Annotated in this window: 55 protein-coding genes (1 of these 55 running past the window's edge); 33 read left to right on the top strand and 22 right to left on the bottom strand. The window is 56.0% G+C overall.

What is annotated here, in order from left to right:
- The 4 genes from feoB to greB all read right to left on the bottom strand — a co-directional run.
- Nucleotides 1–984 carry the start of a Fe(2+) transporter permease subunit FeoB gene (feoB, locus tag IM295_RS12290; protein WP_192971941.1) on the bottom strand. 1,335 nt of this gene lie to the left of the window's left edge, so 984 of the gene's 2,319 nt are visible here — the first part of the coding sequence; its start codon is at nt 982–984; its stop codon lies beyond the left edge, outside the window.
- A gap of 30 nt (nt 985–1,014) precedes the next feature.
- Nucleotides 1,015–1,242, bottom strand: a complete 228-nt coding sequence (feoA, locus tag IM295_RS12295; protein WP_006177893.1) for a ferrous iron transporter A — start codon at nt 1,240–1,242, stop codon at nt 1,015–1,017.
- A 289-nt stretch (nt 1,243–1,531) separates the two neighbouring features.
- Complete coding sequence (locus IM295_RS12300) at nt 1,532–3,862, bottom strand: Tex family protein (RefSeq protein WP_193066756.1); 2,331 nt, start codon at nt 3,860–3,862, stop codon at nt 1,532–1,534.
- An 86-nt stretch (nt 3,863–3,948) separates the two neighbouring features.
- The gene (gene greB, locus IM295_RS12305) at nt 3,949–4,422 is read right to left on the bottom strand and encodes a transcription elongation factor GreB (RefSeq protein WP_014885539.1); all 474 of its coding nucleotides are present in this window, start codon (nt 4,420–4,422) and stop codon (nt 3,949–3,951) included.
- Nucleotides 4,423–4,650: 228 nt separating this feature from the next.
- Here greB and ompR point away from each other — a divergent pair, with 228 nt between their 5' ends.
- Together ompR and envZ are read left to right on the top strand one after the other, a co-directional pair.
- Nucleotides 4,651–5,370: a two-component system response regulator OmpR gene (ompR, locus tag IM295_RS12310; RefSeq protein WP_001157751.1), complete on the top strand. Its 720-nt coding sequence runs from the start codon at nt 4,651–4,653 to the stop codon at nt 5,368–5,370.
- The gene (gene envZ, locus IM295_RS12315) at nt 5,367–6,713 is read left to right on the top strand and encodes a two-component system sensor histidine kinase EnvZ (RefSeq protein ID WP_028014672.1); all 1,347 of its coding nucleotides are present in this window, start codon (nt 5,367–5,369) and stop codon (nt 6,711–6,713) included. Before ompR ends, envZ begins: the two co-directional genes overlap by 4 nt.
- 90 nt (nt 6,714–6,803) lie before the next feature.
- Here envZ and pckA read toward each other — a convergent pair whose 3' ends face one another.
- The 5 genes from pckA to IM295_RS12340 all read right to left on the bottom strand — a co-directional run bounded on the left by pckA (nt 6,804) and on the right by IM295_RS12340 (nt 12,967).
- The gene (gene pckA, locus IM295_RS12320) at nt 6,804–8,423 is read right to left on the bottom strand and encodes a phosphoenolpyruvate carboxykinase (ATP) (RefSeq protein WP_028014671.1); all 1,620 of its coding nucleotides are present in this window, start codon (nt 8,421–8,423) and stop codon (nt 6,804–6,806) included.
- A 356-nt stretch (nt 8,424–8,779) separates the two neighbouring features.
- Nucleotides 8,780–9,664, bottom strand: a complete 885-nt coding sequence (hslO, locus tag IM295_RS12325; protein WP_192971938.1) for an Hsp33 family molecular chaperone HslO — start codon at nt 9,662–9,664, stop codon at nt 8,780–8,782.
- Between the two features lie 18 nt (nt 9,665–9,682).
- Entirely contained in the window at nt 9,683–10,084 is a 402-nt protein-coding gene (gene hslR, locus IM295_RS12330; protein WP_028014669.1) for a ribosome-associated heat shock protein Hsp15, read from the bottom strand.
- Complete coding sequence (gene yrfG, locus IM295_RS12335) at nt 10,081–10,764, bottom strand: GMP/IMP nucleotidase (RefSeq protein WP_028014668.1); 684 nt, start codon at nt 10,762–10,764, stop codon at nt 10,081–10,083. The genes hslR and yrfG overlap by 4 nt, the downstream gene beginning before the upstream one ends.
- Before the next feature lie 67 nt (nt 10,765–10,831).
- Nucleotides 10,832–12,967, bottom strand: a complete 2,136-nt coding sequence (locus IM295_RS12340; RefSeq protein WP_193066757.1) for an intracellular growth attenuator family protein — start codon at nt 12,965–12,967, stop codon at nt 10,832–10,834.
- Between the two features lie 322 nt (nt 12,968–13,289).
- Here IM295_RS12340 and nudE point away from each other — a divergent pair, with 322 nt between their 5' ends.
- Nucleotides 13,290–13,850 carry an ADP compounds hydrolase NudE gene (nudE, locus tag IM295_RS12345; RefSeq protein ID WP_028014666.1) on the top strand — a complete coding sequence of 187 codons (561 nt, stop codon included), beginning with the start codon at nt 13,290–13,292 and terminating at the stop codon, nt 13,848–13,850.
- A 79-nt stretch (nt 13,851–13,929) separates the two neighbouring features.
- On the opposite strand, the gene mrcA is transcribed toward nudE, so the two are convergent.
- The gene (gene mrcA / locus IM295_RS12350; protein WP_028014665.1) at nt 13,930–16,482 is read right to left on the bottom strand and encodes a peptidoglycan glycosyltransferase/peptidoglycan DD-transpeptidase MrcA; all 2,553 of its coding nucleotides are present in this window, start codon (nt 16,480–16,482) and stop codon (nt 13,930–13,932) included.
- A gap of 120 nt (nt 16,483–16,602) precedes the next feature.
- Between mrcA and IM295_RS12355 the strand changes: the two genes are divergently transcribed.
- From IM295_RS12355 to trpS, 12 genes are all read left to right on the top strand, one after another.
- Nucleotides 16,603–17,379, top strand: a complete 777-nt coding sequence (locus tag IM295_RS12355; protein WP_193066758.1) for a DNA utilization protein HofM — start codon at nt 16,603–16,605, stop codon at nt 17,377–17,379.
- Nucleotides 17,376–17,870 carry a PilN domain-containing protein gene (locus IM295_RS12360; protein WP_126300792.1) on the top strand — a complete coding sequence of 165 codons (495 nt, stop codon included), beginning with the start codon at nt 17,376–17,378 and terminating at the stop codon, nt 17,868–17,870. The genes IM295_RS12355 and IM295_RS12360 overlap by 4 nt, the downstream gene beginning before the upstream one ends.
- Nucleotides 17,871–17,873: 3 nt before the next feature.
- A complete protein-coding gene (locus IM295_RS12365) occupies nt 17,874–18,329 on the top strand; it encodes a HofO (protein ID WP_193066759.1) in 456 nt (151 codons plus the stop codon).
- Entirely contained in the window at nt 18,319–18,723 is a 405-nt protein-coding gene (locus tag IM295_RS12370) for a HofP DNA utilization family protein (protein ID WP_136344094.1), read from the top strand. Before IM295_RS12365 ends, IM295_RS12370 begins: the two co-directional genes overlap by 11 nt.
- Nucleotides 18,635–19,873, top strand: coding sequence for a DNA uptake porin HofQ (gene hofQ, locus IM295_RS12375; RefSeq protein ID WP_193066760.1), 1,239 nt, complete (start codon nt 18,635–18,637; stop codon nt 19,871–19,873). Before IM295_RS12370 ends, hofQ begins: the two co-directional genes overlap by 89 nt.
- Nucleotides 19,874–20,159: 286 nt before the next feature.
- A complete protein-coding gene (aroK, locus tag IM295_RS12380) occupies nt 20,160–20,681 on the top strand; it encodes a shikimate kinase AroK (protein ID WP_003861630.1) in 522 nt (173 codons plus the stop codon).
- A gap of 57 nt (nt 20,682–20,738) precedes the next feature.
- The gene (aroB, locus tag IM295_RS12385; RefSeq protein ID WP_041911921.1) at nt 20,739–21,827 is read left to right on the top strand and encodes a 3-dehydroquinate synthase; all 1,089 of its coding nucleotides are present in this window, start codon (nt 20,739–20,741) and stop codon (nt 21,825–21,827) included.
- Nucleotides 21,828–21,919: 92 nt separating this feature from the next.
- Nucleotides 21,920–23,221, top strand: coding sequence for a cell division protein DamX (gene damX / locus IM295_RS12390; protein WP_041911922.1), 1,302 nt, complete (start codon nt 21,920–21,922; stop codon nt 23,219–23,221).
- Nucleotides 23,222–23,288: 67 nt separating this feature from the next.
- A complete protein-coding gene (gene dam / locus IM295_RS12395) occupies nt 23,289–24,101 on the top strand; it encodes an adenine-specific DNA-methyltransferase (protein ID WP_028014659.1) in 813 nt (270 codons plus the stop codon).
- 41 nt (nt 24,102–24,142) lie between these two features.
- A complete protein-coding gene (gene rpe, locus IM295_RS12400) occupies nt 24,143–24,820 on the top strand; it encodes a ribulose-phosphate 3-epimerase (protein ID WP_023333698.1) in 678 nt (225 codons plus the stop codon).
- Entirely contained in the window at nt 24,813–25,574 is a 762-nt protein-coding gene (gene gph / locus IM295_RS12405) for a phosphoglycolate phosphatase (RefSeq protein WP_028014658.1), read from the top strand. The genes rpe and gph overlap by 8 nt, the downstream gene beginning before the upstream one ends.
- Complete coding sequence (trpS, locus tag IM295_RS12410; RefSeq protein WP_028014657.1) at nt 25,567–26,571, top strand: tryptophan--tRNA ligase; 1,005 nt, start codon at nt 25,567–25,569, stop codon at nt 26,569–26,571. Before gph ends, trpS begins: the two co-directional genes overlap by 8 nt.
- A 72-nt stretch (nt 26,572–26,643) precedes the next feature.
- Here trpS and IM295_RS12415 read toward each other — a convergent pair whose 3' ends face one another.
- The 5 genes from IM295_RS12415 to tsgA all read right to left on the bottom strand — a co-directional run bounded on the left by IM295_RS12415 (nt 26,644) and on the right by tsgA (nt 32,778).
- Nucleotides 26,644–26,814 (bottom strand): YhfL family protein, encoded by a 171-nt coding sequence (locus tag IM295_RS12415; RefSeq protein ID WP_008503029.1) that lies wholly within the window; start codon nt 26,812–26,814, stop codon nt 26,644–26,646.
- Between the two features lie 144 nt (nt 26,815–26,958).
- Nucleotides 26,959–28,332, bottom strand: coding sequence for a siroheme synthase CysG (gene cysG / locus IM295_RS12420; protein ID WP_028014655.1), 1,374 nt, complete (start codon nt 28,330–28,332; stop codon nt 26,959–26,961).
- 135 nt (nt 28,333–28,467) lie between these two features.
- Entirely contained in the window at nt 28,468–28,794 is a 327-nt protein-coding gene (gene nirD, locus IM295_RS12425) for a nitrite reductase small subunit NirD (protein ID WP_045259347.1), read from the bottom strand.
- Nucleotides 28,791–31,334: a nitrite reductase large subunit NirB gene (gene nirB, locus IM295_RS12430; protein WP_028014653.1), complete on the bottom strand. Its 2,544-nt coding sequence runs from the start codon at nt 31,332–31,334 to the stop codon at nt 28,791–28,793. The genes nirD and nirB overlap by 4 nt, the downstream gene beginning before the upstream one ends.
- A gap of 259 nt (nt 31,335–31,593) precedes the next feature.
- The gene (gene tsgA, locus IM295_RS12435) at nt 31,594–32,778 is read right to left on the bottom strand and encodes an MFS transporter TsgA (RefSeq protein WP_028014652.1); all 1,185 of its coding nucleotides are present in this window, start codon (nt 32,776–32,778) and stop codon (nt 31,594–31,596) included.
- Between the two features lie 278 nt (nt 32,779–33,056).
- Between tsgA and ppiA the strand changes: the two genes are divergently transcribed.
- The 4 genes from ppiA (at nt 33,057) to IM295_RS12455 (ending at nt 36,222) form a co-directional block, all read left to right on the top strand.
- On the top strand, nt 33,057–33,629 hold the full coding sequence (ppiA, locus tag IM295_RS12440) for a peptidylprolyl isomerase A (protein ID WP_032644556.1): 573 nt from the start codon (nt 33,057–33,059) through the stop codon (nt 33,627–33,629).
- Between the two features lie 107 nt (nt 33,630–33,736).
- A complete protein-coding gene (locus tag IM295_RS12445) occupies nt 33,737–34,321 on the top strand; it encodes a putative adenosine monophosphate-protein transferase Fic (RefSeq protein WP_028014650.1) in 585 nt (194 codons plus the stop codon).
- Nucleotides 34,322–34,351: 30 nt separating this feature from the next.
- Nucleotides 34,352–34,915: an aminodeoxychorismate synthase component 2 gene (gene pabA / locus IM295_RS12450; RefSeq protein WP_028014649.1), complete on the top strand. Its 564-nt coding sequence runs from the start codon at nt 34,352–34,354 to the stop codon at nt 34,913–34,915.
- An 86-nt stretch (nt 34,916–35,001) separates the two neighbouring features.
- Nucleotides 35,002–36,222: an aspartate aminotransferase family protein gene (locus IM295_RS12455; protein WP_192831205.1), complete on the top strand. Its 1,221-nt coding sequence runs from the start codon at nt 35,002–35,004 to the stop codon at nt 36,220–36,222.
- On the opposite strand, the gene IM295_RS12460 is transcribed toward IM295_RS12455, so the two are convergent.
- Both IM295_RS12460 and crp read right to left on the bottom strand, forming a co-directional pair.
- On the bottom strand, nt 36,219–38,306 hold the full coding sequence (locus IM295_RS12460) for a YccS/YhfK family putative transporter (RefSeq protein ID WP_193066761.1): 2,088 nt from the start codon (nt 38,304–38,306) through the stop codon (nt 36,219–36,221). The genes IM295_RS12455 and IM295_RS12460 overlap by 4 nt on opposite strands.
- A 57-nt stretch (nt 38,307–38,363) precedes the next feature.
- Nucleotides 38,364–38,996, bottom strand: a complete 633-nt coding sequence (gene crp / locus IM295_RS12465; protein WP_000242758.1) for a cAMP-activated global transcriptional regulator CRP — start codon at nt 38,994–38,996, stop codon at nt 38,364–38,366.
- Nucleotides 38,997–39,307: 311 nt separating this feature from the next.
- On the opposite strand from crp, the gene IM295_RS12470 reads away from it, so the two are divergent.
- Entirely contained in the window at nt 39,308–39,712 is a 405-nt protein-coding gene (locus IM295_RS12470; protein WP_008503018.1) for an OsmC family protein, read from the top strand.
- Nucleotides 39,713–39,778: 66 nt separating this feature from the next.
- Here IM295_RS12470 and IM295_RS12475 read toward each other — a convergent pair whose 3' ends face one another.
- From IM295_RS12475 to IM295_RS12490, 4 genes are all read right to left on the bottom strand, one after another.
- The gene (locus IM295_RS12475) at nt 39,779–40,648 is read right to left on the bottom strand and encodes a phosphoribulokinase (RefSeq protein WP_028014646.1); all 870 of its coding nucleotides are present in this window, start codon (nt 40,646–40,648) and stop codon (nt 39,779–39,781) included.
- 30 nt (nt 40,649–40,678) lie between these two features.
- Entirely contained in the window at nt 40,679–40,897 is a 219-nt protein-coding gene (locus IM295_RS12480; protein ID WP_013099053.1) for a YheU family protein, read from the bottom strand.
- Nucleotides 40,894–41,916, bottom strand: coding sequence for a hydrolase (locus tag IM295_RS12485; RefSeq protein WP_126300764.1), 1,023 nt, complete (start codon nt 41,914–41,916; stop codon nt 40,894–40,896). Before IM295_RS12485 ends, IM295_RS12480 begins: the two co-directional genes overlap by 4 nt.
- A gap of 111 nt (nt 41,917–42,027) precedes the next feature.
- Nucleotides 42,028–43,932: an ABC transporter ATP-binding protein gene (locus IM295_RS12490; protein ID WP_126300763.1), complete on the bottom strand. Its 1,905-nt coding sequence runs from the start codon at nt 43,930–43,932 to the stop codon at nt 42,028–42,030.
- 132 nt (nt 43,933–44,064) lie between these two features.
- Between IM295_RS12490 and kefG the strand changes: the two genes are divergently transcribed.
- From kefG to slyD, 4 genes are all read left to right on the top strand, one after another.
- Nucleotides 44,065–44,616 carry a glutathione-regulated potassium-efflux system ancillary protein KefG gene (gene kefG / locus IM295_RS12495; protein ID WP_006812200.1) on the top strand — a complete coding sequence of 184 codons (552 nt, stop codon included), beginning with the start codon at nt 44,065–44,067 and terminating at the stop codon, nt 44,614–44,616.
- Nucleotides 44,616–46,421: a glutathione-regulated potassium-efflux system protein KefB gene (gene kefB / locus IM295_RS12500; protein ID WP_028014643.1), complete on the top strand. Its 1,806-nt coding sequence runs from the start codon at nt 44,616–44,618 to the stop codon at nt 46,419–46,421. Before kefG ends, kefB begins: the two co-directional genes overlap by 1 nt.
- Nucleotides 46,422–46,434: 13 nt before the next feature.
- Nucleotides 46,435–46,635: a YheV family putative zinc ribbon protein gene (locus tag IM295_RS12505; protein WP_003861689.1), complete on the top strand. Its 201-nt coding sequence runs from the start codon at nt 46,435–46,437 to the stop codon at nt 46,633–46,635.
- Between the two features lie 94 nt (nt 46,636–46,729).
- Nucleotides 46,730–47,320, top strand: a complete 591-nt coding sequence (slyD, locus tag IM295_RS12510; RefSeq protein ID WP_003861691.1) for a peptidylprolyl isomerase — start codon at nt 46,730–46,732, stop codon at nt 47,318–47,320.
- Nucleotides 47,321–47,371: 51 nt separating this feature from the next.
- Here slyD and IM295_RS12515 read toward each other — a convergent pair whose 3' ends face one another.
- A complete protein-coding gene (locus tag IM295_RS12515; RefSeq protein WP_028014642.1) occupies nt 47,372–47,590 on the bottom strand; it encodes a protein SlyX in 219 nt (72 codons plus the stop codon).
- Nucleotides 47,591–47,828: 238 nt separating this feature from the next.
- Here IM295_RS12515 and fkpA point away from each other — a divergent pair, with 238 nt between their 5' ends.
- From fkpA to IM295_RS12560, 9 genes are all read left to right on the top strand, one after another.
- Nucleotides 47,829–48,650 carry an FKBP-type peptidyl-prolyl cis-trans isomerase gene (gene fkpA, locus IM295_RS12520; protein ID WP_023331457.1) on the top strand — a complete coding sequence of 274 codons (822 nt, stop codon included), beginning with the start codon at nt 47,829–47,831 and terminating at the stop codon, nt 48,648–48,650.
- Nucleotides 48,651–48,815: 165 nt separating this feature from the next.
- Nucleotides 48,816–49,538: a transcriptional regulator gene (locus IM295_RS12525; protein WP_014885489.1), complete on the top strand. Its 723-nt coding sequence runs from the start codon at nt 48,816–48,818 to the stop codon at nt 49,536–49,538.
- Nucleotides 49,538–49,924: a sulfurtransferase complex subunit TusD gene (gene tusD / locus IM295_RS12530; protein WP_028014640.1), complete on the top strand. Its 387-nt coding sequence runs from the start codon at nt 49,538–49,540 to the stop codon at nt 49,922–49,924. Before IM295_RS12525 ends, tusD begins: the two co-directional genes overlap by 1 nt.
- The gene (tusC, locus tag IM295_RS12535) at nt 49,924–50,283 is read left to right on the top strand and encodes a sulfurtransferase complex subunit TusC (protein ID WP_028014639.1); all 360 of its coding nucleotides are present in this window, start codon (nt 49,924–49,926) and stop codon (nt 50,281–50,283) included. The genes tusD and tusC overlap by 1 nt, the downstream gene beginning before the upstream one ends.
- Nucleotides 50,284–50,290: 7 nt before the next feature.
- The gene (gene tusB, locus IM295_RS12540; RefSeq protein ID WP_041911943.1) at nt 50,291–50,578 is read left to right on the top strand and encodes a sulfurtransferase complex subunit TusB; all 288 of its coding nucleotides are present in this window, start codon (nt 50,291–50,293) and stop codon (nt 50,576–50,578) included.
- A gap of 124 nt (nt 50,579–50,702) precedes the next feature.
- Nucleotides 50,703–51,077 carry a 30S ribosomal protein S12 gene (gene rpsL / locus IM295_RS12545; protein WP_000246815.1) on the top strand — a complete coding sequence of 125 codons (375 nt, stop codon included), beginning with the start codon at nt 50,703–50,705 and terminating at the stop codon, nt 51,075–51,077.
- Nucleotides 51,078–51,173: 96 nt separating this feature from the next.
- A complete protein-coding gene (rpsG, locus tag IM295_RS12550; protein ID WP_003861706.1) occupies nt 51,174–51,644 on the top strand; it encodes a 30S ribosomal protein S7 in 471 nt (156 codons plus the stop codon).
- A 96-nt stretch (nt 51,645–51,740) separates the two neighbouring features.
- Nucleotides 51,741–53,855 carry an elongation factor G gene (fusA, locus tag IM295_RS12555; protein WP_028014637.1) on the top strand — a complete coding sequence of 705 codons (2,115 nt, stop codon included), beginning with the start codon at nt 51,741–51,743 and terminating at the stop codon, nt 53,853–53,855.
- A 69-nt stretch (nt 53,856–53,924) separates the two neighbouring features.
- Nucleotides 53,925–54,025: GTP-binding protein (locus IM295_RS12560; RefSeq protein WP_029364778.1), on the top strand; the 101-nt coding region annotated here is incomplete at its 3' end.

Below are 54,025 nucleotides of genomic sequence, written 5' to 3' on the forward strand. Positions count from 1 at the left end.
GGTGTAACCTACCCACTGAATACCGTGTACGAAGACCGCGACAGAACCGGCGTCAAAAATCGGCTGCAGCGCGCCACCGATGTTAATCGCGAGCAGGAACATCACGTACATCACCAGCAGGAAGATGGGTAAGCCGAGGAAGCGGTTGAGCACAATCTTATCCACCGCCGCCGTGAAGCGGCTGGGCTCTGCGGTAAGGGCGTTGCTGACCACGTCGCAAATTGACGCAATGGCCTGATAACGCGCATCGGCGATGTGCAGCGCCGGGTCGTCCAGCTCGTCGCTGAGACGGGCGAGGGCCACGTCCAGCTTATCCGCCGCGTGTCCGGCATAGGCGCGGCTGTAGATATCCCCTTCCAGCATCTGCAGGCCGAGCCACAGGCGCTGTTTTGCAGGCATGCTGCTGTCCATCTCCTGCGCCAGCAGTTCGGCTTCGCGCAGCAGCGGCTGGGCGTAGTGCACCAGCTCAACGTCGCGGTTTCCCGCGTGGCGGTCAATCGCCAGCTTCAGGGCGTCGATACCGCGAGCGCGGGTCGAGACCAGCGGAACCACCGGACAGCCCAGGCGCGCGGAGAGCGCATCGACGTCGATGCGCAGCTTTTGTTTTTCCGCAATGTCGAGCATGTTGAGCGCCACGATGCAGGGGATCCCCAGCTCCAGCAGCTGTAGCGTCAGGTAAAGGTTTCGCTCGAGGTTCGAAGCGTCGACCACGTTGATCAGCAGATCCGCGTCGCCGCCAAGAATGTAGTGGCAGGCAATTTGCTCATCGAGCGAAGTCTGGGATGAAATCGTGGTTAAGGAGTAGGTGCCGGGAAGGTCAACCAGGGTGACCTGATTGTCCGTTGTCGTGAACTGGCCTTCTTTACGTTCAACCGTTACGCCTGCCCAATTTCCCACGCGCTGGCGCGCGCCGGTTAACTGATTAAATAAGGTTGTCTTGCCGGAATTAGGATTGCCAATTAAGCCAATAGTTAATTTTTTCATTGTATTAGACCCACCGAAACCGCTGGCTTGTTAACGGGATAAAGATTCAACTTCAATTAATGCGAGGTCTTTTTTGCGCAGAACCAGATTTACGCGCCGGGTTTCGATATGAACAGGATCGCCCAACGGCGCCACACGCACGACCTGGAATGATGAGCCGGGCAGCATGCCAAGTGACAGCAGCTTCTGTCGATAGGCCGGGCTAATTTCGCGGGTAAAACCGGTAATTTTCCATGCACTGTCTGGAGTGAATTGCATAATGCCTGATTCCACGAGAGGTTAAATAATCTACACTGCGATGATAATGAGAATAGTTTTTATCAGCAATAATAAAAATGTGACGGGATGTTGTTAATCGTATTAATTTGCGGTCTGATTGACCTTGCTCAATATTTGCAGAATTACCCGGGAAGGAATAAAAAGCGTATTTGTTAATGGAGTGATAAATAGCGGTTTAAATATGGGTGTGCAATCGGTTTCATATATTTCGAGATGATTTTATTCCCCTCACCCTCTCCCCTTTGGGGAGAGGGTGAGGGGGGTTACCTTAGCGTTTCTTACCCATCGCCGCCGCCAGCGCGTCCATCATCGCGCTGTTGCCCGCAGGTTGCGCGTCACGCCCGCGCGGTTTTGTGGCTTTCGTGGCCGGACGCTGCTGCTCGCGGCCTCCGCCGTTGCCGCCACGGCGCGCGCTGGTGTCGCCCGGCTGCTCATCCAGACGCATGGTCAGGGCGATACGCTTGCGCTGCAGATCCACCTCCAGCACTTTCACCTTCACGATGTCGCCCGCTTTGACCACGGTGTGCGGGTCTTCAACGAACTTGTCGGCAAGGGAAGAGATATGCACCAGACCGTCCTGGTGCACGCCGATATCCACAAACGCGCCGAAGTTGGTGACGTTGGTCACCGCGCCTTCCAGCACCATGCCCGGCAGGAGATCGTTCATGGTCTCGATGCCGTCAGCAAAGGTCGCCGTTTTGAACTCAGGACGCGGATCGCGGCCCGGTTTTTCCAGCTCTTTGATAATGTCGGTAACGGTTGGTACACCAAATTTGTCGTCGGTGAAATCAACGGCTTTCAGGTTACGCAGAGCGCTGCTGTCGCCCATGAGATCCTTCAGCGCCTGCTGGGTGGCGGCCAGGATGCGTTCCACCACTGGATACGCTTCCGGGTGAACGGTAGAGGCATCCAACGGGTTATCGCCGTGGTTGATGCGCAGGAAGCCCGCGCACTGCTCAAACGCTTTCGGCCCCAGACGGCTCACTTTAAGCAGCTGCTGACGGTTCTGGAACTGGCCGTGCTCATCGCGCCAGGCGACGATGTTCTGTGCCATCATGCGGGTTAAGCCCGCCACGCGGGTCAGCAGGGGAACGGAGGCGGTGTTCAGGTCCACGCCGACGGCGTTTACGCAGTCTTCCACAACCGCGTCCAGCTTGCGCGCCAGCTGCGTCTGGCTCACGTCGTGCTGATACTGGCCCACGCCAATGGATTTCGGATCGATCTTCACCAGCTCCGCCAGCGGATCCTGCAGACGACGGGCGATGGAGACCGCGCCGCGCAGGGAAACGTCCAGGTCAGGGAATTCCTGCGCCGCCAGCTCAGAGGCGGAATAGACCGATGCGCCCGCTTCGCTGACGATCACTTTCTGTGCCGTCACTTTCGGGAACTGCTTCTGCACGTCGAGGTAGAAACGCTCGGTTTCGCGTGATGCGGTGCCGTTACCGATGGCAACCAGCTCCACGTTGTACTTCTCGCACAGCGCCGCCACCACGACGGCGGCTTTCGCTGCCTGGCCGGTGTGCGGGTAAATGGTATCAGTGGCGACCAGCTTGCCGGTGCCGTCAACGACCGCCACCTTCACGCCGGTACGCAGACCCGGATCGAGACCCATGGTCGCGCGCAGGCCCGCAGGAGCGGCCATCAGCAGGTCGTGCAGGTTACGGGCGAAGACGTTGATCGCTTCGTCTTCCGCTCGCTCGCGCACGGTGCCCATCAGCTCGGTTTCCAGGTGCATCAGCACCTTGATGCGCCACGTCCAGCTCACCACGCCTTTGCGCCAGCTGTCCGCCGGGGCGTTGTTCAGGCGCAGGCCGAGATGGTCGATGATAATCTGCTCGCAGTGGCTCTCTTTCGGCGGCTCGTCAAACTGCGGGTCGGCGTTCAGGGAGAGCTGGAGCACGCCTTCGTTGCGGCCGCGGAACATCGCCAGCGCGCGGTGAGAAGGGGTGGTCGAAATCGGTTCGTGGTGATCGAAGTAGTCGCGGAACTTCGCGCCTTCTTCCTCTTTGCCCGCTACGACGGTAGAGACGATGTGGGCGTTCTTCCACAGATAATCACGCACTTTAGCCAGCAGGGCGGCGTCTTCCGCGAAGCGCTCCATCAGGATGTAGCGCGCGCCGTCCAGAGCGGCCTTGGTGTCAGCGACACCTTTGTCGGCGTCGACGAATTTCGCCGCTTCGGTTTCCGGGTCGTGAGATGGCTCATTCCACAGCAGCTCTGCCAGCGGCTCAAGGCCCGCCTCAATCGCAATCTGCCCGCGGGTACGGCGCTTCGGTTTGTACGGCAGATAGAGATCTTCGAGTTCGGTTTTGCTCAGGGTGCCATTAATGGCGCTTTCCAGCTCGCTGGTCAGCTTGCCCTGTTCGCCGATAGATTTGAGGATCGCCTGACGACGTTCTTCCAGCTCGCGCAGATAGCCCAGGCGGGTCTCCAGGTTACGCAGCTGCGTGTCATCCAGACCGCCTGTGACTTCCTTACGATAACGTGCAATAAACGGCACGGTGTTCCCTTCATCAAGCAGGCGAACGGCAGCTTCTACCTGTTCGGCTCTGGCCTGAAGTTCACCCGCAATAATGCGGCAGAGCGAATCTTTCATCATGGCTTTATCATCTTGTGGGTCAAAAATCAGGGGATAGTTATACGGGCTGACACGGCAAAATGCCAGCCGGGGAGGGCGCTCTCGGACTATTTTACGTAGACGATCTCATTGACGTACCAGCTGGCTTCACCGGCTGGGGTCTGCACGACGGCTAAATCGCCCACTTCCTTTTTCAGCAGCGCGCGGGCCATCGGGGAGTCGATAGAAATGTAATCTTTACGACCAAAAATTTCATCGTAGCCGACAATGCGAAAACGCAGGGTGTCACCATCGTCGTTTTCAATCTCCACCCACGCGCCGAAGAACACTTTGCCCTCCTGCTGCGGGGAGTAATCGACGATTTTTAGATTCTCAAGACACTTCGTCAGATAGCGTACCCGGCGGTCAATTTCGCGCAGCCGCTTCTTGTTGTACTGATAATCAGCATTTTCGCTGCGATCGCCCAGGCTTGCCGCCCAGGTCACCTTTTTGGTTACTTCAGGACGCTCTTCGCGCCACAGGTAATCCATCTCTTTTTTGAGCTTTTCGTACCCTTCGCGGGTGATCAGGGGCGTTTTCATGGTGCTGCCTTTGCTGCCGGTTCTCTGTTTTGCGCACAATACGTACCACACAGTGTAACAGACAGGATTAATAATGATTTATGTGATGAAATGAACAGATAAGCTGCTGTTAAATATGCTTTGTAACAATTTCGACTAGAATTTATACCAGAATTAACTGGTCGAATACGTGCACTTTTTTAGAATACGCTGTTACAAAGACTATCCGAACCTTTGGGAGTACACACAATGCAAGAAAACTACAAAATTCTGGTCGTGGATGACGACATGCGCCTGCGCGCGCTGCTTGAGCGTTATCTGACCGAGCAGGGCTTCCAGGTTCGTAGCGTCGCGAACGCTGAGCAGATGGACCGTCTGCTGACCCGCGAATCTTTCCATCTGATGGTTCTCGACCTGATGCTGCCGGGTGAAGACGGGCTTTCTATCTGCCGCCGTCTGCGCAGCCAGAGCAACCCGATGCCGATCATTATGGTGACGGCGAAGGGCGAAGAAGTTGACCGTATCGTGGGCCTCGAAATCGGCGCTGATGACTACATTCCAAAACCGTTTAACCCGCGCGAGCTGCTGGCGCGTATTCGTGCCGTGCTGCGCCGTCAGGCGAATGAACTGCCGGGCGCGCCGTCCCAGGAAGAGGCGGTGATTGCCTTCGGCAAGTTCAAGCTGAACCTCGGCACGCGCGAGATGTTCCGTGAAGATGAGCCAATGCCGCTCACCAGCGGCGAGTTTGCCGTACTGAAAGCGCTGGTCAGCCACCCGCGCGAGCCGCTTTCCCGCGACAAGCTGATGAACCTGGCGCGCGGTCGCGAATACTCCGCAATGGAACGCTCCATCGACGTGCAGATCTCCCGCCTGCGCCGCATGGTGGAAGAAGATCCGGCGCATCCTCGTTATATTCAGACCGTATGGGGTCTGGGCTACGTGTTCGTTCCGGACGGCTCTAAAGCATGAGGCGAATGCGCTTCTCGCCGCGAAGCTCGTTTGCCCGCACCCTCTTACTGATCGTCACCCTGCTGTTCGTCAGCCTGGTGACGACCTACCTGGTGGTGCTGAACTTTGCGATTCTGCCGAGCCTCCAGCAGTTTAATAAGGTCCTGGCCTACGAAGTGCGTATGCTGATGACCGATAAGCTGCAGCTGGAGGACGGCACGCAGCTGGTTGTTCCCCCGGCATTTCGCCGTGAAATCTACCGTGAACTGGGTATTTCGCTTTACTCCAATGAAGCGGCGGAAGATGCTGGCCTGCGCTGGGCGCAGCACTATGAATTCCTCAGCCAGCAGATGGCGCAGCAGCTGGGTGGCCCGACGGAAGTGCGCGTTGAGGTCAACAAAAGCTCGCCCGTCGTCTGGCTGAAAACCTGGCTGTCACCCAACATCTGGGTACGCGTTCCGCTGACTGAAATCCATCAGGGCGATTTCTCGCCGCTGTTCCGCTATACCCTTGCCATTATGCTGCTGGCGATAGGCGGCGCGTGGCTGTTTATCCGTATCCAGAACCGACCGCTGGTCGACCTGGAGCACGCTGCGCTGCAGGTCGGTAAAGGCATTATTCCTCCTCCACTGCGCGAATATGGTGCCTCTGAAGTGCGCTCAGTAACGCGCGCGTTTAACCACATGGCGGCAGGCGTTAAGCAGCTGGCGGATGACCGTACGCTGCTGATGGCCGGCGTCAGTCATGACCTGCGCACCCCGCTAACGCGTATTCGTCTGGCGACGGAGATGATGGGTGAAGAGGACGGTTATCTCGCCGAGTCTATTAACAAGGACATCGAAGAGTGTAACGCCATCATCGAGCAGTTCATCGATTACCTGCGCACCGGTCAGGAGATGCCGATGGAAATGGCCGATCTGAACGCGGTGCTGGGCGAAGTGGTGGCCGCAGAAAGTGGTTATGAGCGTGAAATTGATACTGACCTTCAGGACGGTGAAATTCAGGTTCGTATGCACCCGCTTTCCATTAAGCGTGCGGTGGCCAATATGGTGGTTAACGCGGCGCGCTACGGTAACGGCTGGATTAAGGTTAGCAGCGGGTCTGAACTCAACCGCGCCTGGTTCCAGGTGGAAGACGACGGTCCGGGCATTAAGCCCGAGCAGCGTAAGCATCTGTTCCAGCCGTTTGTGCGCGGCGATAGCGCGCGCAGCACCAGCGGAACGGGCTTAGGCCTGGCGATTGTGCAGCGTATTGTGGATAACCATAACGGATTGCTGGAGATCGGCACCAGCGAGCGGGGCGGGTTGAGCATTCGCGCCTGGTTGCCGGTTCCGGTGACGCGAGGGCAGGTGAAAGAGGGATAGTGCGGTCTGATGCCCTCACCCCGGCCCTCTCCCACGGGGAGAGGGAGAAAACATTAAAAAAGGCAACTTTCGTTGCCTTTTTGCTTTTACCTACAGCTTCGGTCCCGCACTCACCAGCGCAGCACCCGCCGGGGTATCGGTGTACTTCTCGAAGTTCTCGATAAACAGCTTCGCCAGCGATTCCGCCTTCTCGCGCCACTGTTCCGGCGATCCGTAGGTATTGCGCGGGTCGAGGATACGCGTATCCACACCCGGCAGTTCCGTCGGAATGGCCAGATCGAACATCGGCAGCGTGAAGGTTTCGGCGTTATCCAGAGAACCATCCAGAATGGCGTCGATAATGGCGCGGGTATCTTTGATGGAGATACGCTTGCCGGTACCGTTCCAGCCGGTATTCACCAGGTAGGCCTGCGCGCCGGATGCCTGCATGCGTTTCACCAGCACCTCAGCGTATTGCGTCGGGTGCAGCGACAGGAATGCCGCGCCGAAGCAGGCGGAGAAGGTTGGGGTTGGCTCCGTGACGCCACGCTCGGTACCCGCCAGCTTGGCGGTAAAGCCAGAGAGGAAGTGGTACTGCGTCTGGCTGGCGGTCAGGCGGGAAACCGGTGGCAGCACGCCGAACGCATCCGCCGTCAGGAAAATCACCTTCGTGGCATGGCCCGCTTTTGACACCGGCTTCACGATGTTGTCGATGTGGTAGATCGGGTAAGAGACGCGGGTGTTTTCGGTTTTAGACGCATCGTCAAAGTCGATAGAGCCGTCGGCACGTACGGTGACGTTTTCCAGCAGCGCGTCGCGGCGGATCGCGTGGAAGATATCCGGCTCGGCCTCTTCAGACAGGCGAATGGTCTTCGCGTAGCAACCGCCTTCGAAGTTAAACACCCCGTCATCGTCCCAGCCGTGTTCGTCATCGCCAATCAGACGGCGTTTTGGATCGGTGGAGAGCGTGGTTTTCCCGGTGCCGGAAAGACCGAAGAACACCGCTACGTCGCCTTTCTCGCCGACGTTCGCCGAGCAGTGCATAGAGGCAATACCGCGCAGCGGCAGCAGGTAGTTCATGACCGAGAACATCCCTTTCTTCATTTCGCCGCCATACCAGGTACCGCCGATCAGCTGAATACGTTCGGTCAGGTTGAAGGCAATGAAGTTTTCGGAGTTCAGACCCTGCTCTTTCCACTGTGGGTTAGTGCATTTCGCACCGTTCATCACGATGAAGTCAGGTGTGAAGTCCTGCAGCTCTTCGTCGGTCGGACGAATAAACATATTCTTAACGAAATGCGCCTGCCAGGCCACTTCGGTAATGAAACGCACGGAAAGGCGGGTGTCGGCGTTAGCGCCGCAGAAAGCGTCGACAATGAACAGACGCTTACCGGAAAGTTGATGGGTGACGAGCCCTTTCAGATGCTGCCAGGTTTCCGGGGAGAGCGGTTTGTTGTCGTTCTTCCCTTTGCCCTTGTCAGCCCACCACAGCGTATCGCGGGTAGTTTCGTCTCGGACGATATACTTATCTTTCGGCGAACGACCGGTAAAGATACCGGTATCGACGGCGATAGCACCAAGGTTCGTCAACACACCGCGCTCGTATCCTTCCAGTGCTGGATTGAGCTCTTCCTGATACAGCGTATCGTAATCGGGGTTGTAGACCACTTCCTGGACGTCGTGAATACCATAAGCCTTGAGATCTTGCGGGGTTAAACCAGTAACACGCATATCACTGCTCCTTAGCCAATATGTACTGCCTGAAATTGTAGGGTTTTTCTGGGGATGTTAACCGCGACGGGGCTCATAGATTTGTGCATCTGGATAAAACCCTTACTAACGGAAAACGCTGCGACTCCAGTCACAGTGCAGGCGGATTATCGCAGGAATCGCTTTTTGGTTGGGGAAAATGTTCCGAAAAGGTTAAGAGGTGGTGATTTTATCGGAGAGAATGTGAATGTAATCGCATACATGTAAGAAAATTACGTAAGAGTTACATAGGGAAAACGATTCAGCTTTTGGGGGATTTTTACCCCTCACCCTAACCCTCTCCGCAAAGGGGAAAGGGCAGGGTGAGGGGTAGCGTATTAATGAACTTGCGGATCTGCCGGAGAGGCATTATTGCGGATTTCAGCGATATCCATTGAATTGAACACGTAGTGCGTACCGCAGTAGTCACAGTGCATATCAATTTCGCCGTCTTCAGCCATGATGCTGTCGATCTCTTCATCCGGCAGAGTTTTCAGTGCGCCAGCGCAGCGCTCGCGCGAGCAGGTGCACTTAAACTCCACGGACTGCGGATCGTACACGGTCACTTCTTCTTCGTGGTACAGACGCCACAGCACGTCGGTCGCCGACAGGTTGAACAGCTCTTCCGCCTTGATGGTTTCGGTCAGCGTCGCCAGATGCTCAAAGTCATTGGTCTGTGCGTCCTGCGCTGGCAGAACCTGCAGCAGCATGCCGCCCGCAGCAGGCTGGCCGTCCACTTCACCGGTACGGATGAACAGACGCGTAGGCAGCTGTTCAGAACGCATGAAGTAATCTTCCAGGCAGGCTGCGAGGGTATCGCCTTCCAGACCCACCACGCCCTGATAGCGTTCACCTTCCTCAGGGGAGATGGTGATCACCAGGTAGCCATTGCCCACCAGCGTTTTGAGGTCAGCATTTTCAGGCACGTCGCCCTGAACGCGCGCCACGCCGCGCATCTGCTGCTGGTTATTGCCGTTGATCACCGCCAGCGTCATCGGGCCGTCACCCTGCAGCTGCACGGTGATATCACCGGCAAACTTCAGCGTTGCGGTCAGCAGGCTGGTGGCAACCAGCAGTTCGCCCAACAGGGTCTGCACCGGCAGCGGGTAGTTGTGGTTTTCCAGAATCTGTTTCCAGGTTTCGGATACGGTGACCAGCTCGCCGCGCACGGCGAATTGTTCAAACAGATAGCGGTGTAATTGGTCGTGTTGGGCCATTTTCATCTCTCGTGCGGGTGAGGGTTACTCGCTCTCACCGTGTTTAAATTTCATCAGATCGCGGCGCTCTTTTTTATCCGGTCGCCGGTCCGGGTGGGGCATGGTCAGCGCATTCATTTTGCGCGCCAGCGCGGTCTTCTCGCGCTTTTCAACGCTTTCAGCCGTCTCTTCGTAAAGCAGTACGGCTTCCGATGCGGGCCGCCGCTGTTCGGTAATGGCTTTAATCACTACCGTACGTTCGTCGTTGCCCTGGCGCAGCGTTAAGGTGGCGTTCAGCTCAACCAGCTTGCTCGGCTTGCTGCGCTGGCCGTTGTAATGCACTTTACCGCCGTCAACCATTTCACGGGCAAGGGCGCGCGTTTTATAAAAACGGGCTGCCCACAGCCATTTATCCAGTCTTACCCCATCTGAGGGCTTTTCTTTCATGGCGTCTCCTTCACGGTCAGTGAGGGGATCATCTGGCGGTAGTCGTTCAGTCCCGGATGGCGCAGATAGCTTTTTTCAGCCAGGCCAGAGTCAGGATTAGTGACGCCCAGACAGTAGCGAATGCCAAACGTTGCCGCAGAATCCAGAATAGGCTCGCTGTCGTCAATGAACAGCGTGCGCTCCGGCTGCAGGCCGGTCTCTTCCTTCACCGCATGCCACAACCGCTGATCCTCTTTCGGATAACCAAATGTGTGGGTGGAAAGTAATAAATCAAGGTGCGACGCCAGTCCCGTATGCTCCAGCTTCACGGCCAGGTTATGTGGATGCGCGTTAGTCAGCAAAATACGGCGCTTGCCGCTTGCTTTCAGCGCGTCCAGGAAGGGAACCGTATCTTCGCGCAGCACGGCGCGTGGTCCCTGGGCAGTGGTCATGGCACAAATATCCAAACCGAGGCGCTCGCTCCAGTAGTCCAGACAGTACCAGTTTAGCGTATGTTGCACCGCGCTATATTGCGAACGAATGAACGCCTGCGCTTCTGCCGGGGAGATACCCTGCTGCTCACCATAGGTTTCCGGCACCAGCTTTTGCCAGAAATAGTTATCAAAGGCGAGATCTAGCAGCGTGCCGTCCATATCCAGCAGAACGGTGTCGACCTGCTGCCAGTCGATATCAAGATGCATAGGGGGGAACTCCAGCCAGAAGAAACGTGCGCGACAGGGTAGCACATCTTGTCGCGCAACGACGTTATCAGATCAGGCTCTCAGAGGAGGGGATCAGCTTAGGATTGAGGCAATTCTCATAATATTGCTGGATCTCCGCCAGACGCGTGCGGGAGCGCTGGTAGCGGCGCAGGGCCATAAAACCGTTCCAGAAAATGGCGATCAGCATGGCGATCATCAGCAGAGAGGTGCCAATGTAACGCCACAATCCTGCGCTGTCCGGCATCCGGTGCAGGCCGATATGGCGCGTGCCGTTGGCGTCGGTGTAGATGCTTGTGACAATCCCTTCGGCACTGAACGGCGTTTGCATCAGCATCTGCGCCAGACGCTGGAACTGGCTCCACTGCTCCTGGGCCGGGTAGTCATAAAGCGCTACCTGCGGGTAAGGCTGATCGACCAGGTCGCTGCCTTCATCGCTGGCAATCACAAAGCCGCCCGGTGCCGGACTGTTGAGCGCCTGAGCCGCCCGGGTGGTTTCGCGCATCATAAACGGCGATGTCGAGGTGGCGACCAGGTTATCAAGCGATTCCGCGCTGACCGGACGCAGCAGCACGTTGACGCCATCCAGTCGTCCCGCCTCGGCGCGTTTCACCAGCGAGTCCCAGTCTTTACTGTTCCCGAGGTTAACCAGCGCGTTTTTGAGGCGTATGCACTCATCCTGCGATGAGCACAAGTCCTGGGTTTTCAGGACAATGTCGCCAAAATCATCCAGCAGAATCATGCCTGATTTCTGAATGGCGGAACGCAGCGCGGGGCTGACGCGTGAATCATCGTCCGGTTTCGGGTGCAGCTGGCGGTTGACCGTCTGGGTCAGCGCCGTGGCTTTATTCACCACTTCGGATTCCGGCAGCGGCAGCGGCGGGGCGTCGTTCCAGATAATTTGCGAACAGTCGAACGGCGTGAACGGTGAATTCTGGCGCGTGTTCCACGCCCCCGGAGTATGGATATTACACATTCCGGTGCCTTTCAGGCGCAGCGTATCGCCCACCCGTACACCCGCTTCATCGAGCTGGTTGACGCTGGTCGCCTCGATGGTCTGCGCGCCTTTGATCCACGACAGGGTAAATTTGATGGGCATATCCAGCGGCACGAAAAGCAGCAGCATGATAAACACCAGCCCGGCGCCGGCGGCGATGACCGTGCTGCGGAGCCAGTGCTGAAGCGGGAAATTTTTTACTTCATCATGCAGGGATAAGAAGCGCCCCTGTCGCACAACGTGGCGGTCAAGATAGATATCAATATCGGTTTTCTGCCCTAAATCCTGCGCAATCCACGGTTGCCAGTGGCGCGGGTAGATCAGGTCAATAATCCCGAGTGAGATATTGTTGAGATGCTCCTGATCGTTCTCACCGAACAGGCCCCAGCGCTTTGGCGTGCCGCGCAGGCAGTGGATCTCCCGCAGCGAGGTTTTGGCCGGCGGGGCAAAGAGCCCCCACAGCCCGGCCGCAAGAAGCAACACCGCGCCACCAGCCATCCATGGGACAAAGACGTCCGGCGTCAGCAGGCAGACAAAAAAGAGCAGGAAAGCGGCAACGATCAGGATGGCTTCACGAATACCGTCCGGACGGCTCAGGGCGTACTCTTCATGCGTCTCCTGACGAATATTCAGCAGCTCAATCTGCTCGGTCTCTTCACCACGGATAGAGGCCTGCGTTGAACTCGCGCGTTCCAGCGCAAAGCGCGGGGCTTCATGAAGATAGTCATTCAGGGTATGGCCGTTGAGCGAGATTACCAGCGGCAGCGAATCGGTGTGAATCAGCTCAACGCTGTTTTCGTCGTTAATGTACTGCTCCCAGGACGGAGGCAGATGCACCTCAACCGAATCCAGGTAGTAGCGCCACTTGTTGGGGTCGTCAGTCGTAATGCCGTAGCGCGTGATGGAGCGCGTCACGCAGAGCACGGTGTCACTTTGCGCGTTAAGCTTAAGCGCCACAGGTGCAGTCGTGGCTCCCGTCGGCCCAGGCGTTAACTGAGAACGGTTCAGCGTTTCGAGATAGTTTTCAACTGCATCGCGCTCGTCTTGCGTGAGTTTACGCGTTGTCGCACCCGCGAAGGCATTTAAAAAGGGCAGCCGGTAACGGCGCTGTATGCGTCGCCTGTACAGCCACCCTGCAATCAATGCGCTGACCAGCATAGCAGCGAGAACAATCAAAATGGTGCTCATGCTTTCCCCATCTTACTTATCTTACAGGTGTAGTCAGTAGCACCTTTACATTGAATGAGAGTCTGTGGCTGGCTATCGGCAAGTATGGAGTCGAACTTGAGCATTCTAAAGCGCATCCCAGTGACCGGTGATGATAGCAAAGCCTGTCATGGCGCGATATCAGCAAATTCCTGGAAACATTTCAACCTCTTGACATTTGTTTTGAATTGAGGATTGATCCCTGCTGCGTTGCATAAATGTAAATAAAGAACAATTGACATTGCCGAAACCGTGCGGCATATCGCACAATAACGCCAGTTCACACTGCTAAGACCCCATCAAGATGAGCAAACCACTACAAAAACCCACCATTCTGCACGTTGAAACTGTCGCCAAATCGCGCCTGTTTAACGTCGAGAGTGTGGATCTGGAGTTCAGCAACGGTGTGCGTCGTGTTTATGAGCGTATGCGCCCCTCTTCGCGCGAAGCGGTGATGATTGTCCCTATCGTCGACGATCATCTGATTTTGATCCGCGAATACGCCGTGGGCACGGAATCTTACGAGCTTGGGTTCTCGAAAGGGCTCATCGATCCGGGTGAAACGGTCTTTGAAGCAGCAAACCGCGAGCTGAAAGAAGAGGTGGGTTTTGGCGCGAACGAACTGTCGTTCCTGAAAAAACTGAGCATGGCGCCGTCCTATTTTTCCAGCAAAATGAACATTGTGGTGGCTGAAGATCTCTATCCTGAATCGCTGGAGGGAGATGAACCAGAGCCGCTGCCGCAGGTTCGCTGGCCGCTGGCGCATCTGATGGATCTGCTTGAAGACCCTGACTTTAACGAGGCTCGCAACGTGAGCGCGCTGTTCCTGGTTCGCGAGTGGCTGAAGGGGCAAGGGCGGCTGTAGGCCATAAAAAAGCCGGGTGGCGGCTTCGCCTTACCCGGCCTGCAATTCTTTGCCCGGTTTTTACCGGGCATTTTTATGCTTAAAACAGCTCGTGCGTTTCGCCGTTATCAATAATCTCTGTACCCACCTCATGCACCGCCTGTGTGGTTGGCTGCGTACCTTCGATGAAATACTCGGCACGGCTATTACCACCGTTAGCGAGCTGGCCGGTGCTGCGGTCAATATTGACTGTCACCACGCCCGGTGGCGGCGTCAGCGGCTGCTCCGGCACGCCTTCAAGAACGGATTTCATGTAGGCATCCCAGGCCGGCTGCGCGCTTTTGGCACCGCCTTCGTAGCCGGAAATCTGATCTTTAATCGCGCCGGATGCCGTGGTACGGCCTAAATCACGGCGATGATCGTCGAAACCGATCCAGACTGACGTCACCACACCCGGCCCATAGCCGGAGAACCACGCATCCTTCGAGCTGTTAGTTGTCCCGGTTTTACCGCCGATATCATGGCGCTGCAGATCGCGCCCTGCTCGCCAGCCGGTACCCTGCCAGCCAGGTTCACCGAAGATGTTGGTGTTCAGCGCGCTCTTGATCAGGAACGCCAGCGGCGTGTTGATCACGTGCGGGGCATATTCCTGCGCGCCGGTTTGCGCCACCAGCGACTGGTTAGCCTGCTCCAGCTGCGGCTGCGGCAAGACGATATTTGGCTGCTCCTGAGAAACGGCAGGGTCTTCCATGTCCTTGTTTTCGAGCACCTCGGATTTCGGCGTATTGCCGTAAATGACCGGAATATCACACTCAGGGCAGGCAATTTTCGGCTTCGCTTCAAACAGCACGCCGCCCTGGTCGTTCTCGATTTTGCTGATGAAGTACGGGTCAACCAGGAAGCCGCCGTTGGCCATCACCGAGTATCCGCGGGCGACCTGAAGCGGCGTAAAGGAGGCTGAGCCCAGCGCCAGCGACTCGGTGCGAACGATGTTCTGCGCCGGGAAGCCGAAGCGCTGCAGGTACTCTGCCGCATAGTCGACGCCCATCGCGCGCATGGCACGCACCATCACCACGTTTTTCGACTGCCCCAGACCCTGGCGAAGACGAATAGGACCGGCATACTCCGCAGGAGAGTTCTTCGGCTGCCAGTCGGAACCGGCACCGGCATCCCAGCGGGAGATCGGCACGTCGTTTAGGATGCTGGCAAGGGTCAGTCCCTTATCCATCGCTGCCGTGTAGAGGAACGGCTTGATGTTGGAACCCACCTGACGCAGCGCCTGCGTGGCGCGGTTAAATTTGCTCTGGTTGAAATCGAACCCGCCGACCAGCGCCATTACCGCCCCGTTCTGTGGGTTGATGGAGACCAGAGCCGAGTTCACATCCGGTACCTGCGCCAGCCACCAGGCATCGCCTGACTTGCGCACCCAAATCTGCTGCCCGGCCTGTACCACGTCGGTCACTTTGCGCGGCGTTGGCCCCTGCAGGGTGTCCGAACGGTATGGACGCGCCCAGCGAATACCGTCCATGCGCAGGGAGACGGACGTGCCGTCCGCCAGCGTCGCAACGGCTTCCTGAGGATCGGCCTGCGTCACTACGGCTGGAAGGAGCGGACCATAGGTTGGCAGCGCTTTCAGCGTGCTGGTGATTTTTTTGCTGTCCCATGCGCTTTCGCCCACTTTCCAGAGCACGTTCGACGGTCCGCGATAGCCGTGACGCATATCGTAGTCCATCACGTTATTGCGCACCGCGTCCTGAGCCGCCTGCTGCACTTTACGGGTAACGGTGGTGTACACGCGATAGCCATCTTCATAGGCCTTGTCGCCATAACGACTCACCATCTCCTGGCGCACCATTTCGGTCAAATATGGGGCAGAGAAGGCGATCTCAGGGGCGTGATAATTGGCGTCAATGACGTCGTTACGCGCCTGGTCGTACTCGCTCTGGCTGATATAGCCTTCGCTCAGCATACGTGACAGGACGACATTACGACGTGAGGTAGCGCGATCGAGCGAGTAAAGCGGGTTAAACGTGGACGGCGCTTTTGGCAGACCGGCAATGGTTGCCATTTCGCTTAGGGTGAGCTGTTCAACAGGCTTACCGAAGTACACCTGCGCGGCTGCCCCCACGCCATAGGCACGGTAGCCCAGGTAGATTTTATTGAGGTACAGCTCAAGGATCTCGTCCTTATTCAGCAGCTGCTCAATACGGATCGCCAGGAACACCTCTTTGATCTTACGCGTCAGCGTCTTTTCAGGGCTGAGGAAGAAGTTTCGCGCCAGCTGTTGCGTAATGGTGCTCGCCCCCTGGGAGGCGTGACCGGAGAACAACGCAATGCTTGCGGCACGGAAAATCCCGACCGGATCGACACCGTGGTGCTCGTAGAAACGGCTGTCCTCCGTGGCGATAAAAGCTTTCACCATCACGGGGGGAATTTGGTTTAAGGTCAGCGGGATACGACGCTTCTCGCCATACTGCGCCATCAGCTCGCCATCGGCGCTATAGACCTGCATTGGGATCTGGAGACGCACATCGCGGAGCGTGGCGACATCAGGTAGCTGTGGCTCAATATATTTGTACAAACCGTAAATCGAGCCTGCTCCCAGCAGAATGCAACAGACTGCAAGGATGAATAAATACTTTACGAACTTCACCGGAGATTTCCCATTTGGTTTCACTTGGGCAGTTTCTAAACAATCGCGCGGTAGTATAAAGGCAAGCCTGATTCATTGATATAGCCGTCAAGGCGACGGGCGATAAGGAGATCGTGAAGCATGGCTTTCAAAACATGGCAAACGGGCGTTCATATTCAACAGGATAAGGTCCTGATTACGGCACTGGCTCGGGAGAGAGGCGGCTGGTGCTTACGCCGCTGGTGGGCCATTTCTCTGGCCGAAGGCATCATTCGTGACGGCAAAATTTGTCAGCCAGAAGCGCTGGCCGATGCCTTACGCGACTGGCGAAAAGCGCTCCCGCACTACCACCGGGTATTTCTCTCCTTTCCTGCTGCACGGACTCTGCAAAAAACGTTGCCCCGACCGGCTCTTGCATTGCGTGACAGCGAGCAGCTCTCGTGGATGGGGGCGGCGCTTTCGCGCGAACTGGAGATGTCGACAGAGTCCCTCTGTTTCGACTACACCCAGGACACCTTCAGCAATACGTTTCACGTGACTGCCGCACAAAACAAAGAGGTTGAAACGCTTCTTGACCTGGCGAAAACGCTACGTTTGCGGCTGGCGACCATCACCCCGGATGCCAGCGCGCTGACGAACCTGCTGCCTGCGTTAGCGCCGACGCAGTGCGTCGCCTGGCGGGATGTGCATCACTGGCTGTGGGCTATGCGCCATCAGTGGGGGCGTCGTTATACCACTGAAGCAGAAAACGTCACTGAGCTGGCGGCGCTGCTGGCCCTTAACCAGAATGACATCGCGTTCTTTGATGCCGAACGAACCCCATGGGAAACGCTGCAGCGCTGGCATGCGCCTCTTCCCGAATGCGGGGCTGACTATACCGTCGCGCTGGCGCTGGCCATGAGCGAGGTGCCTGAATGAACGTGACCAACCTCCTGCCCTGGCGTCAGCAGCGGCGCGCGCGATGCCTGCGTTTCTGGGGCGGCGTATTTGTCGGCGCTTTGCTGCTCATGCTAGTGACCGTTTTTAGCATAAGGATGAACCATCTGGTAACGCTGCGCGCGCTGCAGGCTCAACTGGCGGGTACGCAGTCCGTGCAGCGTGGTCTTGTGTCTCGCCAGCGACCCACCGCAGAGGTGCAGAACCCTGCGGGCACGCCGCAACGCCGCGCATGGCAACCGGTGCTGGAGTCACTTTCTGAGGCCATGCCTGCGCAGGTATGGCTGACAGAGCTGCGTTATCAGCCTCCTGCTCTGATGTTGATCGGATATGCCACTACCCTGCAGGCGCTTTCTGCCTTGCGTAATGGGCTGGAGCACATAGACGGCTTTACGCCCGGTTCTGAGGGGGAGCTCCGGCAGGATAGCCAGGGACGCTGGATGTTCACTCTGCACCTGAAAAGCGAGGGGTAACGCGTGGAGACCTTGTTAGGACGCTGGTGTGAAAGTCGTCTCTGGTGTCGGCTGGTCTGCGGGGGGCTGGGTATTCTCCTGATGGGCCTGACAGCATGGGGTGTATTGCTCCGGCCAGCAGAGAGGCAGTGTGCGGATCAGCGGCAGCAGTTGAGCCAGGCGGCGAGGACTAACGCGTCGCTGTGGCCCACCGCCAGTCAGGTGCCGTTTAGCCCGCAAACCCGGACGGCACTGGAGATAAAGCCCTTTTCACCGCTCGATTATCAGGGGGAGGGTACAAGGCTTCTTCACTGGAAGCCGTTGCAAAACGGCGGTGAACTGGCGCTGGAGGCGCAGTGGCAGGCGATCCCGCCTCTTTTTTCCCGGCTGGCGCAGCGGGATGTGCGGGTCGCTGCTTTTACGCTTGCGCCACAAAGTACGGCGTTACGCCTGAAGCTGGAGCTGGAACATGCGAAATAGCGCGAGATACCTACTGGTTTGCTCGGCGCTGCTGTTGACCGGCATGCGCGATCCGTTTCGCCCGCCGGACGACCCCTGCGCCACAGCCGAACTGGCACAGTGGCACTACCGCGGAATGGTGGGAGGGCAGCAGCGCGTTGGTATTTTGCTGGATGGGCAACGGCGCTGGCATCGTCTGAAAGAGCACGATCGTTTCCCGGCGGGCTGGCGGATAACGGCCATCAATGAAACGGAACTGGTTGTTGATGTGGGTAACACATGCGATCCCGAAGAATGGGCGTGGCAACGAGAAGGAAAGGATAAAAATGAAGTTAAGGATAGTGCTGTTGCTGCTGGCGTTCAGCCGCCCGCTGTGGGCAGTCGCGCCAAAGCCGGTCACGCTGGTGGTGGATGACGTGCCGGTGGTTCAGTTGCTACAGGCGCTGGTTGCGCAGGAGAACCGTAACCTGGTGGTATCGCCGGATGTCGGCGGCACGCTCTCGCTTAACCTGACGCGCGTTCCCTGGCGGCAGGCGTTACAGACGGTAGTCACCAGCGCCGGACTCGTTTTACGAGAGGAGGGCGGTATTTATTATGTCCATACCGCGGCCTGGCAGCGTGAACAGCGGGAACGTTTAGAGCAGGAGCGAGCGCGTCGACAGCTTGATGCTCCGCTGGTCTCGCACAGCATCCCATTTTCTTATGCGGATGCCGGAGAACTGCAAAAAGCGGCTGAAAAGCTCCTGAGCCCAAAGGGGAGTTTATCTGTCGACAAACGCACCAACCGTCTGCTCATCAGGGATAACCAGGCGGTGCTGGAGGCGCTGCAGCAGTGGGCGGCTCAGATGGATATTCCCGTCGAGCAGGTCGAACTGGCGGCGCACATTGTCACCATTAATGAAAAAAGCCTGCGAGAGTTGGGGGTGAAGTGGAATCTTGCCGAGGCCACTGAGGCGGGTAAGGTTGGACAGCTAACGACGCTTGGCAGCGATCTTTCCGTGGCCAGTGCTACCACGCATGTGGGGTTTAATATCGGGCGGATTAACGGCAGGCTGCTGGATCTGGAGCTCTCTGCGCTGGAGCAAAAACAGCAGGTCGATATCATTGCCAGCCCGCGGCTGCTGGCCTCGCACATGCAACCGGCCAGCATTAAGCAGGGGAGTGAGATCCCGTATCAGGTTTCAAGCGGTGAAAGCGGGGCGACCTCGGTGGAGTTCAAAGAGGCGGTACTCGGAATGGAGGTCACGCCGGTAGTATTGCCCGGTGGGCGCGTGCGCCTGAAGCTACACATCAGTGAAAACATGCCGGGACAGGTGCTGCAGCAGGCCGATGGCGAAACGCTTGCCATCGATAAACAGGAGATAGAAACCCAGGTGGAGGTAAAAAGTGGAGAAACGCTGGCGCTGGGGGGAATTTTCTCGCAAAAGAACAAAACCGGCAGTGACAGCGTGCCCGGGCTTGGGAGCATCCCCTGGTTGGGACACCTTTTTCGCCATGATGGAAAAGATAATGAGCGGCGTGAGTTAGTGGTGTTTATTACGCCACGTCTGGTCGGTATTCACTAACGGGTAACGATCCCCGCAATGATTTTGCATTCAGTTTGTTGCAGATGTTTGACGTGGGGCATGAATTAGCATACAAGGAGTACCGATTTGAGTTGGACTTACGTCTTATTACCTTATGCGTCCGGCGCGGTGATTTAATCAGTTGCCAAACAAGCCGGAGTATTGAGATAATTTTTAGTCTGACTCTCGCTCTATTGCATATGAGGTTTCAGTTCATGTCCTGCTACGCCGGGTGTCTGCGAAGCGGGGATTACCATTAACGAATAGTCTTAGTAGTACCGATAAAATGGCAGAGAAACGCAATATCTTTCTGGTTGGGCCTATGGGTGCCGGCAAAAGCACTATTGGGCGTCAGTTAGCTCAACAACTCAATATGGAATTTTACGATTCTGATCAAGAGATTGAGAAACGAACCGGAGCTGATGTGGGCTGGGTTTTCGATGTAGAAGGCGAAGAAGGTTTCCGTGACCGAGAAGAAAAAGTGATCAACGAACTCACGGAAAAACAGGGCATCGTACTGGCAACAGGCGGCGGCTCTGTGAAATCTCGCGAAACCCGCAACCGTCTCTCCGCCCGTGGCGTAGTGGTCTATCTTGAGACGACCATTGAGAAACAGCTGGCACGTACGCAGCGCGATAAAAAGCGCCCGTTGCTGCAGGTTGAAACGCCACCACGCGAAGTTCTGGAAGCGTTGGCCGACGAACGCAATCCGCTGTATGAAGAGATTGCCGATGTGACCATTCGTACTGACGATCAGAGCGCTAAAGTGGTTGCAAACCAGATTATTCATATGCTGGAAAGCAACTGATTCTGGCTTTATATACACTCGCCTGCGGGTAAAAGCATTAAAGGTGGATGTCGCGTCATGGAGAGGATTACAGTTACTCTCGGGGAACGTAGTTACCCTATCACCATCGCGGCTGGTTTGTTTAACGACCCAGCTTCCTTTTTACCACTAAAAGCGGGTGATCAGGCGATGCTGGTCACCAATGAGACGCTGGCTCCGCTTTATCTCGACCGCGTGCGCCACCTGCTTGAGCAGGCAGGCGTAAAAGTCGACAGTGTGATTCTGCCCGATGGCGAGCAGTATAAAAGCCTGACGGTACTCGATACCGTCTTTACCGCATTGCTGCAAAAACCACACGGTCGCGATACAACACTGCTTGCCCTGGGCGGCGGTGTTGTGGGCGATCTGACCGGCTTTGCGGCCGCAAGCTATCAGCGTGGCGTCCGTTTTATTCAAATCCCGACCACGTTGCTGTCTCAGGTCGACTCCTCTGTCGGTGGCAAAACGGCAGTCAACCATCCCCTCGGCAAAAACATGATTGGCGCGTTCTACCAGCCTGCGTCGGTGGTGGTGGATCTCGACTGCCTGAAAACCCTGCCGAAACGCGAGCTGGCCTCTGGCCTGGCTGAAGTGATCAAATACGGCATTATTCTGGATGGCGAGTTCTTTAACTGGCTTGAAGAGAATATGGATGCGCTGCTGCGCCTGGATGAGGCGAAACTGGCATACTGCATTCGTCGTTGTTGTGAGCTGAAAGCAGAAGTTGTCGCGGCAGACGAGCGTGAAACCGGCTTACGTGCTTTACTGAATCTTGGGCATACGTTTGGCCACGCCATTGAAGCCGAAATGGGTTACGGCAACTGGCTGCACGGTGAAGCCGTCGCGGCTGGCATGGTCATGGCAGCCCGCACCTCTGAACGTCTTGGGCAGTTTAAACCGGAAGAGACGGCACGTATCATTGCGCTACTTGAACGTGCAGGTTTGCCGGTAACCGGGCCGCAGGAGATGTCGGCGCAGGCGTATTTACCCCACATGATGCGCGATAAAAAAGTATTGGCAGGTGAGATGCGTCTTGTACTCCCGCTTGCAATAGGGAAGAGTGAAGTGCGCGGCGGAGTGTCGCACGATGTCGTTCTTGGCGCCATTGCTGATTGCCAGCAGGCGTAACAACTAGAAAGGTCAGGCCACTGTTATCGGTGGTCGTTTAGCTTCAGGCGAAATGCAAAGACGTAGGCATAAGCCTTTGAGTGGGGTGTTAAATGGATGAATTCAAACCAGAAGACGAGCTGAAACCCGATCCCAGCGATCGTCGTACTGGTCGTTCTCGTCAATCTTCAGAACGTGATAACGAGCCGCAGATCAACTTTGACGATGTTGATCTGGATGCAGACGATCGTCGCCCTTCGCGCAGCCGCAACGCGCGTGATGAGCGAGAAGAAGAGGATTATGAGTCCGAAGAAGATTCAATGGACGAACAGCCTGTAGAGCGTCGCCCGCGTAAACGTAAAAAAGCCGCTGCGCAGAAACCGGCCTCCCGTCAGTACATCATGATGGGACTTGGCGTTCTGGTGCTTGTGCTGCTGATTGTTGGCATTGGTTCCGCGCTGAAAGCACCGTCCACCAACTCAACCGAACAAACCGCCTCCGCAGAGAAGAGCATCAATCTCTCCGGTAATGATGCGACGGATCAGGCGAATGGTGCACAGCCAGCGCCGGGCACCACTTCCGCTGAGCAGACTGCCAGCAACACAACGACGCCGCAGGATGTTTCTCTGCCGCCCGTTTCATCAACGCCTGCTCAGGGCCAGGCACCTGTCACGCCCGAAGGCCAGCAGCGTGTTGAAGTTCAGGGAGACCTGAACAATGCGCTGATGCAGCCGCAAAACCAGCAGCAGGTTGATAACGTTGTGGTTAACTCTACGCTGCCAACTGAACCTGCAACCGTCGCGCCGATCCACGGTGCTACCGCGCAGCCGCAGACGGCAGCAACGGAAACTAAACCGCGCCAGACGCAAACTGCGACGCGTCCTGAACGTAAGCAGGCGGTCATTGAGCCGAAGCGTGAAACCAAGCCTCAGGCCGTGGTAAAAGCGCCTGAAGTGAAAGCCGCACCGGCACAGCCGAAACGCACTGAAACGGCTGCCGTGAGCGAGCCGGCCAAAGCGCCAGTCACGCAGACTGCGCCGAAAGCGACGGCAACCACAACGGCACCTGCTGCCACCGCTGCGCCTGCCGCAACGGCGACGGCTTCCAGTGCTGCAGCAGGTAAAACAGCTGGCAACGTCGGTTCGCTGAAATCTGCACCGTCCAGCAACTACACGCTGCAGTTGAGCAGTTCGTCTAACTATGACAACCTCAACGGCTGGGCGAAGAAATCGAATCTGAAAAACTACGTGGTTTATCAGACGACCCGTAACGGACAGCCGTGGTACGTGCTGGTGAGCGGTGTGTATGCTTCTAAAGATGAAGCGAAGCGCGCCGTGGCGACACTGCCAGCAGACGTTCAGGCGAAAAACCCGTGGGCGAAGCCGATTCATCAGGTGCAGGCCGATCTGAAGTAATGTTTAAAGCGCAGGATGCTGTCGGAGCTTTCTCCACAGCCGGAGAAGGTGTAATCAGTTAGTCAGCATGAAAAAAAATCGCGCTTTTCTGAAATGGGCAGGGGGGAAATACCCCCTGCTCGATGATATTAAAAAGCACCTGCCAAAAGGCGAGTGTCTTATCGAGCCCTTCGTGGGTGCGGGATCGGTGTTCCTGAACACCGATTTTTCTCGTTATATCCTGGCGGATATCAACAGCGACCTTATCAGCCTTTATAACATCGTTAAGCTGCGTACCGATGAGTATGTGGAAGAGGCGCGCAAGCTGTTTACGCCAGAGAACAACAGCCCTGACGTTTACTATCAGTTCCGCACGGAATTTAATCAGAGCCAGGATCCGTTCCGCCGCGCGCTGCTGTTCCTTTACCTCAACCGTCATGGTTACAACGGCCTGTGCCGGTATAATCTGCGCGGCGAATTTAACGTGCCGTTTGGTCGTTATAAGCGCCCGTACTTCCCGCAGGACGAGCTGTATCATTTTGCGAAGAAAGCGCAGAATGCAGAGTTCCACTGCCTCTCCTATGAAGAGTGCATGGAACTGGCAGGCGTAAACTCGGTGGTTTACTGCGATCCGCCTTATGCGCCGCTGTCTGCGACGGCGAACTTCACCGCCTACCACACCAATAGCTTCAGCCCGGCCGAACAGGCCCGCCTGGCGGAGATGGCGGAAAAACTGGTCAGCAAAAGAATTCCGGTGTTAATTTCAAATCACGATACCCCTGATACGCGCGAATGGTACAAAGCCGCGAAGCATTTTCAGGTTAAGGTGCGGCGTAGCATTAGCAGCAACGGCGGCACACGTAAAAAGGTGGACGAACTCCTGGCTCTTTATCGCCCCTGAGCCGTTTTGCCCGCCGGTAAACACATTTCAAGGAGATGCGGATGAAACAGTTTTTGATTGCCCCCTCAATTCTGTCGGCCGATTTTGCCCGCCTGGGTGAAGACACGGCGGAAGCTCTCGCAGCTGGCGCAGATGTCGTCCATTTCGACGTTATGGATAACCACTACGTTCCCAATCTGACCATCGGTCCGATGGTGCTCAAGGCCCTGCGTAACTACGGTATTACCGCACCGATCGACGTTCACCTGATGGTGAAGCCTGTCGACCGCATCGTGCCTGACTTTGCCGCAGCGGGCGCCAGCATTATCACTTTCCATCCGGAAGCCTCCGAGCATGTTGACCGCACGCTGCAGCTGATCAAAGAGAACGGCTGTAAGGCGGGGCTGGTGTTTAACCCGGCAACACCGTTGAGCTATCTCGATTACGTGATGGACAAGCTGGACGTGATTTTGCTGATGTCCGTTAACCCGGGCTTTGGCGGCCAGTCGTTCATCCCTCACACGCTGGATAAGCTGCGCGAAGTGCGCCGTCGCATTGACGAGTCTGGCTATGATATTCGTCTGGAAGTGGACGGCGGTGTGAAAGTGAATAATATTGGCGAAATTGCGGCAGCGGGCGCGGATATGTTCGTTGCAGGTTCGGCAATTTTCGACCAACCGGATTACAAAAAAGTCATTGATGAAATGCGCCGCGAGCTGGCGAAGGTAAGTCATGGATAAATTGCAGGCAATTCGGGGTGTGGCATTCGACCTCGACGGCACGCTGGTGGACAGCGCGCCGGGCTTAACGAGCGCCGTCGATCAGGCGCTGTATGCACTGGAACTGCCCGTTGCGGGCGAAGATCGTGTGATTACATGGATTGGCAACGGTGCCGATGTCCTGATGGAGCGCGCGTTGACGTGGGCTCGTCAGGAACGCGCGTCGCAGCGTTCCGCGCAGGGGAAACCAAGCGTCGATCACGCCGATATCCCGCAGGATGAGCAGCTGCGTATTCTGCGCAAGCTGTTCGATCGCTTCTACGAAGAGACCGTCGAGGAGGGGAGCTTCCTTTTCCCGGACGTCCAGGAAACCCTGAGCGCGCTGCACGCGAAAGGCATCCCGCTGGGACTGGTGACCAACAAGCCGACGCCGTTTGTTGCGCCGCTGCTGGAAGCGCTCAATATCGCGAAATATTTCTCCGTGATTGTAGGCGGGGATGACGTGCAGAACAAAAAGCCGCATCCGGAGCCGCTGTTGCTGGTGGCAGGAAAATTATCCTTAACGCCTGCGGAGCTGCTCTTTGTCGGGGATTCGCGTAATGATATTCTGGCTGCCCGAGCGGCGGGGTGTCCTTCCGTCGGATTAACCTATGGCTACAACTACGGTGAGGCCATTACGCTGAGTGAGCCGGATGTTGTGTTCGACCACTTCAAAGATTTGTTGCCCGCACTCGGGCTTTCGCACAGTGAACATCAGGAATTGAATAATGACTAAGCCCATCGTTTTTAGTGGCGCACAGCCTTCAGGTGAATTGACCATTGGTAACTACATGGGTGCGTTGCGTCAGTGGGTCAGCATGCAGGATGACTACCATTGCATTTACTGCATCGTAGATTTGCATGCTATCACCGCGCGTCAGGATCCTGAGAAGCTGCGCAAAGCCACCCTGGACACCCTGGCCCTCTATCTGGCCTGCGGTATCGATCCTGAAAAGAGCACCATTTTCGTTCAGTCTCACGTGCCGGAGCATGCGCAGCTGGGCTGGGCGCTGAACTGCTATACCTATTTCGGCGAGCTGAGCCGCATGACCCAGTTCAAGGATAAGTCTGCCCGCTACTCTGAAAACATCAACGCTGGCCTGTTCGACTATCCGGTGCTGATGGCGGCCGACATCCTGCTGTACCAGACCAACCAGGTGCCGGTGGGTGAAGACCAGAAGCAGCACCTGGAGCTGAGCCGTGATATCGCCCAGCGCTTTAACGCGCTTTACGGCGACGTATTCAAAGTGCCAGAGCCGTTTATTCCGAAATCCGGCGCGCGCGTGATGTCGTTGCTGGAGCCAACCAAGAAGATGTCCAAGTCTGACGATAACCGCAACAACGTTATCGGCCTGCTGGAAGATCCGAAATCGGTGGTGAAAAAGCTCAAGCGCGCGGTCACCGACTCCGACGAGCCGCCAGTGGTGCGCTACGACGTGCAGAACAAAGCGGGCGTCTCCAACCTGCTGGACATTCTCTCCGGCGTGACCGGCCAGAGCATTCCCGAGCTGGAAAAACACTTCGAAGGCAAGATGTACGGCCACCTGAAGGGTGAAGTGGCAGAGGCCGTTTCCGGCATGCTGACCGAGCTGCAGGAGCGCTACAACCGCTACCGTAACGACGAAGCCTTCCTGCAGAAGGTGATGAAAGACGGTGCGGAAAAAGCCAGCGCGCGCGCGTCCGAAACCCTGAAAGCGGTGTACGAGGCGATTGGGTTTGTGGCGAAACCTTAAGCCGCCACCCGACAAATACGGACTCAATAAAAAAACCGGGAAATCCCCGGTTTTTTTACGCCTGAAAAACGCTTACTGCTGTGCCGCCGGGCCGCAACCGCCGATGATCTTCGAAATGGAGATCGCCGGGTGCAGCAGGTAATCGTAGCTGCAGTTATTTTTAGTATTTTGAACGTGACCGGTGCAGGCGGTCAGAGTCGATAACAGGCCAACCAGAACGGCGGCTTTTGCCAGCTTGAACATACGCATTCCTTGTCTAAAAATCTTAAATTGGATGTAACACGAGGGAATAAATGGAAAAATTCCACTATGCGAGCGGTATGTTATCGACTGAGGTATGAAGGGAGTAGTCCGCTTAAGGACTACTCGAAGGCGGGAGAATATGCGTTAGTGATTCGAGAACCAGTTCAGCTTATCGCGCAGTTCAACCACGCGACCCACCACAATCAGCGCCGGGCTTTCGACCTGCTGCGCCAGCTCACCGAGCTGCGTCAGCGCGCCATTCACCACGCGCTGCTTGATTGACGTCCCGTTTTCCACCAGCGCAACGGGCATATCAGCCTCCATGCCGTGTTCCAGCAGTTTCGCCTGAATGGTGGCGGCCTGGTTCAGGCCCATGTAGAACACCAGCGTCTGCTTTTCAGCGGCCAGGTTATGCCAGTCCAGCTCGCTGCCGGTTTTCAGGTGGCCCGTGACCAGACGCACGCTCTGAGCGTAGTCGCGATGGGTCAACGGAATGCCGGAGTAGGCTGAACAGCCGGACGCCGCCGTTATGCCCGGCACCACGGAGAACGGAATGCCTGCATTGCACAGGGTTTCCAGCTCCTCGCCGCCGCGGCCAAAGATAAACGGATCGCCGCCCTTGAGGCGCACCACGCGTTTTCCCTTTTGCGCTTCACGCAGCAGGATCTGGTTAATCTCCTCCTGCGGCACGCAGTGGTAGCCTGCCCGTTTACCGACGAAGACGCGGTCGGCGTCGCGGCGCACCAGGTTCATGATGTCATCGGAGACCAGGCGGTCATACACCACGATATCCGCCTGCTGGATCTGCTGGAGCCCTTTCAGGGTCAGTAAACCCGCATCTCCCGGACCAGCCCCGACCAGCACCACTTCACCACGGTGATCCAGCGGCTCGCTCAGCAGCTGCTCGGTCGTCTCTTCAACCGCTTTCGCGTCCTGATTCGCCAGCGACTGCGCCAGCCTGTCGTTAACGAAAAATTTCTCCCAGAAGCGACGACGCTCACCCACGGTTGAGAAGGTTTGCTTCACGCGGGAGCGAAGTTGCCCGGCGTAGTGGGCTATCTGGCCGAGATGCTGCGGCAAAATAGCTTCCAGTTTTTCCCGCAGCAGGCGGGCAAGTACGGGCGAGCGGCCGCCGGAAGACACCGCGATCATCAGCGGTGAACGGTCGATAATCGACGGCATGATAAAGCTCGCCTCTTTCGGCGCATCCACCACGTTACAGAAGATCCGGCGCGCTTCGCAGGCGTCGCTGACGCGCTGGTTCACTTCATCGTCATCCGTCGCGGCAATGGTCAGCCAGCAGGTATCCAGCAGGGACTCATCAAACTCCCCCTGCACCAGCGTGAGCATCCCTTCCTGCGCCCAGACGTCAAACTGCGGAGCGAAGGTGAGGGCATTGACGGTCAGTCGGGCTCCAGCATCCAGCAACAGGCGCGCTTTGCGTTCAGCCACATCGCCGCCGCCCACAAGCAGGCAGTCGCGATGGCGTAATTGACAGAAAATCGGCAGGTGGTCCACGACGTTACCTCACAGCATTCAAGGAGGGGGTAAGAATTGACGTCAGGATAACAGCAGGAATCGTACAGAACATACGGTTTTTCCTGCCGTTACCCATAAGGGGTCATAAGCCTTTCCTATTGGAAAGGCGGAGGGTTACGCTTTGAGCTGCACCTTGCCGTCCTTCACGCGGGCGTCGTAGTGCTTCACCGAGAAGCTTTCATCTTCCATGCAGTGCCCGTCGGTTAAGCGGAAACGCTGCTTTTTCAGCGGGCTGGCGACCCACAGCTCACCTTGATGTTCAGCAATCAGACCGCGGGAGAGCACGCTGGCCTCAAAGAACGGATCGATATTGCTGATGGCAAAGACCTGTTCATCGTGGCGAGGGCGAAAAATAGCTACCTGCTCGTTACCCAGCAAAGCACAGACGCCGGTTGCTGGCAGAATGTCGTTAATGTTGCAGATGTTTACCCACTGGCTCATGCGTTTTCCTCCACCAGCATCACCGGAATGCGTTCATACGGGGTTGCAGGACGATGCTGTTCGCGCTCCGGCACCACCTGCACGTTCGGGTCGCGCTGGGTGCTGTTGATAAAGTGTTTGAAGCGCGTCTGCGCCGCCGGGGTGTTGACGGTTTCGGTCCACTCGCAGATCACCGCCTCGCGCAGGCGAGCCATCTCGGATTCCAGCTGTTCGTTCAGACCCAGCTTGTCATCAATGATGACCGACTTCAGGTAGTCGATACCGCCTTCCAGGTTATCGAGCCAGGAAGCGGTACGGGTCAGCTTATCGGCGGTACGGATGTAGAACATCATGAAGCGGTCGAGATACTGGATCAGCGTGTCACGATCGAGATCCGCCGCCAGCAGGTCCGCGTGGCGTGGTTTCATCCCGCCATTGCCGCACACGTACAGGTTCCAGCCTTTCTCGGTGGCAATGATCCCTACGTCTTTACCCTGCGCTTCCGCACATTCACGGGTACAGCCGGAGACGCCGAACTTCATTTTGTGCGGGGTACGGATGCCTTTGTAGCGGTTTTCCAGCTCGACGCCGAATCCCACGCTGTCGCCTACGCCGTAGCGGCACCAGGTGCTGCCCACGCAGGTTTTCGCCATGCGCAGCGCTTTGGCATACGCGTGACCGGTTTCGAAGCCCGCTTCAATCAACTGACGCCAGATTTCCGGCAGGTCATCCTTCTGCGCGCCAAACAGGCCGATACGCTGGGAACCGGTGATTTTGGTGTACAGATTAAACTCACGTGCGATACGGCCCACGGCGACCAGCCCTTCCGGGGTGATTTCGCCACCGGCGGAACGCGGAATGACGGAGTAAGTACCGTCTTTCTGGATGTTCGCCAGAAAGTTATCGTTGGTGTCCTGCAGCGGCGTGTGTTCTGGTTTGAGCACGTACTCATTCCAGCAGGACGCCAGCAGGGAGCCGACGGTCGGTTTACACACTTCACAGCCGTAACCCTGGCCGTGTTTCTCCAGCAGTTCGTCGAAGGACTTGATGCCTTCCACGCGGATCAGATGGTACAGCTCCTGCCGAGAGTAGGCGAAGTGCTCGCACAGGTTGTTGTTCACTTCGATGCCCTGTTTCGCCAGTTCAGCGTTCAGCACCTGAGTCACCAGTGGAATACAGCCGCCGCAGCCGGTACCGGCTTTGGTTTCGGCCTTCAGCGCCGCAACGGTGTGGCAGCCTTTGTTGATGGCGGAGATCAGCATGCCTTTGGTGACGTCGAAGCAGGAGCAAATCTGCGCGCTGTCCGGCAGTTTATCTACGCCGATAGATGGTTTACCGCTGGAGGCGTGCGCCGGCAGGATCAGCGCGTCCGGGTTTTCCGGCAGCTCAATGGCGTTCAGCACCAGCTGGAGCAGGTTACCGAAGTCGCTGGTATCGCCCACCAGCACTGCACCGAGCAGGGTTTTGTTGTCCTGGCTGACGATAAGGCGTTTGTAGACCTCTTTGCTTTCGTCCAGATAGACGTAGCTGCGGGAGTTCGGGGTGCGGCCATGCGCATCGCCGATACCGCCTACGTCCACGCCCAGCAGCTTCAGCTTGGCGCTCATGTCTGCGCCGGTGAAGGCGTTTTCGCTGCCGAGGATATGGTCCACGGCGACCTGCGCCATTTTGTATCCTGGTGCCACCAGACCGTATACCCGGTTATTCCAGCTGGCGCACTCGCCAATGGCGTAGATATCCGGATCGGAGGTCTGGCAGGTATCGTTAATCATGATCCCGCCGCGCTGGGCTACGGCCAGGCCGCACTGCGTGGCGAGCTTGTCGCGCGGACGAATACCGGTGGAGAAGACGATGAAGTCCACTTCCAGCTCGCTGCCGTCGGCAAAGCGCATGGTTTTACGCGCTTCTGTGCCTTCCTGCACGATCTCTTTGGTGTTCTTGCTGGTGTGAACCTTCACACCCATGCTTTCGATTTTACGACGCAGCTGGTCGCCGCCCATGTGGTCCAGCTGTTCCGCCATCAGCATCGGGGCAAATTCGATAACGTGGGTTTCAACGCCGAGGTTTTTCAGCGCGCCTGCCGCTTCCAGGCCCAGCAGGCCACCGCCAACAACCGCACCGCGTTTGCTTCGACGTGCGCAGGATTCAATGGCGTTGAGGTCTTCAATGGTACGGTAAACGAAGCAATCCTGGGTTTCCGACCCTTTAATCGGCGGGATCCACGGATACGAGCCAGTCGCCATGATCAGCTTATCGTAAAAAACCGTACGCCCGGCGCTGGAGTGGATCACTTTCTCCTGACGGTTGATGGTGATAGCGCGTTCGCCCACCAGCACTTTTACGCCATGCTTCTCGTAGAAACCTTCGCGCACCAGAGAGAGCTCTTCGGCGGTATGGTGAGAGAAGTAGGAAGACAAGTGCACACGGTCGTACGCCTTGCGGGGTTCTTCACAGAACACGGTAATATCGAACTGGTCAGCATCGGCTTTATCGAGAAGATCCTCAATAAAGCGGTGGCCGACCATGCCGTTACCGATGATAGCGAGTCTGACTTTGCTCATTTTTGCCTCGATTTCTTTTCTATTACTGCCTACCTTAACGATTCAGCAGGGGCACTTATTGATGCAAATCAAATACGCCTTCACCTACCCCTTAGTAGGTATATCTATGATTTGTCAGGTTTTTTATAAGTAACGGATATTGTTTGATTTTTGTGCTTGCTTGCTTTTCGCACAAATTTGACGGGGTTTTTACGAATCGGCATTCAGAGCGGGTAGGCAGGGTAAAACCCCTTTGCAGAACGCAAAGGGGTTTTGACGATTAGTGGGTAGCCGTTGCCGTATTGTGCTGGCGGTGACGGGTCACGAAGCCTAGAATGAAACACATGATAAACACCACGGCATACAGACCGTTAGCGGTGTGCAGCGCGGCCAGCGGGCCGCTGTGCGCCACAATCGGGCCCGTGACCACGAAGGTCAGCATGGTGCCGATGGTGCCGCAGGTCAGCACGAAGTTCACCAGCTTTGGCGAAGCCACTTTGGTCTGCAGGGAGCCCAGGGTGATGATTGAGGTGTAAATCGCGCTGGAGAAGAAGCCCAGGGTCAGGATGAACCATGGCATATGCTCCGGGGAACCGTTGATGAACAGATACATCAGCACGGTCGCCAGACCCGCCAGGACGGTCAGAATACGTTGCAGGTCGAAGAAGCGCAGGATGAAGCTAAAGGCCCACATGCCGAACATGTAAGACATCCAGAAATCGCTCACCAGTTTGCCCGCGTCGTTCAGGCTCATGCCCAGACCTTTGGCGTATTCAGGTACCCACGAGATAAAGCCCAACTGACCAAGGATGTAGCACAGAGCGGCAATGGAGAGGAACAGCACGCCGATACCCCATTTTTCCTTCGCCACCGGCTCTGAGGTGGTCTGCGCTTTTTTGCCCAGCACCGGGAAGTCACAGCCGAAGGTCAGAATGAAGATCGCGACATAGACCAGACCGATACAGGCGTATACCCAGTACCATTCAATGCTGCGCGCGAGCAGATACGCGGCGACCATCGGGAAAATCATCCCGGCCATGCTGAAGAAGGAGTCGGTAAACAGCAGGCGCGCGCCGCGCTGGCGGCCTTCATACATGTGCGTAATAAGGAACGTACCGATCGACATCGTGATCCCGCTGACAAGGCCCAGCACGAACATGGCGGCGGAGAACAGGGCGATGCTGTGGCTCAACATCAGGCCCGCCACGGCGGCAACCATCAGCACGAAGCCGAAGCGCAGCTGGGTTTTCAGCGGGACGATTTCCATCAGCCAGGCATTCAGGAAAATTGAGATCAGGATCCCCGCGTTGAGGAAGGTGAAGGTGTTACTCATGCTGGAAACGGGCAGCTGGAAGTAGTCTGCGATATTTCCCATCACCATCCCGGTGACGATCACCAACGCGCCGGTCAGGGCGTAGGAGAAGAAGCTTATCCATGTGAGCTTGATGCGATTGCTGTTAGTCATGTCTGGCCTGTTCAGAAAAAGAAAAGCGCCGGGAGGGCGCTGAGAGCGGGCAGATTTTAGTCGCTAAAGTGATCTATTCCTATCTTTTAAGGGAAATGAATATGCCATTGCAGGTTTTAGTGTGATCTGAATCACACTAAATGGCGGTATAACCAATCGTTTGCGCAGTAATAATTGTTTCAATTTCGTAAAATTAGGTAAAAGGCTGGTCTCGGTTCATACTGCTCTTTAGAATCAAGCCATTCGCTTTTTATACTGCGCTTTGTTAAGGAATTCTCATGCTCAAATCAACACTGGCGGCTGTCGCAGCTGTGTTTGCTCTTTCTGCCGTTTCCCCTGCTGCGCTGGCAGCCAAAGGGGACCCTCACGTTCTGCTGACCACCTCTGCCGGGAACATTGAGCTGGAACTGAATAGCCAGAAAGCTCCGGTTTCTGTGAAAAACTTCCTCGACTATGTGAACAGTGGTTTCTATAACAACACCACCTTCCACCGCGTGATCCCTGGCTTCATGATTCAGGGCGGCGGCTTCAACGAGCAGATGCAGCAGAAACAGCCTAACCCACCCATCAAAAACGAAGCGGACAACGGCCTGCTGAACAAGCGCGGCACCATCTCCATGGCGCGCACGGCGGATAAAGACAGCGCCACCAGCCAGTTCTTCCTCAACGTGGCGGATAACGCTTTCCTCGACCACGGCCAGCGCGACTTCGGCTATGCGGTCTTCGGTAAAATTGTGAAAGGGATGGACGTGGCGGACAAAATCTCTCAGGTTCAGACCCACGATGTCGGTCCATACCAGAATGTGCCGTCTAAACCAGTGGTGATTCTCTCCGCGAAAGTGCTGCCGTAATCGTTCTCCCACACGGGCATATCCTGCCCGTGTCTTTCAGCCCTCCCTGCGAAAGCGCGTTTTGCTGCTTATACTTGTGGCAAACGGACTATTCAGGGAGGCGTTAAGTGAAAAAACTCACCGATAAGCAAAAATCCCGTCTCTGGGAGCAACAGCGTAACGTCAATTTTCAGGCCAGTTGTCTCCTTGAAAAAGGTAATGGTCCTTCAGAGCCCGGCATTGAGACGCTGGAGCTTGGGCCTTCAGCGCCCGGGCTACCGCATCTGTGCCTCATTCATCGCCATCTGTATCACAGAGAGATGAAGCAGGCAGGCGAATTCCGTACCGACGATATTTTTAAGGGTGACATTCCCTTCTGCCATTTTGAGTACATCGAGACGATGGGTAACGAACTGATGGCGGCTCTGGAAAGTGATAAGTATCTTGTGGGTCTTGAAAAAGCGGCGTTTGTTGAAAAAGTGAGCCATTACTACTGTGAAATCAATATGCTGCATCCCTTTATGCGCGGTAATGGCATAGCTCAGCGCGTCTTCTTTGAGCAGCTGGCCATCCACGCGAATTACGCGCTGGACTGGCGGGATATTGATCCCGAGCAGTGGGTGGCGGCGAACCGAAGCGGTGCCACGGGCGATTTGACCGCGCTGAGCGCTATCTTTGCCAAAGTAGTGAGCGAAGCGCGGGAATCTGAGTAGAATAGGGCGGCATTTTTTTCGGGAGCCGCCATGATTCTGCTGATTGATAACTACGATTCCTTCACCTGGAACCTTTACCAGTATTTTTGTGAACTGGGTGCAGAGGTGGTTGTCCGCCGCAACGACGAACTTAGCCTGTCTGATATTGAGACGCTGGCTCCGCAGAAAATCGTCATTTCGCCGGGACCGTGTACGCCGTCGGAATCGGGCATTTCTCTGGAGGTTATTCACCACTATGCCGGCAGGCTGCCGATCCTGGGCGTCTGTCTCGGTCATCAGGCGATTGCCCAGGCATTTGGGGCTACCATCGTGCGTGCCGCGAAAGTGATGCACGGCAAAACCTCGCCGGTCACCCACACCGGCACGGGCGTATTCACAGGGCTCAATAACCCGTTAACCGTGACGCGCTACCATTCGCTGGTGATTGACCCACCGACGCTGCCCGACTGCTTTGACGTGACCGCCTGGAGCGATACGCAGGAGATCATGGGGATTCGCCACCGCGAGTGGGATCTCGAAGGCGTGCAGTTCCACCCTGAAAGTATCCTCAGCGAGCAGGGGCACGCCCTGCTGGCAAATTTCCTCAATCGCTGAATATCTGTTGCCTTGTTGTGAGTTTTTATGCATATTTTGTGATTATATTTTCACAATGAATGTGACATAAAATGGATGGGCATGACATGGCAACTGAACAACCAGCAATTACTCGCGCGACATTCGATGAAGTGATTCTGCCGATTTATGCACCGGCTGAGTTTATCCCGGTGAAGGGGAAAGGCAGCCGCGTCTGGGATCAGCAGGGCAAAGAGTATGTGGATTTCGCGGGCGGTATTGCGGTCACGGCGCTGGGCCACTGCCATCCTGCGCTGGTGGACGCGCTGAAAACCCAGGGCGAAACCCTGTGGCACACCAGCAACGTATTCACCAACGAACCTGCGCTGCGACTGGGCCGCAAGATCATTGATGCCACGTTTGCCGAGCGCGTGCTGTTTATGAACTCCGGCACCGAAGCCAACGAAACCGCCTTTAAGCTGGCGCGTTACTACGCAACTACGCGCCATAGCCCGTACAAAACTAAAATCATCGCCTTCCATAACGCCTTCCACGGACGCTCTTTCTTTACCGTCTCCGTTGGCGGCCAGCCGAAGTATTCCGACGGCTTCGGTCCGAAACCAGCCGACATTATCCACGTGCCGTTTAACGATCTGCACGCGGTGAAAGCGGTGATGGACGACCACACCTGCGCGGTGGTGGTGGAGCCGATTCAGGGCGAAGGCGGCGTGACCGCGGCAACCCCGGAATTCCTGAAAGGGCTGCGCGAACTGTGCGACGAACATCAGGCGCTACTGGTGTTTGATGAAGTGCAGTGCGGGATGGGGCGTACCGGAGAGCTGTTTGCCTACATGCACTACGGCGTCACGCCGGATATTCTGACCAGCGCCAAAGCGCTCGGCGGCGGTTTTCCGGTGAGTGCGGTACTGACGACGCAGGAGATTGCCTCTGCGTTCCACGTCGGGTCTCACGGCTCGACCTACGGCGGTAACCCGCTGGCGAGCGCCGTGGCGGGTGCCGCGTTCGACATCATCAACACGCCAGAGGTGCTGAACGGCGTTAGCGCGAAGCGCGAGCTGTTTGTGCAGCATCTCCAGCAGATTAACAATAAGTACGACGTCTTCAGCGAGATCCGCGGCATGGGGCTGCTGATTGGTGCGGAGCTTAAGCCGCAGTACAAAGGCCGCGCGCGCGATTTCCTGCACGCAGCCGCCCACGAAGGGGTGATGGTGCTAAATGCCGGGCCTGACGTGATGCGCTTTGCGCCTTCGCTGGTGGTGGAAGAGAAAGATATTGACGACGGGTTAACCCGCTTTGCCGCGGCGGTCGAGAAGATCGTAAAAGACTAATACTCGGTTCGCTTTAACCGCCGCGTTAACCAAATGCCGTGATGCGGGCGCTGACGCCATGCCACCGACGAAATGGTGTGCATGGTGTTCAGATGCCCGAGAATACGCTGCAAATGCTGCTCCAGGGTGCTCATCGGCCCGTGGGTCAGCGTCTCCGGTGCCTCCAGAATGTTCGAATCCCCCGACTCACCCGGCGCGTCATACTCCAGACGCTGCTGACACCGCTGCAACGCAATTTCACACGACTGCAAATAGCGCTGCGCCAGATCCGGCGTCAGCATTGTGTGTTCGCGCGCCAGCGTGGTCATGGCATTGATGTGCTCGACGATAAACTGGCTGTGCGTGACCCACAGCTTCATATCGGCAAGATAGTGTGAGTTAAAGCCCGGCTCCTGCATCGCCTGGTTGAGCGAGTTAAACAGGGCGTTGTGCGCCTGGTTGACCTTCATCCGCTGATACGCCAGCGGGGAGGGCTGCGGATCGTCGCTCAGGATCAGACGAATGGCCTGCTGATCGGCCTCCAGCGCGTCGTGGGCGTTCTGCCTCAGCAGCCCGCTCTGCCACTGCGGCCACAGCCAGACCATGCCGCCGAAGGCAATCAGGCAGCCGATCAGGGTATCAATCAGCCTGGCAACAATAAACTGTTCGCCATTAAGCGTAAGCAGCTGCAGGGTATATACCGCCGTCACCGTAAAGCCCACCATCGCCCAGCCGTAGTTTTTGCGAATGATTAGATAGCTTACCAGGGTGATCGCCAGCATGCCCGCCAGGGTATAGCCTTCGGGCACGTGAAAATGCAGCGTCACGCCCGCAATAATCAGCCCCGCCATCGTGCCGCCTGCCCGGTGCAGAATGCGCACCCGCGTGGCGCCATAGCCGTTCTGGGTAACAAACAGCACGGTCATTAAGATCCAGTATGGTTTCGGCAGGTGGAGCGCCATGCCCATCAGGCTGGCGATACTGAGCATGACGCTAATCCTTGCAGCGTTGCGCAGAGCGGAAGATTTCAGAGACAGGTAGCTTCTCAGCGCCGGCAGCAGCGGCAGACGTTTCTGTTTATCCGCCATCAGGTCACGGGAATAAAGCGGGCGCTGGGTGCGCAGCACGCGGGCGATGCGGCTGAAGTGCCAGGCGGCAAACTGGCCGACCGGGTTATCCGGGTGCTGACGGGCAATTTTCTCCAGCGCGCCGAGCTGTTTGTCCATGTTAAAGCGCGTGGGGTAGCGGTGGTAGAGAATATCATCGGCCAGCACCCGCAGGCGCGCGGAGACGGTCTGCGCGTTCCAGCGGATCACCGCTTCGGCATGGCTGCGCTCAACCAGCTTTTGCACCTCCTGCGGGTGGTGAAGGCTAACGGAGATATGCTCCTGAAGATCCAGCCCCACCTGAAAGGTGCGCAACAGCCGTTTATATTCGTGGTTCTTGTTGGCGGCGAGCATATGCAGCTGCTGATAGCACTGGCTTATCAGGTCTACCACCTTTTGCTGGCGCGTCAGCAGCGGCGGTAAGGATTTTTCCGGATCCGTATGCTGGGTGAGCAGGGTGTATTTGGCTTCACAGTAATCCGCAAGCTGCACGTAGAGCAGGCTCAGAGATTCGCGCAGCGGCTGCTCCCGCCACAGCCAGAACCAGAACCAGTTAAACAGCCCGTACCACAGCGTGCCGAGGGCGTAGATCAGCAGCGGCTCCCACACGGGCATATTACCGGCGAGGCTCAGGGTGAAGATGGCCGCAATGAGTGACGCGGGAAGCAGACGGGCATGGAGCGAGCTGATTTCGGCGGTGACGCCGAGGGTCATCGCCAGCACGGTCAGGATCAGCGGCAGGGGAATATCGCGAGCCAGCAGAAGCTGCACCGCGAGGCTACAGCCAGCAAACAGCGAGCCGCCAATTATCAGACGTTTGAAAAAGCGTTTATGGGGCGTGTCCAGACCGGCAATGTTGCAGCAGGCGGGGACGAGAGAAAACAGCAGGCCCTGCTGAAGATGTCCCAGGATCAGGCCCACGGCCACGGGAAGACACAGCACCAGCGTTTGTCGTAGTGCGTAGTTAACTTCCGGGTGATAGATCAGCCTGCGCCACATGGGGAATAGAGACAAAAACGGCGTGACACCTCGCGATGGCACGCCGTTTAGGCAGGATTAACGGGTTCCGTAAACCACGATGGTTTTACCGTGGGCGGAGATCAGGTTTTGATCTTCCAGCATTTTCAGAATACGGCCCACCGTTTCGCGGGAGCAACCGACGATCTGACCGATTTCCTGACGGGTAATTTTAATTTGCATGCCGTCCGGGTGGGTCATCGCGTCTGGCTGTTTCGCCAGGTTCAGCAGAGTCTGCGCGATACGGCCAGTCACGTCCAGGAAGGCGAGGTTACCCACTTTCTCTGACGTCACCTGCAGACGGCGCGCCATCTGGGAAGAAAGACGCATCAGGATGTCAGGGTTTACCTGAATCAACTGACGGAATTTCTTATAAGAAATTTCAGCCACTTCACATGCTGTCTTTGCACGAACCCAGGCGCTACGTTCCTGGCCTTCTTCAAACAGGCCCAGTTCACCGATAAAATCGCCCTGGTTCAGATAGGAAAGGATCATCTCTTTGCCTTCCTCATCTTTGATCAGCACTGCCACCGAGCCTTTGACGATGTAATACAACGTTTCCGCTTTTTCACCCTGGTGAATCAGCGTGCTCTTCGATGGGTACTTATGAATGTGGCAATGAGACAAGAACCATTCGAGAGTCGGGTCTGTTTGCGGTTTGCCAAGCACCATGCGCTGTTATCCTCTGTTATAAGCTGTCACCAGAGTCATCAGATGCATCCGGACTCTGGGGTTGCAATCGAATTCTTACCCATACCCTGGGAAGTCGGCTGTCGTAACGTTTCGCAGCCAGTAAAGTTTGATGTCCTCTGCATACATGTGTAACGTCAATGTATTACTGTAGCATCCTGAGTGTTTTAGCATAGCTTTTGCCGCGTGTCTCCTGGTGTCTCGCTTCAGCATGATGCAGGTCGCCTTCCATTGCGAGAAATGTAACGCACGCGTAATCTGTCACCAAAAATGCAACGTTGGAGTTAATGAATATGCAAGCGCGCGTGAAGTGGGTTGAAGGTTTAACGTTCCTGGGCGAGTCCGCATCAGGACACCAGATTTTGATGGATGGTAACTCCGGCGATAAAGCTCCAAGCCCAATGGAAATGGTGCTGATGGCGGCAGGCGGATGCAGCGCGATCGACGTGGTGTCGATTCTGCAAAAAGGCCGTCATGACGTGACGGATTGCGAGGTTAAACTCACCTCAGAACGTCGCGAAGAGGCGCCACGCCTGTTCACCCACATTAATCTGCACTTTGTTGTCACCGGGAAAGAACTGAAAGACGCGGCGGTTTCACGCGCGGTGGATCTCTCTGCGGAGAAATACTGCTCTGTGGCGTTAATGCTGGAGAAAGCGGTAAAAATCACCCATTCGTATGAAGTGATCGAGGCTTAATTATTGGGGCATCGTGCGTGTTGATGCCCTCACCCTAACCCTCTCCCACGGGGAGAGGGAACATGTTCACGCGATCTGCTTCCCTTCCATCAGTCGCTCCACCAGCGGCGTCATGATCAGCTCCATTGCCAGCCCCATTTTTCCACCGGGAACCACTAACGTATTCATGTGGGAAATAAACGAGCCCTGCAGCATCGCCAGCAGCCAGGGGTAATCAATGCCTTCAAGATTGCGGAAGTGGATCACCACAAAGCTCTCATCCAACGACGGGATGCTTTTCGCCGCGAACGGATTGGAAGTGTCCACCGTCGGCACGCGCTGGAAGTTAATGTGCGTGCGGGAGAACTGCGGCGTGAGATAGTTGATGTAATCTTCCATGGAGCGCACCACCGAGTCCATTACCGCCTCGCGCGAATGGCCGCGCTCGCTCATGTCGCGCGTCAGCTTCTGGATCCACTCCAGATTAACGATCGGCACCACCCCGACCAGCAGATCCACATGGCGCGCCACGTCGTGCTGAGGTGTGACAACGCCGCCGTGCAATCCTTCATAAAACAGCACGTCGGTGGGTTCCGGCAGCGGTTGCCAGGGGGTAAAGGTGCCCGGCACCTGATTCCAGGGTACGGCCTCGTCGTAGGTGTGCAGATACTTACGGGACTGCCCGGTACCGCTCTGACCGTATTCGCGGAAGGTTTGCTCCAGCAGGCCGAAATCATTGGCTTCCGGGCCAAAGTAGCTGATGTGTTTACCCAAATCGCGTGCCTTGCGGATCGCCATGTCCATCTCAGGCCGCGTATAGCGGTGAAAGCTGTCGCCTTCGACCTCCGCCGAACGGAGATTCAGCTGGGCGAAAATCTTGCGAAAAGCGAGGCTGGTGGTGGTGGTTCCCGCACCACTCGACCCCGTAACGGCAATAATGGGATGTCTGGCAGACATAGCAACTCCCTGACGGAAAAGGTTGGAAGATCAGCCGTGAAACGCGTTGCGGGGCATGATATTGACCGTCTCATGCAGTTCTGACCACACCAGCACCACGTCGCCGCTTTTCAGCTGGCGTTTTACATCGTTGACCTTTTGCTCAAGCGAACGCTCATGTTCACCATAATCGGTGCCTTCGCGTAATACAAAGCTTTCAATCAGATTATCGAGCGTTTCGGGAGCCAGATCCTGCCAGGGAATGATCATTTTGCACCATCCAGATAAGGAGTCAGCCAGTCAGGAATGCGCGCTTCCAGCCACATTTTCGGCCTGCGCAGCGTGCCGCCGATGAACCCCACGTGGCCACCATGTTCGGTCAGCTGGTAGTGAACGTTGTCAGGCAGGAATTCCTGCGCGGGAATTGAGTGATGATCCATGAACGGGTCATCTTTGGCATGAATAATCAGCGTCGGCTGCGTGATTTTGCTGAGCAACGGCATGGCGCTGCACCGTCGGTAATAGTCGATAGCATCGGCGAAGCCGTGAATTTTGGCGGTGATCAGATCGTCGAATTCGCGGATGCAGCGTACCTTTTTCAGCTGGCGCAGGCTTACCGGCAGGGTATCCGGATAGGCCTTCAGCTTTCGCGCCGCGTTGGCTTTCAGCAGGTTGAGCAGATAGCGCTGATAGACGCGAGAAAAGCCTTTTTCCATGTGGTAGCTGCACTGCTCCAGCATAAACGGTGCGGAGACAATCACTGCTGCATTCAGCGGTACGCTGTCGCCCTCTTTGGCCAGCAGACAGGCGAGCATATTACCGCCCAGCGAGTAGCCCACGGCGGCCGTTGGCGCGGCGCCATAATTTTCCCGCAGCCAGTGTAGAAACCACGTGCCATCTTCGGTTTCACCCGAGTGATAAATGCGTTTCTGACGATTCGGCTCGCCGCTACAGCCGCGAAAATGCATCACCACGCCGAGCCAGCCGCGCGCTTTGGCGGCCTCAATTAACCCATGCGCATACGGACTGTGCAGGCTGCCTTCTAAACCGTGAAAAACCACCAGACGCGGCTTATGAAGAGCCTGTTCCGGCGCTTCGCTCCAGGCGAGATCCAGAAAATCACCGTCCGGCAGATCGAGCCGTTGCCAGTGCGGAGTGAACTGGACCTTGCGGCGGATCAGCCGCGGCAGCATGGTCTGCAAATGGCAGTTGGCCACGCCGCGCATGGGCACGAACTCGGTGCTGTCTTCGGCTGTAATGTCGAAGTCTGATGGAATGATTTGGGTCATAAGGACGATGCTGATTCTTGTCAGAAATTCACTATACTTTCCGAATTGTACCCCGTTTAGCCTGGATTTCCGAACCAGAGATAGATTCCGTTCGCACAACGGGGTAAAAATTCAGTCTGCCTGCAGCATCGCTTCCAGCTGTTCCTGGGCATCCAGCCATGCCATTTCGCACTCTTCGAGGCTGGATTTAGCTTTCGCCTGCGTTTGCAGACAATCCGTTAGCTCCGCTTTACGGCTCTGATCGTACAGGTCGCTGTCGCCCAGCTTCTCTTCGACGGCGGCAAGCGTGGCGTTGAGCTTTTCCATCTCTTTTTCAAGACGGGCAATCTCTTTACGCAGCGGCTGGGTCTGGGTGCGCAGTTCCGCTTCGCGGCGCTTCTGGTCTTTACGCGACTGTGCGCTGTTGACGTTGTCTTTCGCTGACTCTTCCGGCTGGTTTTCCTGCTTTTGTACGTCCGTCAGCCACTGCTGGTAGTCTTCCAGATCGCCGTCGAACGGTTCGACTTTGCCGCCGTGTACCAGGTAGAGATCGTCGGTGGTGGAGCGGATCAGGTGGCGATCGTGCGACACGACAACCAGTGCGCCTTCGAACTCAATCAGCGCTTCGGTCAGCGCCTGACGCATGTCGAGATCCAGGTGGTTGGTCGGTTCATCGAGCAGCAGCAGGTTGGGTCTCTGCCAGACAATCAGCGCCAGCACCAGACGGGCTTTTTCGCCGCCCGAGAAACGCCCGGTGTTTTCGGTCACCTTATCGCCCTGGAAGCCGAAGCCGCCGAGGTAGTCGCGCAGTTTCTGCTCCATTTCCTGCGGCGCAAGACGCGCCAGATGCTGAATCGGGGATTCATCCGCGCGTAAAAATTCCAGCTGATGCTGGGCGAAATAGCCAAGCTTAATGCCCTTCGCCAGGCCGATTTCACCGCTGGTTGGGTTAAGCTCGCCCGCGAGCAGCTTAATTAACGTTGATTTACCGGCGCCGTTGCGCCCCAGCAGGCCAATGCGCGAACCCGGCACCAGGTTAAGCTTGATAGAGTCGAGGATGATGCGATCCCCATAACCCGCGCTGACCTTTTCCATCTTCAGAAGCGGGTTCGGCAGGCTTTCCGGCGCGCGGAAGCTGAAGTGGAACGGGTTATCCACGTGTGCCGGGGCGATCATCTCCATGCGTTCCAGCATTTTAATGCGGCTCTGGGCCTGCTTGGCTTTTGACGCTTTAGCTTTGAAGCGATCCACGAAGCTCTGCAGGTGCGCCACGCGCTGCTGTTGGCTTTCATACATCGACTGCTGCTGGGCAAGGCGCGTCGCGCGCTGGCGCTCGAAAGAGCTGTAGTTACCGGTGTACTCGAACATGGTTTGCTGTTCGATATGAATGATTTTATCCACCACCGGGTCGAGGAAGTCGCGGTCGTGGGAGATGAGAATCAGAGTGCCCTGATAGCTTTTGAGCCACTTCTCGAGCCAAATAACCGCATCGAGATCGAGGTGGTTGGTCGGTTCATCGAGCAGGAGCAGGTCTGAGCGGCAGATCAGCGCCTGCGCCAGGTTGAGGCGCATGCGCCAGCCGCCGGAGAAGTCGCTTACCGGGCGTTCAAGCTGTTCATTGCTGAAGCCCAGGCCGTGCAGCAGGCTGGAGGCGCGGGAGCGAATGGTCCACGCGTCGATGGCGTCCAGCTTGCCGTGAACGGTAGCGATGGCGTGACCGTCGTTGCGCTCGTTGGCCGCGTTGAGTTCCGCTTCGAGCTTACGGTATTCGCGATCGCCGTCGATAACATAGTCGAGCGCCGGTTCGCTCAGGGCTGGCGTCTCCTGGTTTACCCACGCGAGCTGCCAGTTCCCCGGGAAGGTAAAGTTACCGCCATCCGCGCTAATCTCGTTTTTCAGCAGCGCCAGCAGGGTGGATTTACCGCAGCCGTTTTTGCCGACCAGACCCACTTTCTGGCCCGGGTTGATGGTAGCTGTGGCGTTATCCAGCAGGACGCGCACGCCGCGACGAATTTGTAACGAGGAGAAAACAATCATAGAAGCGCCGTATGTTCCGACTATGTTAATTTGTCATTATGATAATGTAAGGTGTGGGCCATTTTCCCCACCGGGCCGCCATGGTAGCCCAAAACGACAACAATACACAAAAACAGAACCGGGAGGGGAGTGATGTCTCAGACAGCGAAAGTGCTGCTGCTGTATGCCCATCCGGAATCTCAGGACTCGGTGGCGAACCGGGTCCTGCTTAAGCCGGCCACACAGCTCAGTAACGTCACGGTGCACGATCTCTACGCGCACTATCCTGATTTCTTTATCGATATTCCTTACGAGCAGGAACTGCTGCGTCAGCATGACGTGATTGTATTTCAGCATCCGCTCTATACCTACAGCTGTCCGGCGCTGCTGAAAGAGTGGCTGGACCGCGTGCTGAGCCGGGGCTTTTCCAGCGGGGTGGGGGGCAACCAGCTGGCGGGAAAGTACTGGCGCAGTGTGATCACCACCGGTGAACCCGAAAGCGCTTACCGTCACGACGGGCTGAACCGCTATCCCATGAGCGACATCCTGAGGCCGTTCGAGCTGACGGCGGCCATGTGCCGCATGCACTGGATGAGCCCGATTATTGTTTACTGGGCACGGCGTCAGGACCCGAAAGCGCTGGCAAGCCACGCCAGAGCCTACGGTGAATGGCTGGCATCACCGATTCCGGCAGGAGGTCGTTAATGGAAGGATCGAATTTACTCCTCGCCGGGGTGCTGTTTTTATTTGCCGCCGTCGTCGCGGTGCCGCTTGCCGCCCGTATCGGCATCGGGGCGGTGCTGGGGTATTTGCTCGCGGGGATCGCCATTGGCCCATGGGGACTGGGTTTCATCAGCGACGTGGATGAAATTCTCCACTTCTCGGAGCTCGGCGTGGTGTTCCTGATGTTCATCATCGGCCTCGAACTGAACCCCTCGAAGCTGTGGCAGCTTCGACGCTCTATCTTTGGCGTGGGCGCCGCGCAGGTGCTGTTTAGCGCCGCGATTCTGGCTGGCCTGTTAATGCTGACCAACTTTTCCTGGCAGGCGGCGGTGATTGGCGGGATTGGTCTCGCAATGTCGTCGACGGCGATGGCGCTGCAGCTGATGCGCGACAAGGGGATGAACCGCAATGAGGCCGGACAGCTGGGCTTTTCGGTGCTGTTGTTCCAGGATTTAGCGGTGATCCCGGCGCTGGCGCTGGTGCCGCTGCTGGCGGGCTCGGGCGACGATCACTTCGACTGGGCAAAAATTTCCATGAAGGTGCTGGCCTTCGCGGGCATGCTGATTGGCGGACGTTTCCTGTTACGTCCGGTGTTCCGCTTTATTGCCGCCTCGGGCGTGCGCGAGGTGTTTACCGCCGCGACGCTGCTGCTGGTGCTCGGCTCGGCGCTGTTTATGGACGCGCTGGGGCTGTCGATGGCGCTGGGCACCTTTATTGCCGGCGTGCTGCTGGCGGAGAGTGAATATCGGCACGAACTGGAAATTGCCATCGATCCCTTCAAAGGGCTGCTGTTAGGCCTGTTCTTTATTTCGGTGGGAATGGCGCTCAATCTTGGGGTGCTTTATACCCATCTGCTCTGGGTTGCGGTGAGTGTTGCGATCCTGGTGGCGGTGAAAATGCTGGTGCTTTACGTCATGGCGCGTATCTACGGGTTGCGCAGTTCGGAACGCATGCAGTTTGCCAGCGTGTTGAGCCAGGGGGGCGAGTTTGCGTTTGTGCTGTTCTCCACCGCCTCCTCCCAGAAGCTGTTTAAAGATGACCAGATGGCGCTGCTGCTGGTGACGGTAACGCTGTCGATGATGACCACGCCTCTGCTGATGAAGATGGTGGATAAACTCCTGTCGCGCCGCCTGAATCCGGCAGACGATGAAGATGAAGCGCCGTGGGTAGAAGACGATAAGCCGCAGGTGATCGTCGTGGGCTTCGGCCGCTTCGGGCAGGTGATTGGACGCCTGTTGATGGCGAACAAAATGCGCATTACGGTGCTGGAGCGCGATATCAGCGCGGTCAACCTGATGCGCAAATATGGCTACAAGGTCTATTACGGCGATGCCACTCAGCTTGAGCTTCTGCGCTCGGCCGGGGCGGAAGCCGCGGAGTCTATCGTCATCACCTGCAACGATCCGGAAGATACGATGAAGCTGGTGGAGCTATGTCAGCAGCACTTTCCGCACCTGAATATTCTGGCGCGTGCCCGGGGGCGTGTTGAAGCTCACGAATTGTTGCAGGCAGGTGTGAAACACTTCTCCCGTGAGACGTTCTCCAGTGCGCTGGAACTGGGGCGCAAGGCGTTAATCTCCCTGGGGATGCATCCTCACCAGGCGCAGCGCGCCCAGATGCACTTCCGCCGGCTGGATATGCGCATGCTGCGCGAATTAATGCCTGTACATAGCGATACGGCGCAGATCTCCCGCGTGCGGGAAGCGCGGCGCGAGCTGGAGGAGATCTTTCAGCGAGAGATGCAGCAGGAACGACGCCAGCTCGACGGCTGGGATGAATTTGAATAAAAGGTAACGAAAGATGGCTGTACGTAAACGCTTTATCGCGGGTGCAAAGTGCCCGTCTTGCCAGGCTCAAGATACGCTGGCCATGTGGCGCGAAAATAATATTGATATAGTTGAGTGCGTTAAGTGCGGTCACCAGATGCGTGAGGCCGACAAAGAAGCACGCGATCACGTTCGCAAAGAAGAGCAAGTGATCGGCATTTTTCATCCAGACTAGCGATATGCTCTGAGTTTTTTTAAGCTTAAGGGTACACGGGTGCAGATTTCCGCTACAATCTGCGCCAGCAATTTTCCCACGCTCAGGAGATATCATGAAAGTAGCAAAAGACCTGGTGGTCAGCCTGGCCTATCAGGTACGTACAGAAGACGGTGTGTTGGTTGATGAGTCTCCGGTGAGTGCGCCGCTGGACTACCTGCATGGTCACGGTTCCCTGATTTCCGGCCTGGAAACTGCGCTGGAAGGTCATGAAGTTGGCGATAAATTCGACGTTGCTGTAGGCGCGAACGACGCTTACGGTCAGTATGACGACAACCTGGTTCAGCGCGTTCCTAAAGACGTGTTCATGGGCGTTGACGAGCTGCAGGTTGGCATGCGCTTCCTGGCTGAAACTGACCAGGGTCCGGTTCCTGTTGAAATCACTGAAGTTGAAGACGACCACGTTGTGGTTGACGGCAACCACATGCTGGCTGGCCAGAACCTGAAGTTCAACGTAGAAGTTGTTGCGATCCGTGAAGCGACCGAAGAAGAGCTGGCTCATGGCCACGTTCACGGTGCGCATGGTCACGACCATGATCACGATCACGGCCACGACGGCTGCTGCGGTGGTCACGGCCACGACCATGGTCATGACCACGGCCACGGTAAAGGTGGTTGCGGCAACGGCGGCTGCGGTTGCCACTAATTCCGTCATGCGGAAAATAAAAAAGCGGGATAATCCCGCTTTTTTTACGCCTCAATAATGAGGTGGTGGCGTCTCTTCCGACTGAGAGGCAATATTTGACGGCTGCGTCGCCTTCAGCTTTTCCGTCAGCAGGCGCATATGATCCCGTAGTTTCGCCATTTCGAGTTCGTGCGCGGTCACGGTCTGGTTAAGCTCTTCGATGGTGATGTCCTGAAAAGCCAGGCGGCTTTCCAGCTCAGCCATTCTCGCTTCTATCATTGTGTCCTTCATCATTCACCTCGTTTATATCTGATACGCCATATTGGCCCAGCGGCGGCGCAGTTTAACTGAGTTTATCCTTAAGTGCAGTCTCTATCCCGTTGGCAAGAAACTTATTTAAACAAAAATAGTCTGAAAAGTGGCGAGAATTGGAAGTGTCTGTCTGTAGATTTCTTCCGCAACGTTTTATAGTACGTCACTCATTTACGTTTAACGCTGGGGTGAGAGTCCCCAGGCCCTGGAGATATGGATGAAATCACTGTTTAAAGTAACGCTGCTGGCGACGACGATGGCTGTTGCACTGAACGCGCCGCTGTCATTCGCTGCTGATACTGCTGCGAAGCCTGCTGCCACTGCAGACAGCAAAGCGGCGTTCAAAAATGACGACCAGAAATCCGCCTACGCACTGGGCGCATCTCTGGGCCGCTACATGGAAAACTCTCTGAAAGAACAAGAGAAACTGGGCATCAAACTGGACAAAGCCCAGCTGATCGCGGGTGTTCAGGACGCTTTTGCTGATAAGAGCAAACTGTCTGACCAGGAAATCGAACAGACTCTGCAGGCGTTCGAAGCGCGCGTGAAGGGTGCCGCTCAGACCAAGATGGAAGCGGACGCTAAAGACAACGAAGCGAAAGGCAAAGCCTACCGCGACACCTTTGCTAAAGAGAAGGGTGTGAAAACCTCTTCTACTGGTCTGGTGTACAAAGTTGAGAAAGAAGGTACCGGTGATGCGCCTAAAGACAGCGACACCGTTGTGGTGAACTACAAAGGTACGCTGATCGACGGTAAAGAGTTCGATAACTCTTACACCCGTGGTGAACCTCTTTCCTTCCGTCTTGACGGTGTGATCCCAGGCTGGACTGAAGGCCTGAAAAACATCAAAAAAGGCGGCAAAATCAAGCTGGTTATCCCACCGGATCTGGCCTATGGCAAAACTGGCGTCCCGGGTATCCCGGCTAACTCCACGCTGGTCTTCGACGTAGAGCTGCTGGACATCAAACCAGCGCCGAAAGCGGATGCGAAACCGGAAGCGCAGGCAGATCAGAAAGCTGCGACAGACGCTAAGAAGTAATGTGATGCAAACCGCCGCCTTTTAAGGCGGCGGTTTTTTATTGTGGGGCAGATATAATTAACACTGGAAAGCGTTAGGCACGCTGTATTAATTTAGTTGTCCGTGTAGATAATGAGCCTGCCCTGAAAACCTAACGACAGGCTCCTGAAAAGGAGTGTTTTTTTCATGTCCAGGTCGCTTTTAACCAACGAAACCAGTGAACTTGATTTGCTGGATCAACGTCCTTTTGACCAGACCGACTTCGATATTCTGAAATCCTATGAAGCGGTAGTGGACGGGTTAGCGATGCTCATTGGTTCCCACTGCGAAATCGTATTGCACTCCCTGCAAGATCTGAAGTGTTCCGCCATCCGCATTGCTAATGGTGAGCATACCGGCCGTAAAATTGGTTCGCCAATTACCGACCTTGCATTGCGTATGTTGCATGACATGACCGGCGCGGACAGCAGCGTCTCAAAATGTTATTTCACCCGCGCCAAAAGCGGCGTGCTGATGAAATCAGAAACCATCGCGATTCGAAATCGCGAGCATCGTGTGATTGGGCTGCTGTGCATCAACATGAACCTTGATGTGCCATTCTCGCAGATCATGAGCACCTTTATTCCGCCAGAAACGCCAGACGTTGGCTCTTCTGTTAACTTTGCCTCCTCCGTTGAAGATCTCGTCACGCAGACGCTTGAGTTCACCATTGAAGAGGTCAATGCTGACCGCAACGTATCGAACAACGCCAAGAATCGCCAGATCGTACTCAATCTCTACGAGAAAGGGATTTTCGACATTAAAGATGCCATCAACCAGGTGGCCGATCGTCTGAACATCTCCAAGCATACGGTTTACCTCTACATCCGTCAGTTCAAAAGCGGCGATTTCGTGGGGCAAGATAAGTAATGCGTTTTGCATTAATGGTGACGGGCCCGGCGTATGGGACTCAACAGGCCAGCAGCGCGCTGCAGTTTGCGCATGCGCTGCTGGCGGCCGGACACGAACTGGCGAGCGTCTTCTTCTATCGGGAAGGGGTGTATAACGCGAACCAGTTTACGTCGCCGGCGAGCGACGAGTTTGATCTGGTCCGCGCCTGGCAGGCGTTAAATGAAAAGCAGGGCGTTGAGCTGCATATCTGCGTGGCGGCGGCGCTGCGTCGCGGCGTGACGGATGCAGCCGAAGCCGAGCGCCTGGGATTATCAGGCGCTAACCTGCAGCCTGGTTTTTCGTTGAGTGGTCTGGGCGCATTGGCTCAGGCGGCGTTAACCTGCGACAGAGTGGTGCAATTCTGATGAAGCGTGTGGCATTTGTTTTTACTTCTGCGCCGCACGGCAGCACCTCTGGCCGCGAAGGCCTGGATGCGCTGCTTGCAACATCGGCGTTAACAGAAGATATCGGTGTCTTCTTTCTGGGGGACGGCGTGCTTCAGCTTCTGGCCGGCCAACAGCCGCAGGCCATTCTGGCGCGCGACTACATCGCCACCTTCAAAGTGCTGCCGCTTTACGATATCGAAACCTGCTATGTCTGTGCCGACTCTTTAACGGCGCGCGGTTTAAGCGATAAGACGCCTTTTGTGCTGGATGTGACGACCTTACCTGCCGCAGCACTGCGTGAACAACTATCCCACTACGACACCATTCTGACTTTCTGAGGCTTCCATGCTCCATATTCTCAGCCATTCACCATGGCAATGTGATATCGACACGCTGTTGAGCATGCTGCGCGAAGGTGACGATCTGCTGCTGATTCAGGATGGCGTACTCGCTGCACTTGAAGGTGGACGTTTCGTTGAAATTCTCACGAATGCCCCCATAACGGTCTCTGCGCTGAAGGACGATCTGGATGCGCGGGGTCTTTCTGGTCAAATTTCAGCCAAAATTGACGTGGTTGGCTATACTGATTTCGTCAATCTTACTGTGACGCACGCCAGTCAAATGAACTGGTGATTTGAGATCGCTGTATATTTCTTGACACCTTTTCGACGTAGCCCTAAAATTTCGCGTCCTCATATTGTATGAGGTCGTTTTATTACGTGTTTACGAAGCAAAAGCTAAAACCAGGAGCTATTTAATGGCAACAGTTAACCAGCTGGTACGCAAACCACGTGCACGCAAAGTTGCAAAAAGCAACGTGCCTGCGCTGGAAGCCTGCCCGCAGAAACGTGGCGTATGTACTCGTGTATATACCACCACTCCTAAAAAACCAAACTCCGCACTGCGTAAAGTATGCCGTGTGCGTTTGACTAACGGTTTCGAAGTGACTTCCTACATCGGTGGTGAAGGTCACAACCTGCAGGAGCACTCCGTGATCCTGATCCGTGGCGGTCGTGTTAAAGACCTTCCGGGTGTTCGTTACCACACCGTTCGTGGTGCGCTGGACTGCTCAGGTGTTAAAGACCGTAAGCAGGCTCGCTCCAAGTACGGCGTGAAGCGTCCTAAGGCTTAATGGTTCTCCGTTAAGTAAGGCCAAACTGATTTATCTTAATGTCAAACTAAACTCGTAGAGTTTTGGACAATCCTGAATTAACAACGGAGTATTCCCATGCCACGTCGTCGCGTCATTGGTCAGCGTAAAATTCTTCCAGATCCGAAGTTCGGATCAGAACTGCTGGCAAAATTTGTAAATATCCTGATGGTAGATGGTAAAAAATCTACTGCAGAAGCAATCGTATACAGCGCGCTGGAGACCCTGGCTCAGCGTTCTGGTAAAAATGAACTGGAAGCTTTCGAAGTCGCTCTCGACAACGTTCGCCCAACTGTAGAAGTTAAGTCCCGCCGCGTTGGTGGTTCTACTTATCAGGTTCCAGTTGAAGTTCGTCCGGTTCGTCGTAATGCCCTGGCAATGCGTTGGATCGTTGAAGCTGCTCGTAAACGCGGTGATAAATCCATGGCTCTGCGTCTGGCGAACGAACTTTCTGATGCTGCAGAAAACAAAGGTACTGCAGTTAAGAAACGTGAAGACGTTCACCGTATGGCAGAAGCCAACAAGGCGTTCGCACACTACCGTTGGTAATCCCTTCGGAGTATTAGTCACCAGGCGGGCGCTTCAGAGAAGCTGCCCGCTCTGGGTAACTTAACTGAACGCCTAAAGAAACAAACGAGGAATCAAATGGCTCGTACAACACCCATCGCACGCTACCGTAACATCGGTATCAGTGCGCACATCGACGCCGGTAAGACCACTACTACCGAACGTATTCTGTTCTACACCGGTGTAAACCATAAAATCGGTGAAGTTCATGACGGCGCAGCCACCATGGACTGGATGGAACAGGAGCAGGAGCGTGGTATTACCATCACCTCCGCAGCGACTACTGCATTCTGGTCAGGTATGGCTAAGCAGTACGAACCGCATCGCGTAAACATCATCGACACCCCGGGCCACGTTGACTTCACCATCGAAGTAGAACGTTCCATGCGTGTTCTTGACGGCGCGGTAATGGTTTATTGCGCAGTTGGTGGTGTTCAGCCACAGTCTGAAACCGTATGGCGTCAGGCGAACAAATATAAAGTTCCACGCATCGCGTTCGTTAACAAAATGGACCGTATGGGTGCTAACTTCCTGAAAGTTGTTGGCCAGATCAAAACCCGTCTGGGCGCGAACCCTGTTCCGCTGCAGCTGGCAATTGGTGCTGAAGAAGGCTTCACCGGCGTTATCGACCTGGTGAAAATGAAAGCCATCAACTGGAACGATGCAGACCAGGGCGTTACCTTCGAATACGAAGATATCCCGGCTGAGATGCAGGACCTGGCTGACGAATGGCACCAGAACCTGATCGAATCCGCTGCTGAAGCTTCTGAAGAGCTGATGGAGAAATACCTGGGTGGTGAAGAACTGTCTGAAGAAGAGATCAAAAAAGCTCTGCGTCAGCGCGTTCTGAACAACGAAATCATCCTGGTAACCTGTGGTTCTGCGTTCAAGAACAAAGGTGTTCAGGCGATGCTGGATGCGGTAGTTGACTACCTGCCATCCCCGGTTGACGTTCCTGCGATCAACGGCATCCTGGACGACGGTAAAGATACTCCGGCTGAGCGTCACGCAAGTGATGACGAGCCGTTCTCTGCACTGGCGTTCAAAATTGCTACCGACCCATTCGTGGGTAACCTGACCTTCTTCCGCGTTTACTCTGGTGTGGTTAACTCTGGTGACACCATCCTGAACTCCGTGAAAGCGGCGCGTGAACGTTTTGGCCGTATCGTACAGATGCACGCTAACAAACGTGAAGAGATCAAAGAAGTTCGTGCGGGCGACATCGCTGCAGCTATCGGTCTGAAAGACGTGACCACTGGTGACACCCTGTGTGACCCGGATCACCCGATCATTCTGGAGCGTATGGAATTCCCTGAGCCGGTAATCTCCATCGCGGTTGAACCAAAAACCAAAGCTGACCAGGAAAAAATGGGTCTGGCTCTGGGCCGTCTGGCGAAAGAAGACCCATCATTCCGCGTATGGACTGATGAAGAATCTAACCAGACCATCATCGCTGGTATGGGTGAACTGCACCTGGACATCATCGTTGACCGTATGAAGCGTGAATTCAACGTTGAAGCGAACGTGGGTAAACCTCAGGTTGCTTACCGCGAAGCGATTCGCGCGAAAGTTACCGATGTTGAAGGTAAACACGCTAAGCAGTCTGGTGGTCGCGGTCAGTACGGTCACGTTGTGATCGACATGTACCCACTGGAGCCGGGCTCTAACCCGAAAGGTTACGAGTTCATCAACGACATCAAAGGTGGTGTAATTCCTGGCGAATACATCCCAGCCGTTGATAAAGGCATCCAGGAACAGCTGAAAGCGGGCCCTCTGGCTGGCTATCCGGTTGTTGACATGGGTATCCGTCTGCACTTCGGTTCTTACCACGACGTTGACTCCTCTGAACTGGCGTTTAAACTGGCTGCGTCTATTGCCTTTAAAGAAGGCTTTAAGAAAGCAAAACCAGTTCTGCTTGAGCCAATCATGAAGGTTGAAGTAGAAACTCCTGAAGAGAACACCGGTGACGTTATCGGTGACTTGAGCCGTCGTCGCGGTATGCTGCGTGGTCAGGAATCCGAAGTAACTGGCGTTAAGATCCACGCTGAAGTTCCGCTGTCTGAAATGTTCGGATATGCAACTCAGCTGCGTTCTCTGACCAAAGGTCGTGCATCATACACCATGGAATTCCTGAAGTATGATGATGCGCCTAACAACGTTGCTCAGGCCGTTATTGAAGCCCGTGGTAAGTAATCCACAGGATTAAAACCTAAGTCCCGTGCTCTCTCCAGAGGGGAGAGCACTATAGTAAGGAATATAGCCGTGTCTAAAGAAAAATTTGAACGTACAAAACCGCACGTCAACGTTGGTACTATCGGCCACGTTGACCATGGTAAAACTACCCTGACCGCTGCAATCACTAC

It is taken from the genome of Enterobacter cloacae complex sp. P14RS (assembly GCF_014895895.1).
GTDB classification, from domain to species: Bacteria; Pseudomonadota; Gammaproteobacteria; order Enterobacterales; family Enterobacteriaceae; genus Enterobacter; species Enterobacter bugandensis.

Excerpts from the sequence above, each read along its gene's own strand:
- tusD (WP_028014640.1), top strand. The coding sequence starts at position 49,538 with ATGCGTTTTGCATTAATGGTGACGGGCCCGGCGTATGGGACTCAACAG.
- kefB (WP_028014643.1), top strand. The coding sequence starts at position 44,616 with ATGGAAGGATCGAATTTACTCCTCGCCGGGGTGCTGTTTTTATTTGCC.
- yrfG (WP_028014668.1), bottom strand. The coding sequence starts at position 10,764 with ATGCATCTTGATATCGACTGGCAGCAGGTCGACACCGTTCTGCTGGAT.
- feoA (WP_006177893.1), bottom strand. The coding sequence starts at position 1,242 with ATGCAATTCACTCCAGACAGTGCATGGAAAATTACCGGTTTTACCCGC.
- IM295_RS12480 (WP_013099053.1), bottom strand. The coding sequence starts at position 40,897 with ATGATCATTCCCTGGCAGGATCTGGCTCCCGAAACGCTCGATAATCTG.
- aroK (WP_003861630.1), top strand. The coding sequence starts at position 20,160 with ATGGCAGAGAAACGCAATATCTTTCTGGTTGGGCCTATGGGTGCCGGC.
- fusA (WP_028014637.1), top strand. The coding sequence starts at position 51,741 with ATGGCTCGTACAACACCCATCGCACGCTACCGTAACATCGGTATCAGT.
- IM295_RS12415 (WP_008503029.1), bottom strand. The coding sequence starts at position 26,814 with ATGTTCAAGCTGGCAAAAGCCGCCGTTCTGGTTGGCCTGTTATCGACT.
- hofQ (WP_193066760.1), top strand. The coding sequence starts at position 18,635 with ATGAAGTTAAGGATAGTGCTGTTGCTGCTGGCGTTCAGCCGCCCGCTG.
- nirB (WP_028014653.1), bottom strand. The coding sequence starts at position 31,334 with ATGAGCAAAGTCAGACTCGCTATCATCGGTAACGGCATGGTCGGCCAC.
- IM295_RS12370 (WP_136344094.1), top strand. The coding sequence starts at position 18,319 with ATGCGAAATAGCGCGAGATACCTACTGGTTTGCTCGGCGCTGCTGTTG.
- rpsG (WP_003861706.1), top strand. The coding sequence starts at position 51,174 with ATGCCACGTCGTCGCGTCATTGGTCAGCGTAAAATTCTTCCAGATCCG.
- hslR (WP_028014669.1), bottom strand. The coding sequence starts at position 10,084 with ATGAAAGAAAAGCCCTCAGATGGGGTAAGACTGGATAAATGGCTGTGG.
- IM295_RS12360 (WP_126300792.1), top strand. The coding sequence starts at position 17,376 with ATGAACGTGACCAACCTCCTGCCCTGGCGTCAGCAGCGGCGCGCGCGA.
- tusB (WP_041911943.1), top strand. The coding sequence starts at position 50,291 with ATGCTCCATATTCTCAGCCATTCACCATGGCAATGTGATATCGACACG.
- IM295_RS12460 (WP_193066761.1), bottom strand. The coding sequence starts at position 38,306 with ATGTGGCGCAGGCTGATCTATCACCCGGAAGTTAACTACGCACTACGA.
- greB (WP_014885539.1), bottom strand. The coding sequence starts at position 4,422 with ATGAAAACGCCCCTGATCACCCGCGAAGGGTACGAAAAGCTCAAAAAA.
- IM295_RS12355 (WP_193066758.1), top strand. The coding sequence starts at position 16,603 with ATGGCTTTCAAAACATGGCAAACGGGCGTTCATATTCAACAGGATAAG.
- kefG (WP_006812200.1), top strand. The coding sequence starts at position 44,065 with ATGTCTCAGACAGCGAAAGTGCTGCTGCTGTATGCCCATCCGGAATCT.
- IM295_RS12525 (WP_014885489.1), top strand. The coding sequence starts at position 48,816 with ATGTCCAGGTCGCTTTTAACCAACGAAACCAGTGAACTTGATTTGCTG.
- IM295_RS12470 (WP_008503018.1), top strand. The coding sequence starts at position 39,308 with ATGCAAGCGCGCGTGAAGTGGGTTGAAGGTTTAACGTTCCTGGGCGAG.
- hslO (WP_192971938.1), bottom strand. The coding sequence starts at position 9,664 with ATGAAAATGGCCCAACACGACCAATTACACCGCTATCTGTTTGAACAA.
- pabA (WP_028014649.1), top strand. The coding sequence starts at position 34,352 with ATGATTCTGCTGATTGATAACTACGATTCCTTCACCTGGAACCTTTAC.
- IM295_RS12475 (WP_028014646.1), bottom strand. The coding sequence starts at position 40,648 with ATGTCTGCCAGACATCCCATTATTGCCGTTACGGGGTCGAGTGGTGCG.
- fkpA (WP_023331457.1), top strand. The coding sequence starts at position 47,829 with ATGAAATCACTGTTTAAAGTAACGCTGCTGGCGACGACGATGGCTGTT.
- slyD (WP_003861691.1), top strand. The coding sequence starts at position 46,730 with ATGAAAGTAGCAAAAGACCTGGTGGTCAGCCTGGCCTATCAGGTACGT.
- nirD (WP_045259347.1), bottom strand. The coding sequence starts at position 28,794 with ATGAGCCAGTGGGTAAACATCTGCAACATTAACGACATTCTGCCAGCA.
- tusC (WP_028014639.1), top strand. The coding sequence starts at position 49,924 with ATGAAGCGTGTGGCATTTGTTTTTACTTCTGCGCCGCACGGCAGCACC.
- ompR (WP_001157751.1), top strand. The coding sequence starts at position 4,651 with ATGCAAGAAAACTACAAAATTCTGGTCGTGGATGACGACATGCGCCTG.
- dam (WP_028014659.1), top strand. The coding sequence starts at position 23,289 with ATGAAAAAAAATCGCGCTTTTCTGAAATGGGCAGGGGGGAAATACCCC.
- trpS (WP_028014657.1), top strand. The coding sequence starts at position 25,567 with ATGACTAAGCCCATCGTTTTTAGTGGCGCACAGCCTTCAGGTGAATTG.
- rpsL (WP_000246815.1), top strand. The coding sequence starts at position 50,703 with ATGGCAACAGTTAACCAGCTGGTACGCAAACCACGTGCACGCAAAGTT.
- IM295_RS12490 (WP_126300763.1), bottom strand. The coding sequence starts at position 43,932 with ATGATTGTTTTCTCCTCGTTACAAATTCGTCGCGGCGTGCGCGTCCTG.
- pckA (WP_028014671.1), bottom strand. The coding sequence starts at position 8,423 with ATGCGTGTTACTGGTTTAACCCCGCAAGATCTCAAGGCTTATGGTATT.
- IM295_RS12340 (WP_193066757.1), bottom strand. The coding sequence starts at position 12,967 with ATGAGCACCATTTTGATTGTTCTCGCTGCTATGCTGGTCAGCGCATTG.
- gph (WP_028014658.1), top strand. The coding sequence starts at position 24,813 with ATGGATAAATTGCAGGCAATTCGGGGTGTGGCATTCGACCTCGACGGC.
- IM295_RS12505 (WP_003861689.1), top strand. The coding sequence starts at position 46,435 with ATGGCTGTACGTAAACGCTTTATCGCGGGTGCAAAGTGCCCGTCTTGC.
- damX (WP_041911922.1), top strand. The coding sequence starts at position 21,920 with ATGGATGAATTCAAACCAGAAGACGAGCTGAAACCCGATCCCAGCGAT.
- tsgA (WP_028014652.1), bottom strand. The coding sequence starts at position 32,778 with ATGACTAACAGCAATCGCATCAAGCTCACATGGATAAGCTTCTTCTCC.
- crp (WP_000242758.1), bottom strand. The coding sequence starts at position 38,996 with ATGGTGCTTGGCAAACCGCAAACAGACCCGACTCTCGAATGGTTCTTG.
- IM295_RS12485 (WP_126300764.1), bottom strand. The coding sequence starts at position 41,916 with ATGACCCAAATCATTCCATCAGACTTCGACATTACAGCCGAAGACAGC.
- aroB (WP_041911921.1), top strand. The coding sequence starts at position 20,739 with ATGGAGAGGATTACAGTTACTCTCGGGGAACGTAGTTACCCTATCACC.
- IM295_RS12455 (WP_192831205.1), top strand. The coding sequence starts at position 35,002 with ATGGCAACTGAACAACCAGCAATTACTCGCGCGACATTCGATGAAGTG.
- IM295_RS12515 (WP_028014642.1), bottom strand. The coding sequence starts at position 47,590 with ATGAAGGACACAATGATAGAAGCGAGAATGGCTGAGCTGGAAAGCCGC.
- envZ (WP_028014672.1), top strand. The coding sequence starts at position 5,367 with ATGAGGCGAATGCGCTTCTCGCCGCGAAGCTCGTTTGCCCGCACCCTC.
- ppiA (WP_032644556.1), top strand. The coding sequence starts at position 33,057 with ATGCTCAAATCAACACTGGCGGCTGTCGCAGCTGTGTTTGCTCTTTCT.
- rpe (WP_023333698.1), top strand. The coding sequence starts at position 24,143 with ATGAAACAGTTTTTGATTGCCCCCTCAATTCTGTCGGCCGATTTTGCC.
- IM295_RS12300 (WP_193066756.1), bottom strand. The coding sequence starts at position 3,862 with ATGATGAAAGATTCGCTCTGCCGCATTATTGCGGGTGAACTTCAGGCC.
- nudE (WP_028014666.1), top strand. The coding sequence starts at position 13,290 with ATGAGCAAACCACTACAAAAACCCACCATTCTGCACGTTGAAACTGTC.